The organism is Chryseobacterium polytrichastri, from assembly GCF_900142445.1.
Classification (GTDB): domain Bacteria; phylum Bacteroidota; class Bacteroidia; order Flavobacteriales; family Weeksellaceae; genus Chryseobacterium; species Chryseobacterium polytrichastri.
In genome coordinates this window covers 57,672-107,694 of the sequence record NZ_FRAV01000016.1, presented here as the reverse complement: position 1 = coordinate 107,694, position 50,023 = coordinate 57,672, and the positions used below count along the sequence as shown (strand labels likewise).

Here is a 50,023-nt window from a genome sequence, read left to right as displayed (position 1 = left end):
ATGTAGAATTTGGTTTTCTTCTTCAAATTTTACAATCTCAAAATATTCAATCAACAGTTCAGGTAAAAATAATTTAAGCAGTTCGGCATCATTTAACATTATACAAAAATATCATTTTTTATTTTCTCCCCAACTTTTGAGACTGATCCCTGATAAATCACTATTAGTGAAACAAGAGACATTGGATTACCAGTGATCAAAAGGAAAATGACCCCAGCCAGCACACCTATTGTTTACTAAAATTTTTTTTGGTATTTCGAACCTAAATTTACTAAAACAATAAAAATCCTAATTTGGATTATTCTGGAATCACAAACAAAAAAAAATGGCTCAATTTGGATTAAATTGGAGCCATTTGTGACCTCGACAGGATTCAAACCTGTAACCTTCTGAGCCGTAATCAGATGCGCTATTCAGTTGCGCCACGAGGCCGTTGTTACCTTGTTGTTTAAGGGTTTGCAAATATAGCACTTTTTTCTTTTCTTTGAAAGATGAAACAGAAAATTTTACTTTTATTTACAGTTATAGCGCTAATCTCCTGTAAAAGAGAACAAAAAATTTCATCTAATGAATGGACTTCTATCTCGAATCACCTTCAATACAAGGAAGCGAGTGAGACTTTAGACTTGAAATCCGGAAATTTTACCTATAATTTTAAGAAAAATCAGGTTCCGTTTAAGAAAATCATCTTATTGAACGCAAGTATGGCGGGATATATTTCTGAATTGGGAGCAGAAAATATGATCATCGGAGTTTCAAGTCCGGAATATATTTACTCAGAGAAAATTCAAAACTTGCTTAAAGAAGGAAAAATTCAGAATGTAGGAAGTGAACAGAAATATGATGTTGAGAAAATCATCTCATTAAAACCTGATGCTATTTTCACCAATCATATCGCAAGTTTTGACAATGCCTATCAACTATTAAAAAACAATGGAATTCAAGTAATCTTCTTAGATGAATACATGGAGCAGAAACCATTGGAAAAAACAGCATATATCAACCTTTTTGGAAAGCTTTTAGGGAAAGATAAAGAAGCGGAAGCAAAATATGGTGAAGTTGAGAAAAATTATAATGAATTAAAGGCGTTAGCATTAAAAGCTACATCAAAACCTGTAGTTCTAGCGAATGAAATGTATGGAGATGTTTGGTATCTTCCTGGAGGTAAAACTTCTGTGGCTAATTTTATTTCTGATGCCAATGCAGAGTATATTTTAAAGAACAATACAGATGAGAAAGCAGTAACCATGAGTTTTGAAGAAGTTTTTTCGAAATCAAAAGGGGTACAGTTTTGGGTAAACGCCGGAAATCATCTTTCTAAGAAAGAATTACTGAGCATCAATTCTTTTTACAGCAAGCTGGATGTTTTCAATAAAGGAAAGATTTATGGGATTATGGGAAGAGAAAAACAAAAAGCTAATGATTTCTTTGAAAGCGGAATTGTAAGATCTGATCTTATTCTTAAAGATTATATTAAAATTTTTCATCCCGAGCTTCTTCCGGATTATCAGCTCACTTATATGAAAGAATTGCAATAACTCAGAGTATTTGCTTATTTTTGTATTTCCTTTTTTTATAGCTATGTGGAAAAAAATCAAGCAGTTTATTTTTATTGTTCTTATACTCAACGTAGTATTTATCATTTGGGGTAGATTCTTCAATCCTCCTATTACAATTACGCAGATTGGTGGTCTATTTGAGTTTGGAAAGCTACACAGAGATTATATCTCGTATGATGAGATGGGGGATAATGTGAAGAGAGCAGTCATTGCGTCAGAGGATCAAAAGTTCTTTATGCATGACGGTTTCGACTATACTGCCATTGAAAAAGCGATGAAAAACAATGAAAAAGGAAAAAAAATAAGAGGAGGGAGTACAATTTCTCAGCAGACAGCAAAAAATATTTTCCTTTGGCAGGGAAGAAGTTGGTTGAGGAAAGGGATGGAAGCCGTTTATACTTTTATCATTGAGAAAGTCTGGAGTAAAGATATTATTCTTGAAAGATATCTTAATTCAATTGAAATGGGGCAAGGTGTTTTCGGGGTGGAAGCAGCTGCACAGTATTATTTTGGAAAGCCATCCAAAGATCTTTCGGCATCTGATGCTGCATGGATTGCTGCTGTTTTACCAAATCCCAAGAAATATGATCCTAAAAATCCTTCTCCTTATTTGAGAAAGAAGCACAATTGGATTATGAGACAAATGAGGAATGTAAGTTTGAAATAGTATCTTTGTACTAATGAAATTTTTCAATTCAAGTACAAATTTTGAATCTGTTCTTAAAAAGTATTTTTCTTTTAAGAATGAAACCCTCTCTTTAGAACCTTTTGCAGAGTTTTTAGAGAGTATAAAAAAAACAGACTTTACGGAGATTCTTAATTTCTTCAAAAGTAATCCGAATTACACTGAAAATTTTAAGTATTACATTCACCATATTTTTGAGGGAAGGCCATTTAATTTATCTTTAACGGAAGCTAACATTCTCTCTGAGAATGCCTTCTTTCCTGAGCTTAAGAAAAGAATTCTAAATAAGATATTACCTCCTGTAGAAAATGAAAAAACGGTTTGGTATCTGGTAGATAATGTAAGTTTAAGACCTAAAACAGATTTAAAATACCTTCACAATCTTCCTGAAAACGAAATCAATGAACTGATTAAAATTCTTGGGGTTGCAGATTTTATTACGAATGCAAAAGTGAAGAAGGAAATGATCTTTGCTATGAGCATTCTTTCTTGGCGTGCTACAGGAATGGCTATGGAAGTGGAAGTCGTAAGAATGGCTCCACAGTACAGAAATTTTGATAATCCCTTTCTGGCTTTGCAAAATGAATTGGAAGGTCTTGCGGAAGATTTGGAGAAAAATTCAGATCTTCAATTACACTCAAAGGACAGCAGATACAAGCAAATTAAAATTTATACTGAACAATGTTTAGAGTTTGTAACTATAGCTTTCAAAAACTCTTCTAAATATGGTATTTCAGGGAAGATCAATCAGTCTCTTCTGAAGATCCGTCAGCAAATGCAAAGGGTGTATGAAATTGTAAACCTGTTGGTGATTGATACAGAAGAAGATATCTTGGTTAAATCTAAACAGTTAATATTTAATGTATTAAGTTATAAATCTCATAAGAATAATATTTCGGAACTTATTAATGACAGTACGAGATTGATTTCACATCTTATTACCAATCATACTGCAGAAACAGGCGCACATTATATTACCTCTTCTAAGAAGGAGTATATGACGATGTTTTATAAAGCGAGTGGTGGAGGGATTATTGTAGGGGCACTTTGTGTCTTGAAAATGCTTTATGGATATATTCCGGGAAGTGATTTTTCACATGCATTTTTATATTCGATGAATTATGCAATGGGATTTGTCATGATTTATTTGATGGGCTTTACATTGGCAACAAAACAGCCGGCGATGACAGCGGCAACGATGACCAAAGTTCTTTCCGAAGAAGGTAATTCTAAAAGCGATAGAACTGAATTTGCACATCTTGTTTCGAAGTTGTTTCGAAGTCAGTTTATTGCATTTGTAGGAAACGTATTGTTGTCGTTCCCAATTGCATTGGCGATTATTTACGGATTAGATGTCTTTTTCTCGCAAAATCTAGCCGTTGACAGGTCCGATAAATTGCTGAAAGATTTAGATCCGTTTCAATCTAAAGCTATTTTACACGCAAGTATTGCTGGTTTTTATCTTTTTATTTCAGGGATTATTTCGGGGAATATCGGGAATAACTCCGTGTTTTTCCAAATACCGGAAAGGATTGCCAAAAATATTTCTATCAGAAGGTTTTTTGGAGCTAAGTTCGCTAAAAGGCTTTCTAAATATTATGCTAAAAATTGGCCCGGAATTGTTTCTAATTTCTGGTTTGGAGTATTCCTTGGAGCAACGGCGCCTGTGGGATTATTCTTCGGATTAGATTTAGATATTCGTCACATTACTTTTGCCGCTGGAAACTTTGCAATCGGACTTTACGGGAAAGATTTTTCTGTAGATTCTTATACTTTTTGGATATCCTTTATTACCGTTTTCCTGATCGGGTTTTTCAACTTTTTGGTAAGTTTCAGTCTATCCATGTTTTTAGCCTTTAGATCAAGAAAATTGAATTTTGGACAGGTAAGTGAAATCTATAAAGAAATATTCAGATATTTTTTCAAACATCCATTAAAGTTTTTCCTTCCCATAAGTTCAGGACTGGATAAAAGGGCAGATGATTTGATGAGTAATACAATGTCTACAAAATCTGAAGATCATTAAATTTTATAATAGCTATTTCATAAAAAATGCTGTAACATTTACAGCATTAGGTGGTTTTTATATTGTTTTATATACATTCACCAGGTTCGAATGGACAAAGGTTCATATTTGTAACCCAACTTGCGCATCCTGGTTTTTCACAGTAAGATAGACAACAGAATCTAACATTTTCTGCTGCACCTTGTACTTGTTTTAGATTTTCTCGACTAAGTTTTTTTAGTGAATTTTTCATAGTAAAGTGATTTATTTGGTTTGTGATCCAAATATAGACATTTAATCTTTACAGTTTTATAAAATCTGAAGATCATTAAATTTTTCTTCACCAAATTTATCCTGAAATTTTTTCAGATAAAAACTTCTGCGCATTTTAAAATCATTCTTCAGTAGAGGAGAGATGATTTTAATGATGATGCATTTATGTTCAATATTGACACTTTTGATTTCACTAAAAAGACTTTCATCAAGATATTCTTCAAGGAAATCTTTGATCTCAAAGGCAACAAGTTTGTCTTCAAAACCATGAATTCTTGCAAATGATTTTACTAATTCTGAGGACAGGTATTCCCGTTTTTTCTTCTTCATGACTAAATTTCAAAAATTATACTTTCCTCATTAATCTTTTTCACAACACTTTCCGTACGTTCTCTATGTGTATCTGTAATGAAAATCTGCCCGAAATTTTCCTGGTTCACTAACTCGATTAATTGAGAAACTCTGTGATCATCAAGCTTATCAAAAATGTCATCTAATAAAAGGATAGGAGTTTTTCCTGTCAGTTCTTTTATAAGACTCATTTGAGCCAATTTTAAAGCAATAAGAAAAGATTTTTGTTGACCTTGTGAACCAATCTTTTTAATCAAAATAGAATCCATATCAAAAAGGAGGTCGTCTTTGTGAATTCCCTTTGAAGTGTAGGTTAGCATTCTGTCTCTCTCAATGTTATTTTTTAATAGATCTCTGAAAACTTTGTCAGGTTGAGCGGAGTCGAAACCATCAAATAAATGAGATTCGTAGATCACGGAAACGGTTTCTTTCCCGCCAGAAATGATGTTGTAAAAATTCTGAACAATAGGATTAAGTTGTGATACAAATTCTTTCCTTTTTTCAAAAATTTTAGTTCCGGATCTGGTAATAGGATCATCATAAATATCGAGAGAATCTTTATCAAAAACTCTGTTTTTAGCGAAATATTTTAACAGTGCATTTCTCTGCTGAATTGTTTTTTGATATTGAATCAGATCAAAAAGATATTCAGAATTCGTCTGAGAAATCATGGAATCCAGAAATTTCCTTCTGCTTTCTCCGGAATCAGAGATCAAATTAGAATCATAAGGAGAGATCATTACACTGGGTAAATAACCAATATGATCGGCCATTCTATCATAGCTTTTATCATTTTTTTTAATGATTTTTTTTGATTCTTTAGGTTGAGATATTTTAATGATATCTTCGCTGTCATCGTTTTGAATTTCAGCATCTATGGTAAAGAAGTCTTCATCTCTTTTGATGTTATTAACGTCTGTATTTCCTAAAAAACTTTTCCCGACAGAAAGATAATGCAAGGCATCCAATATATTTGTTTTTCCCACACCATTATTTCCTACGAAGCAATTAATCTGGGGAGAAAATTCAAATTTCTTCTCAGAATGGTTCTTGAAATTATACAGGGAAAGTTTATTAATAATCATTCGTCAAAAATACTCCAATATTACTAGAAATAAAAAAGGAAGTACCGAACAAGTTTCAACGCCGAAAGAAAAATAAGCATCTTTTCTATTGTTTTCAGCGAAAAAAATAAAAAGATAGGTAACAATACTGGTCAGGAAAAAGGCAAATGAATATTTAAAGTCTAAATAAGAAATGGCTAAAATAGTACTCACAAATACCAATGAATAAGCAATATACTTGGTGTTCTGCACACCAATTAATATGGGGAATGTCTTCACGGTATCACTTTTCATATCCCGAATATCAAAAGGTAAAACCAAGGCAGTAATGAATAAGAAGCTTATTAGAAAAATAGGAATGTTAAATTCATATAAAGTTAGCCAACAATTAACAAGAGCCCAAACTAACCCGACATAAAATACTTTCAGTAAAGGGATTTTTCGGATGTATACTTCAAGAAAAAAACTATTGTAAAGAAGTCCTAAAACAACAATAATAAACCATTTTACCAACCGGATTTCATTATGATTATTGATGATAAGAAAAGCGCAGATAACGCCTGCGACAGCGTTTAGGACAAGGATTTTAAAGAAGTGTTTTGTGCGTTGGTATTTTGTATAAAGATAACCGCTGAAATAAGTAATGAATATCAGGAATACAGAAGGCAAACGGAACGTGTTTTGCTCTAGCATGAAGAATACTGCAAAAAGTGTTCCCATTAGGGAGACATAAAGTTGACTGTCTATAACAGTTTTTTTGAGTATTTTTAATGAATTCATTTATACAAAAATAACATATATGAAAAAATTAGCCAAGATTTTTGTGCTTTTACTTTTAATGCTGAGTCATTCAGTCATTTTCGGTCAGAAATATTATACAGACCAATGGAAAAAAATAGAAGAGAATAGCAAAAAAGGAGCTTACAAATCAAACCTTCCTGTTATTTTAGACATACAAAACCAAGCGATGAAAGAAAATAATACCCTTCAGCTTATCCGTTCCTTAAAAGCTGAATTCAGCATTGTTAATCAGACGAGAGATGATGAAAAAAATGATGCAGCCTCAAAATTTTTTGCTAAACTTCAGCATGCGGATTCAAATTTGAAAGGCGAAGGCAAATTGGTATATAAAGTTTTGCTCAATGGTTTTTTTATGGATTATTATAGTCAAAACTCTTGGAAGATCAATGCAATGACGAATATCAACTCACAAGATATTTCTCAGATTGAAACTTGGAGTAAGCTTGATTTTAAAAATTATATCACTAAAAACTTTCAGGAGCTGGATAAGGAGAAAGCAGAAATGAAAAAAGTTTCTTTATCAGGCTATAAAGAGGCTTTTTCCAATACAAAAGATATTGCTTATTTCCCTACTTTACTGGATTGGTATTCTTTGAGAAAAGTTAATTTCTTATCGGATAACGGACTTTTTACTAAAAATGAACTTACAGAAAATAGAAGACAGATCAATACTATTTTTGATGACTTGATTGCTCAAAATACAGGGAATCCTAAGTTGTATTTCATGCATCAGAAGTTATCAGAGAATTGTAATTACAATCAGTGTAAAGATAAACTGGAACAGCTTCAAAATCTTGTAAAATCTAATGTAGAAGGAGATTATAAGGTATTGGTAATGGAGGAAATCATGACAGAGCTTCATGATAAAAAGAAATCAAAGGAAGCGTTGGCAATTGCTACTCAGGCAAAAAGTCAATATCCCAAATCACCTTTCATTGAAAATATTAAAAACAAAGAGAATGAGATTATCAATCCTTCTTTAAACATTAAATATGAAAATCAGACTCAAGCAAATCTACCTGTTCACATTGCTGTAGAATATAAAAATGTTTCAGATTTTTCCATCAATATCTATGAAGTAAAAGGAGAATACACCTCATTGATGCAGTATGTGAGAAATTCTTATGGAGACTCATACAGTAAGATTAAAAAGACTTTGGTAAGGAAAGATGTTTTTCAATTGTCTGACCCTAAAGATTATCAGGTTCATAAGACTTCGTTGGAGATGAAGCCTTTGCCTTCCGGAGTTTACGTTGCAGAATATTCTGTTGCAGGTTCTAATGCAAAGGATAATGATTCAAGACAGGATTTTTACTTTTTAGTTTCGAATAACAGAATTATTTATCAAACTAAAACCGATAGAAATCAGCTTTCCAATGAACTAAAATTAGTGAACAGTGAAAACGGAAAACCTGTTATTAATGAAAATCTTACGTTTTATGAATTTGTCTCTAATAAAACATTAACAAAAGTTGATGGCAAAACAGATGAGAAGGGAGTATTTAAATTTCCACCCACTACAAATAAGGATTATTACAGAACATTCCTGATTCAACAGCCAAAATCTAATAGCGTCCAGATCATGCAAGTGTATGGAAATGATGGAAGTCCAGCAGAAGATAATCCGAATAAACAAACACGTACAAGAGCTCAGATTTTTACAGACAGAGCGATTTACCGACCTGGGCAAACCGTTTATTTTAAAGTAATTAATTCTAAAATTGATAAAGAAATTGAGTCGGTTTTTTCTGGCTTGAAGCAAAAAATAACGTTGCAGGATACAAATGGACAAGAAGTTACGTCTCAAAACTTCACAACGAATGAATTCGGGTCTTATCATGGAAGTTTCATTCTTCCAAAAGGAAAGCTAAATGGGGTCTTTTATTTAAGAACTGATAATGGAACCGAGGGCTATAAAAATATTCGTGTTGAAGAATACAAGAGACCGAAGTTTGAAGTTACCTTTGATCCTGTAAAGGAAGAATATAAATATGGACAAACCATAGAATTAAAAGGGAAGGCGATGATGTTTTCCGGTGTTGCATTAAGCAATACAACTGTAAATTATGAGATTAAAAAACATAACATCACATGGAGATATTTCGGTTGGTATCCGCAAGGTGATGATAACGAAAATTCAATTCTTGGAGAAGCGAAGACGAATGAAAAAGGAGAATTTGTGATTCGTTTAGATCTTAAAAAAGATGAAAAATTAGATGGTATTCAGATTGATAATTATGAAATTAATGCTTCTGTTACCGATATCAATGGGGAAACCCAGTCTGCCGATACACAGTTGAAAGTAGCTTCGGTTTCACATTATATTAAAGCAGATGAGATTAAAAATGTTTTTGCAGATGAAAATGTAAAACTGAAAGTAGAAACTAAAAATTATAACGAGCAGGATCTTAAGAAATCATATCAGGTTAAGTTATCAAAACTGGAAGTTCCTAATAGAATTTTCAGAGATAATTTCAAATCGGCAGTTCAGGATCTTCCAAAATATTCAAAAGAGGAATTCATTAATAAATTTCCACACGACCTGTTTGATAAAAACGATGAACTAAAAAACTGGAAAACTTCTTCTGTTATTCTGAATGGAACGAAGCGAAGTGAAGAGTCTCTTGATTTAGGAAAACTGGAAGCCGGAGATTATCAATTAGAATTATATAATATTGAAGGGAAAGACACGATAAAATCTTCTCAGAATTTTAGTGTTTGGGATAAGAATTCTTTAAAACCTACTCAAAAAACATTCTTAACCGTTTTAGAACCAAAGAATGAATTTTCAAGAGGAGAGAAGGCGAAGGTTTACGTTTATTCTGCGATTCCTGATGCTTTAGTAAATGTTTTTGTGCAGGACGGTCCAGGAAAAACAATTTCAGAAACTCAGAAATTCAAAAACGGAATTCTTGAATATAGTGTTGATATTCCAAAAGATAAAAATGTAGCAATGTTGAATATTCAGTTTCAGGTTGTGGCATTTAATGATGTTCAGACGCAATCTGTTAATTTAAAAATAAAAGATACAGAGCAGCCATTAAAGATTGAAACGGTGACTTTCAGAGATAAAATAGAACCTAATGCGAAAGAAAAATGGTCGGTGAAAGTGTTAGGAAATGATAAAGAAAAGATCAATGCTGAAGTGTTAGCAAATATGTATGATATGTCTCTGGATCAGTTTGCGGCAAATAGCTTCAATTGGGAGAAATTATATACTTCATATTCAATCGTAACTTCTTATGATATCAGACAATATTTAGAACAGAGAAATTATGAAAAAGGAGTTGGCTATTTAGATGGAGCTAATGTAGACGTACCGCAGTTTAATTGGTTTGATGGGGAGATCTATTATGATAAGAGGGTTTATGGTAGATTAAGAAATGTAGAAGGCGTGAAAAGTGCAGCTTATGCACCTGCACCATCAGTCGCAATGGCAGGGGCAAAAATGAAATCTAAGTCTAAAGAATTAAGTGAAGATAAAATAGAAGTAATTCAAAATGTGCTTCCAGAAGCTGTAAAAGCTCCTAAAGTTGAGACTCCTCCTCCCGGAGAAAATTTAGATAATGTGAAAGTCCGTCAAAATTTAAACGAAACAGCTTTCTTCTATCCCGATCTAAAAACCGATGCACAAGGAAATGTAAACTTTGAGTTCACTTCTCCGGAAGCATTAACAAAATGGAAGCTGATGTTCTTAGCTCACACAAAAGATGCAAGAGCGGCAACATTAGAAAAACAAGTGGTAACGCAGAAAGAATTTTCTGTAACTCCCAATTATCCAAGATTCTTAAGAGAAGGGGATGAATTGAATCTTCAATCAAAACTATCCAACTTAACGACCAAAAAGTTAAATGGTTCAGCAAACCTTCAAATATTAGATGCATTTACCAATGAAGATATTTCTTCAAAATTTGGATTAAATGCAAGCACTCAGAATTTTGATTTAAATGAAAATGGGAACTCAGCATTAACTTGGAAGGTAAAGGTTCCGAACAATGTTTCATCAATCATTTTAAAAGTGGTGGCAAAAGCGGGTACCTATTCTGATGGTGAACAAAAAGCGGTGGCTATTCTTCCAAACAGAATGTTGGTGACGGATGCAGTTCCTGTATTCGTAAAAGAGGGTGAAACGAAAACCTTTGTTTTGGATAACCTTAAAGATGCAAACTCAACAACAATTTCAAACGTTTCAAATACATTGGAATTGACGACGAATCCGATTTGGGAAATTATGTTTGCGCTTCCAAGTTTAAAAAATGATCAAAATAATTCCGCGGATGTGATCTTTAATAAATGGTTTGCAGATGTGTTGGCTTCAGAAATATTCAAGGCTAATCCGAAAATGAAAACGGTGTTTGAAGAATACCAAAGTAAAGGATTGTTAAATTCAAATCTTGAAAAAAATCAGGAGTTAAAGCAATTGTTATTGGAAGAAACGCCTTGGGTATTGGAAAGTAAAAATGAGGGAGAACAGATGCAGAAACTGGCATTACTGTTTGATGCGAATACAATGAAAAACTCGATCAATCAGGATTGGGATGATTTCAAAAAACTACAAAATCCGGATGGAGGTTTCTCTTGGTATCCTGGATATCCAAGTTCGTATGGAACATCTCTGTATATTCTTAAAAACTTAGGAAAGATTAATTTATGGTTGAAAGATAATGTGAAGGACTATCAAAATGCAGAGCAAAACGAATTGGTTGCTAAACTGGTTCAATATCTAGACAATGAGATTGATAAATATTCAGATGTGAAAAAAGAAAACGTTTGGAACAATTGGTCATTAGATTATCTTGATACCAGAAACTATTGGGAAAAACAATATCCTTTAAAAGGAAAAGGAGCCACATTGAAAACTTTAGTAAAACAGAAAGCAAAAACAGCGAAGATCACAGATTTCACTTTCTTCGGATTGCATCGTGCTGCTTTATTAATGAACGATTACGGACTGAAAGAGACTTCAGATAAATTAATGAACCACCTAAAAGAAACGTCTACTGATACAAAAACTCAGGGAGTATATTGGAAGCAGAATTTAAATGATTGGGGTTGGTTTGGTTCTAAAGTGGTAAATCAGGCAGGTGCGTTGGAAGCTTTCAATACATTGAAACCAAACGATCAGAAATTTATTGAAGACATGAAAATCTGGTTGATCACCCAAAAAGAAGTGAATTCTTGGGGAAGCTCAAGAGGCACATCAGAAGTCATTTTTACAATATTAAATTCAGGAAAATCATGGACGACTGCAGAAAGTGATAAAGCAACAATTGTTTGGGGTGGAAAAGAATTACAACCGCAAACTCAGGCAACAGGCTATGTGAAATCTACGGTAAAAACGGATGTTGTAAATAAAAACCTAGGAACGGTGACGGTAACCAAACCAGGGCCTGGAATTGTTCAGGGTGGATTATTCTGGCAGTATTATGAAGATTTAGATAAAATTAAATCATCAGAAAATTATATCTCGATTACCAAAGAGCTGTATAAAAAAGTAAAAACGGTAAACGGAGAAGAGTTACAGAAAATCTCACCGGAGACTCCTTTAAAAGTAGGAGATAAAGTAACGATAAGAATGATTCTGAATACAGACAGACCAATGGAATTTATTCATATCAAAGACATGCGTGCTGCAGGATTTGAGCCTGTAAATGTACTGTCAGGTTATCAATGGAAAAACAATTTGGGTTATTATCAATCTACCAAAGATGCTTCCACCAACTTCTATATTCAGTATATGCCGAAAGGGAAATTTGTATTTGAATATGATTATGTAGCGAATGCTTCGGGTAAATTCTCCAACGGAATCACAACGATGCAAAACTTTTATGCTCCTCAGATGAATGCACATATAAAAGGTTCAAACGTTCAGATTTCGGAATAATTTTTGGGTGTAATAGAATAAATAAACAAAAATGAGAAAAATGAAATATTTAAAAACGTTAATTACAGGATTAGTGCTTTTGGTAGGAGTAACTGCTTTTGCGCAAAAGAAAACGGAAAAATATGAAAAGCTTGATATAGGAATGTTCCCAAAAGCTAAAGAGGGCTATAAGCAAGTTTACATTCAGGTACCGACAGATAAAAATGAAGATGATTTAAAGGTTGAATTTTTTGTAGGGATCGAAGCAATGGTAGATTGTAATCGTCATTCTTTAGGAGGAAGTGTTAAGTCTAAAGATTTAGAAGGTTGGGGATATTCTTATTATGAAGTAGAGTATAGCGGGCAGATGATATCAACCAAGATGGGATGTGGTAATCAAAAAGCTACAAAGAAATTTGTTTCTTTTCAACCCGAGATAGCGAGATATAATAGCAAATTACCTATGATATTCTATGTTCCAAAAGATATGGAAGTGCGATATAGAATTTTGCGCCCAGATGGCAATATGAAGAAAGCCGTTCAGAAATAATATACATTTAATATTCATACTAAACTCCTCGCAATTTGTGGGGAGTTTTTAGTTTCAGAACACAACCCATTAAAAATCTGCTTAATCTGCAAAATCCGCGAGATCAATATAAATTGAGACCTATCAGATAAAAATCTAAAGCACAAAAAAAATATTATGCATGACAGATAAATATTCACCAAAAAATCAATACTAGTAAGGCTTTGGAATAGTTTTTGGCTATAAGCAAATAGAAAAAATATTAAAATAAAACGAAATGAAATTTTCAAAAACAGTAATGACAGGCTTGGTGATGTTGATAGGTGTAAATGCTTTTGCACAAAAGAAAGCTGACAAATTTGAAAAACTACAGATTGAAATGTTCCCCAAAGCAAAAGAGGGATATAAGCAAGTATACATTCAGCTTCCGATTGCTAAAAACGAAAACGATTTAAAAGTAGAGTTTTTTGTAGGAACAGAAAAAATGATGGATTGTAACAACCAGTTTTTAATGGGAAATGTAAAATCTCAAGACCTTCAGGGTTGGGGCTACAACTATTATGATGTAGAATCTAAAGGAGAAGTGGCAAGTACATTAATGGGGTGTCCGGATCAGAAAAAGACCAAAAAATTTGTCTACATTCAGCCTGAGATCGTAAGATACAACAGTAAATTACCGTTGGTATTTTATGTCCCGAAAGACTTGGAGGTTCACTACAGAATTTTACGTCCTGATGCTACGATGAAGAAAGCCGTTCAAAAATAGTCTTGAACAATTTACATATAAACTCCTCACATTTCCGTGGGGAGTTTTGTTTTATAAACCATAAAAAATCTGCGTCATCTCCAAAATCCGCGAGAGAAAAGCATTGGTTTCATTACCCATTACCCATTTTTAGAACCCATTTCCAGCGATCCACTTTATCACACTCAAACGCTCAATACTCAATACTCAATACTCAAACGCTCAAACACTCCAACCCTTCCACTTTTTTTTATTTTTAAGAGCTGTTTCCAGCTTTCCGCTATATCTTTTTTGTTACGACCTCCGCTTCGCTCCGGCCGCAACAAAAAAGGATGTCACTCCAATCTGGGCTAGGGCCTTCGTCATCATTACAAATTCTGTCGTTGTGATGAGCAAAGTGAAGAAGCAATAACAATAGTAAGCATCACATTTTTACCACAACGCCTCTCGTCTTAGAAGGATATAAATGGCTTAAATAAACCATTTATAAAACTGTCAAAAGAGATTACTTCACCTTCGGTTCGTAGTGACATTACCCACACAATTATAAAATTTTCAATTAAAACAAAAATTAAATTTCAGTTAAACGATTCTTCTAAAACTACTATGAATAAAGGATTTGTATTAAACGTAATTTAAACTTTTTTTAAACTCACTATTTAGTGAGTGTTTTAGGGGTGTATAAGACATTTTTGCATTATATTTGTTGTAAACATGAACCATGAAAAGCAATTTATTGATTTTTACGCTCGGTTTTTTTCTCCTTCCAACTGTTGGTTGGGCACAATCTGCGCCCGAGTTTAAAGAACTTTTAGACAGTGCGATGGTTCGGGATTCGGATCTTAAAATGCAGATTACTCAAAATAAACTGACCGATCTTGACGAGCATAAACTTAAAGATATCTTTCTTCCAACACTGGAAGTCAGCGGACAAGTTGGCTACATTAATGCTACAGCTCGCCTTACCTCTCCGGAAATTAATCTCGCTCCTTTTATTCGTATTCCGGAAGGAAGTTTTAATAATAATTTAAATATATCCGGTTTCTCAGGAATTGCAAAAACAGAGGCAAAAATGCTTTTGTATTCAGGAGGTAAAGTGAAATATTTAAAGAAGGCAATTGAAGAGAAAAAAATGTCTGAAGATATTTTATTAGAGAAAACCAAAGATGAAGTGGTGGCGACTATTTCCAAAGCATATGATCAGTTGGCATTAGTTCATCAGTCTAAAAGAGTGTTGGATGAAAGTAAAAAAAGATTGGATATCAATCGTAAAACAGCAGACAAAGCATTAGGATATGGACTGATTACTCCTTATGATCATAAGAAAATAGAACTGGCTCAGGCAACATTGGATGCTAAAGTAGTGGAATATGAAGGGAAGAAAGAATTGCTTCTTACTCAATTGTTCATCTTAACAGGAATTCAAAAAGAACGCCTGAGAATGATAGAACCTGTTCTTTCTCAGGTTGAGTTGCTAAACCCCGAAAACGGAATTGAAAAAAGAGCAGAAGTGCGTGCCTTAGAACATGGAATTGTTGCTGCAGATTATAAAATAAAAGCCGAAAGAACCTGGATGATTCCAAAGGTTCAGTTGATGGCTTCTGCTTATTATATCGGGTTGTATGGGAGCAGGATCAAAACTTCCGAAAATGTAATTCCTGCCGTTCCTGCAATTGGTTATGAAGGAGCGAAATTAGATTGGCGACCCACCAATATCAATATTCTTCCTTTGTTTACGGCAGGGGTTGGATTTAAATGGGAGATTTTCGATGGAAGAGAAGGGAAACACGCCGAAGAAACTGCCCGAATTGGGAAAGAAGTTCTCTTGAATAAAAAAGAAGATGCACTTAAAAAACTGACGTTGAATTTAGCCAACAATCAAACCAATTATGATATTGCAACTGCACAGATTGCTCTGAAAAGTAAGCAGAAAGAATTGGCAAAAAATGCATTGGTTCAGGCTGAAAAAGAATTCAGATACGGAATCAGCAAATCATCTCAACTCATAGAAGCTGAAAGTGATCTTGAAGCTGCTGAACTAGAATATCAAAATACGATCTTCAACCAGAGAAGAGCAGGAATAGAATTGATGAGGTCTACTCAGGAATTGGATATTACCAGACTTTATTAACCCCTTAATAGTAAAATGATGCAAAAAAATATATCTCTCTTATTTGTAATTCTGTTTTTATTGGGAAGCTGTGATACAAAAAAAGAAAACCTCAATGATTCTGAAGGCAAAACCAAAAAAGATGTGATCTCTTTTGTTCCGAAAGTAACTGGAAGAATTGTGAAAATATACGTTACTGAAGGTCAAACCGTAAAGAAAGGGGATACCTTGGCTTTACTGGATATTCCTGAAGTTTCTGCTAAAATTGCTCAGGCTCAAGGTGCTGTAAGTGCGGCAACAGCTCAGGAGCAAATGGCTAAAAATGGAGCTACGGCAGACCAGATGAAACAACTACAGGCTAAATATAAAGGGTTAAAAGAGCAATATGATTTTGCCCAGAAATCTTTTAAAAGAGCTTCCAATATGTATCGTGACAGTTTAATGTCTCCACAGGCTTATGATGAGGTATATGCTAAAATGCAGGGCGCAAAAGCACAATATGATGCTGTAGTTGCGGAATTGGATGATGTAAAAAGAGGAACCCGTTTCGAAAAAGTAGAAATGGCCGCCGGACAGGCTTCACAGGCAAAAGGGGCTTTGCAGGAAGCTAATGTTGCTTATTCTGAAAGATACATCATTGCTACCAACGATATGGAAATTGAAACGATTAGTTTGAATGCAGGAGAATTGGCAACGGCTGGTTTTGCATTATTCAACGGGTATATTCCTGAAAGTACGTATTTCAGATTTACCGTTCCCGAAAGTAAAATTGCAAAATATAAAAAAGGGCAGGCTGTGAATATGCAGGTTGTTTACAATAAAGAAAATGTAGAAGGAACCATTATTTACATCAAGCAGCTGACAAGATATGCAGATATTACAACGGCTTACCCCGATTATCAATTGCAGGACGCGATCTACGAAATAAAAGTGAAGCCAAAGGATATGAATAAAGCTAAAAATATTCTGGTGAATGCTAATGTTATCCTGAAATAATTATGAAAGAATTTTTCCGACTTTTAAAACGAGAATTCAAGCTGTTTATCGGCAATTCGACATTAAGAACCGTTTTCTTTCTGGCGCCGGTTTTCTATGCCACATTATTGGGTTTCGTATACAAAAGCGGAAAAGTTGAAAATACACCTGTATTGGTGATTGATAGAGATAATACGCCATTATCAAACCAACTAACAGAAATGCTGGAAGACAATAAAAGCATTAAAGTCATCCGATATTTACAGGAGCCGTTCAGTATTAAAGATGAAGTCATCAAATATGAAGCTGCTGCAGTAGTCATCATTCCCTCAAAATTTGAAGGCAATATGCTGCAGAAAAAATATCCTGAAGTCAATATTTACATTAACACAGGAAACGTTTTAACGGCCAATTTTGCGACCAAAGGACTTCAGTTGACCATTGGGACATTCTCAGCAGGAGTTGCCATGAAAGCTCTTCAAAAAGCGGGAATGCCTGCTTCAAAAGCAGCAACGCAATACGAACCTTTTAAAGCTAATTATATTACTCTTTTCAATACCACCAGTAATTATTTGATCTTCATGTGGCCGGCCATGTTGGCGGTGGTTTTACAGCAGGTTATTTTATTGGCAATGGCGGTAAGTTTTGCAGCTGAATTTCAGGGTGGATCTTTCGTTAAAGAATACTTTAAAATGAGAAAATGGGCGTTCCCAACGATGTTGATTAAAGTACTTCCGATCTGGGTGTTTTCAATTCTTATTGTCGGTATTTATTATTTCATGCACATGATTTTCAGGGTCCCGATGCCGGAAGGAATATTCAATTTTATAATGCTGACCGCTGTTTTTGTAGGTTCAGCTTCATTTTTAGGAGTTTTGATCAGTATTTTAATTCCTGATGCGTTGAAAGCAACTCAAATCCTTATGGTTATTGCATCTCCGGCGTTTATCATAAGTGGATTTACATGGCCATTGAGCGCGATGCCTACTTTTGTTCAGTTCCTTGCGAATATTATTCCTTTAACCCCTTTTTTACAGGCTTTTAAAATTTTACTCATTCAAAAAGGCTCTGTGGAGCTTACTTATCCTTATTTAAACCATCTATTGGTTCTTCTGATTGTCTATGCTATTTTAGGCTGGATTGCCCTTAAAATTAAATTATGGTTAACATTCAGATATGTAAAACCGGAAGTAGAAAATAAAGAGGGTTTTGCTGAAGATTTTGAGCAATAATTTATTGTAGAGAAAACTTAAATTTTATCGATTTAATATTCATTATCAATTGTTTATGGTGGATGTTGCTTTGGCTGTTATTTCTTATTGAACAGTTGCTTGATTCCTTTTTTCAAATGCATGTAAAATGAGAAAAAAAACTGATATATTTGTTTTTTAACAATTAGAGAAAGATGGAAAACGTATTTGACGTAAAAGATGCTCAAAATTACATTGATAGAATAAATAAGTTGATTGAGGATACTCATGGTTTGTGGGGTAAGATGACGGTAGATCAAATGTTGGCACACTGTTGTATCACATACGAAATGGTGTATGAACCTGAAAAGCACAAGAAACCGGGATCAATTGCGAAATTTATTTTAAAAAGATTTGTAAAGCCTAAAGTGGTTGGTGACAAGGCATATCCAAGAGATTCGCCTACCTCTCCACAGTTTTTGGTAACAGGAAGAAAGAACTTTGATGAAGAAAAGAAAAGACTAATTGGCTTTATTCAAAAAACACAGCAATTAGGATCTTCAGCTTTTGATGGAAAAGAATCTTTCTCTTTCGGAAAATTAAATTCTGACGAATGGAATAATATGTTTGCTAAACATTTGAACCACCATTTGTCGCAATTCGGAGTTTAATCGTATGAAGAAATATTTGCTGTTTTTATTATTTGCTTCTACAATTATTTTCGGACAGGCTAAAGAATTTCCTTTAAAAAATGAAGATTTTAGTCAGATTGTTTTAAATAAACAAATATATTTTGAGGGGGAAATATCAAAAGATAGCCCTTTTAAATTAAAGTTTGAAAATATTGTTAAAAATCCATATAAACCTAATATGTATTTTGTTTCCGGACTCACTGAAGTAGAAGGTAATCAGGCAAAGTTTTTAGGGGAAATTATTTTCACTGAAAAATATGATGTAAGGGATAGCCCTGACAAGATGCTAGTTTTTGGAGATTTTAATTTGATTGAAAATAAATCAGGAGAGCATTCTGGTATATTTAAAGGTAAATTTAGAATGCAGATCAATAAAGATTTAAAACCATTAAATGAAAATTTTTCAACAATCACTTTTAAAGGAAAATGGAAAAATTACATTGGAAATTTAGATTTTGACGTTTGGTGGGCAAACTATACTCCTACAAATATTTCTAAAATAATATTTAAATAAAACTCAAATACACACATGAAAAAACTTTTATTACTCCTCATTCTGGTTTCCAATTTTGCATTGGCACAAATGCCCAATATTTCAAACGTTTGGTTGAATAATAGCAAACCTTATACAGGAACTATTGGTGATAAGAAGCAGGAAATTAAACTGAAGATCAATACTTCAGAACAGAACAATAAAAATGATCAGGAATATTTTGTTTCGGGATATTCTCTGGTAGATAAAACCTATGCAAAGCTTGAAGGAAGCCTAAAGATTACCAAATACAAAGACGGTAAGAAAAAAAGTACCATGTATGGTGAATATGAGTTTGCTGAAGAAAACAAAGGGAAACATTCCGGAGTTTTCAAAGGTAAATTTGTGTATACTTTCAAATGGAATAAAACAACTGAAAAGATCGAAGCTCAAGACATTGAGTTCGTTGGCGATTGGAAAAGCTATGACGGAACATTAGATTTTAAGACCCGTTTACAAAATCACTAAAAGATGTTTAAAAGGATTTTAGCCGTTGTTGGAGGGCTTTTCTTTGGCGTTATCACCATTACCATTGTTGAAAAACTAGGGAGTTATTTATTTCCCCGACCTGTAGGAATAAAAGATAATGACATGGAAGCTTTGAAGCACTATGTAGAAACAGCACCTTTGATGGCGCTGCTTTTTGTGATTCTGGGATATGCTTTGGGAGCTTTTGTTGCCGGATTTTTCTCTACAAAAATTGCTGATGATGGTAAGAAAACCTACGCTATTATTTGTGGAATTATTTTTCTACTTCAAGGTATTTATATGATGTATATTCTCCCGACTCCCATTTGGTTTTGGATTCTTGGAATTGCTGTTTGGGGATTTGTTTTGGCAGGATACAAATTAGCTTTAAATAAAAAACAATAAAATCTACATATGAAATTAGGTGCATTTTCAATAAGTTTAAGTGTAAAAGATCTTCAGAAGTCTAAAGATTTTTATGAAAAACTAGGCTTCAGCGTTATGGCAGGAGCTATTGAACAGAATTATCTTATCATGAAAAATGACGGCCATTTAATTGGCTTGTTTCAGGCGATGTTTGATGGTAATATGCTTACTTTTAATCCGGGTTGGGATCAGAATGCCCAGAACCTGGAATCTTTTGATGATGTTCGTGAAATTCAAAAACATTTAAAAGAGAATGGAGTTCAGCTGGAGAAAGAAGCGGAAGAAACAACTTCCGGTCCTGAACATATTTTCCTTAAAGATCCCGATGGAAATATGATTTTAATAGACCAACACAGATAAACATAAACAACAAATGATATGAAAATTTTAAAAGGAATTGCAATAGTCATGGCTTCAATCCTGATTTTTTGGCTGATCATAGCAGCCTTTATTTCTGGTGATTGTAATTACGAAAAATCAATTTCTATTAATGCTCCCGTTGAAAAAGTATGGCAGAATACCAATACTTTGAGAGGAATGGATGAATGGAGCCCTTGGAATGATTTGGATCCCGGAATGAAAAAAGATTGGATAGGCATCACAGGACAAGCTGGTGAAAAAGTATGTTGGGAAAGTAAAGAAGCAGGAAGTGGATGTCAGGAAGTAATAAAAATAGATGCTGCAAAGAAAAGGATAGATACGGATATTAAATTCTTAACGCCTTACGAAAGTGAAGCTCATGCGTATGTAACTGTTGTTCCGGAAGGAAATGGAAGCAAGGCAACTTGGGGATTTACTTCAAAAATTCCGTATCCTTTTACCGTGATGAAAATGTTTATGAAAATGGAAGATGCAATAGGGAAGGATTATCAGAAAGGACTTTTAAAATTAAAAGAAATATCTGAAAAACCATAGGTTTTAGCTTAAATCAAAATAAAATATTTAAACACGAATAACACAAATTCTTTTCACAAATGACACTAATTTTATTTGTGAATATTAGTGCTTAAAATATTAGTGCTATTCGTGTTTAAAAAAAAACTAAACTATAATTTAAAAAAAAGCACACGGTATGGCATCAGTAAACGTTTATTTAACATTTAACGGAAATTGTAAAGAAGCATTTGATTTCTACAAGTCGGTTTTCGGAGGAGAATATCCTTACATCGGAACTTTCGGAGAAATGCCTCCAATGGAAGGCAAAGAAACTTCTGAGGAAGATAAAAACAAGATCATGCACGTTTCTCTTCCTATTTCTAAAGAAACTATTTTAATGGGAAGCGATACAGGCGGCGAGTGGGCTTCTCACTACAAAGCAGGAAACAACTTCTCAATTTCTATCAATGCAGATTCAAAAGAAGAAGCAGAGAAATTATTCAACGGGCTTTCTGTTGGTGGTCAAGTAACTATGCCATTGGCGGATACTTTCTGGGGAGCTTATTTCGGAATGTTTACCGATAAGTTTGAGATCAACTGGATGGTAAATTATGATGATCCTGCAAAAATGCAACAACATCCATAATATTCATATTTTGTATATGAAGCATAGGTAAAATTAACCGGCAGATTGTTCTGTCGGTTTTTATTTTATAATACATGTGCATTCCAAAAAATTCTAAATTTGGATTTAGGCATTAGATGACAGGATTTAGGGCTTAGGTTTTTAGGATTAAAGTTGTTTAATGCTTTAAATCTTTGCTGAGTGAAACGCCTTTGCGAACTTAAAATTATTCTCAATACTAATAAAAAAACTTTGCGAACTTTGCGTTAAAATAAAAAACAAAAAAATAAAAATTTGAAATTCACAATCGAAGAAATCAAAGCAGAACACCAAAAAGTAAAAAACGGAGCTGATTTTCCAAAATACATTCAGGCTATTAAAAACAGAGGAGTTTCTCATTATACCGTTTACGTTTCGGATGGTAATACAGAATATTTTGACCAAGAAAATCAATCAGATACTACCGGAAGCAAATATGATACTTTAACTATTTCTAAAAATATAAACCTTGAAAATTTTAAATTAAGATTAAAACTTCACCAACAAGGAGGAACAGATTATTTAACTTTCTGTAAAGACTGCGCAGAAAACGGAGTCGAATGCTGGAAAATTGATCTCAACACAATGACCTGTACTTATTTTGATAAAGCTGAAAATAATATTCTTGTTGAACAGATTCCATCTGTATAGTTTTGTTTAATTTTTAAACTAAAAATATAAATTTTCATAAAATATTTTTTTTGCTTATTATTGATAATTGAAATGACTTTTTAAAAAATGATAGATTTTAATAATAAAGTTTTTTCTTAAAGTAAATGTAAAAGAATAAGATTATGAAGATTTTAAAGTCAATGGCATTAGTCATTTTCTCATTAACAGCAACATTCTCCTTTGCACAGAAAAATGATTTAGGAGCTTGGTACATGTATTTTGGAAACAATAAAATTAGTGAAAAATTAAACTTTCATAATGAGATCCAGTATCGTAATTTTGATGGGATTGGAGATTTAGAACAGCTTTTAATTCGTACCGGAATTGGGTATGATTTAACTGAAAATAATAACAATGTCTTGTTGGGATATGGTTTTATTTTGAGTCAACCTTATGTAAATGGAGAAAAAAAGGAAAACATAGAACACCGAATTTTCCAACAGTATATCACAAAACAGAAGTTCGGAAGATTTTATCTTCAACACCGTTACCGTTTGGAAGAACGCTTTCTGGCAGATGATTTTAGAATGAGATTCCGTTATATGTTAGGATTAAATATTCCGATTAATAATAAAGAAATGCTGCCAAAAACTTTTTATGGTTCAGTATATAATGAGATTTTCCTAAATTTAAACAGTCCGACTTTCGATAGAAATAGAGTATATGGAGCGTTAGGATATGTTATCAATAAAAATATGAGAATTGAAGCAGGCTATATGAATCAGATTCAGGAAAACAAAAATCGCGGACAAATTCAAATTGGTTTTTATAACAATATTCCATTTAACAAAAATTAATAACCAAAACATAAACACATATGCATTCAGGGAAAAAATTTGGAGCAGTTGAATTTATAATCTGGACAAGGAGAAGTATATACTGTTTAGCCATTTTAGCAGCAATTCCGACAGTTTTATATTTTTTCGGATGGAAATTTCTGTATGTACCGTGGCAACCGATCGCAATTATGGGAACTGCGGTTGCTTTTATTGTTGGTTTTAAAAATAATGCGAGTTACAGCCGACTTTGGGAAGCCAGACAGATTTATGGTGCGATCATCAACGACAGCCGAAGTTTTGGATATATTTTAAGAGATTCTCTTTCAGGGAAAGATCCGAAAAAAGTGAAAGAAATGTTTCTGCGTCATTACGCATGGCTCACTGCGCTTCGTTTTCAGCTTCGTGAATCGAGAGCTTGGGAAAATATGAGTACCGCACAATTTGACGAGTATTCAAAAAAATATGACATTCCTGAAAGACTTTCTAACTTGGATGATGAGTTGAAAAGATATCTTTCAGAATCAGAACTTCAATATATTTTAAGCAAAAAAAACAGAGCGACGCAATTGATGGCAAGTCAGAGTAAAGAGTTGTCGGAAATTTATGCAAAAGGAGAAATTAATGATTTTCAATGGGTGCAAATCAATCAGCAATTAGTGAAATTTACAGATAATCAAGGAAAAGCAGAGAGAATTAAGAACTTTCCTTATCCAAGAAATTTTTCTTCGATTACGACCTATTTGTTGTTGTTATTCATCGTTTTTGTGCCTTTCGGGTTACTAAAAGAATTTGATAAACTGGGCGACGGAACTATGGTTGAAGGCTTTACGGTTTGGTTTAATATTCCGTTTTCACTGTTGGTAACCTGGTGTTTTCATACATTGGATAGTGTAGGAGAGGCTTCTGTCAACCCTTTTGAAGGAAGCCCGAACGATGTCCCAATCACGCAGATCAGCCGCACGATTGAGATTGATATGAGAGATATGCTGGATGAATCTGATCTTCCGCCGGCAATAACTCCAAAGAATAATATTGTACTTTAAAAATTAAAAGTTAATCGTAAAGTAGATTAGCATCATCTTTTTCATTCCGGATGAATCTAACCATCCTTTTTTCAAATTTAAAAATCAACGAGAATGAAAAAAGAAAAAATAACAATAAAAAACACACATAAATAAATGATTCACACCTATGTTATCATATCAATCGCAGTATTATTATCTGTGATGATATTGGTTATGATCGGACAGAAATTAAGAGTGGCTTATCCCATTTTCTTAGTGATTGCAGGCTTGTTGATAAGCCTTATTCCAGGAATGCCGCATATTGAAATAGAACCGGATTTGGTTTTCCTGATCTTTCTGCCTCCGATTTTATTTGAAGCCGCATGGTTTACCTCATGGCAGGATTTTCATAAATGGAGAAAGCAGATTTTTTCTATGGCTTTTGGATTGGTTTTTCTTACCTCGATCGTGGTTGCTTATCTTTCTTCATCAATAATTCCTGGACTAACTGTGGCTATGGGATTCTTATTAGGAGGAGTGAATTCTCCACCTGATGCTGTAGCAGCAACTTCTGTTTTAAAGCACATGAAAATTCCTAAAAAGATCACAAGTATCTTGGAAGGAGAAAGTTTGATTAATGATGCATCGAGTTTAATTGTATTTAAATTTGCCTTAGCAGCAGTAATTTCCGGGCAATTTATCTTCAAAGATGCGGTGCAGGATTTCTTTACCATGGCGATTGGAGGAATTGCGGTGGGAGTAGGAGTGGGCTTCCTTTTTGGAGCTTTACTAAAACGTATTCCTTCCAATTCTAATATTGATACGGTGATCACCTTAATTGTTCCTTACATCATGTATGTTGGGGCAGAACATTTCCATTTTTCAGGAGTATTGGCGGTGGTAACAGGAGGTTTGTTGATGTCTTATAATTCACATTGCTATTTAAGTCATACTTCAAGAATTCAGTCTGGAAACGTATGGAGCGTGCTGATTTTCCTGATGAACACCATTATTTTCATTCTTATCGGACTTGAATTACCCGTTGTGGTGGCAGCAATGAAAGATTATACTATTTCAGAAGGTATTTTTTACAGCGTTGTGATTGGTGGAGCAATTGTTTTAACAAGAATTATTTACAGTTATGCCTTAATGTATTTTCCAAGAATTTGTTCAAAAGAGCTGAGGTTAAAAGTCCCAAAGCCCGATTGGAAGGAGCCTTTCATCATTAGTTTTGCAGCAATGCGTGGCGTGGTTTCCTTGGCAGCGGCACTTTCAATCCCTGCATTTTTGCCAAATGGAGATGCATTTCCGCATCGAAATATCATTTTGTTCGTAACTTTCGTTATTATATTAATTACGTTAGTCGGACAAGGGTTGTTATTGTCACCCATTTTAAAATTATTAAAAATAAGCGATGCCGGAAGTGAGCTGCCTGAAGAAAAACAGGAAGTTATTTTAATGAAAAAATTAAAAGAAACGGCTTTGCATAAATTAGATAATGATTTTTCAGAATTGGCAGAAACAAACAGCCTGGTACGTCATCAAAAACATAAACTGGAAAATGAAATGATGATGATGACCGATAAAGCCAATTGTATGGCTTCTACAGGAGATTATGTGACGGCGATGAATGAAAATAAAGATGTTTTAAGACAGATTATTCAGGCGCAGAGAAATGAGCTTCACCGTATGAAACGTGAAAAAATATTTGATGATCATGTGATGAGAACCATCGAAATGCAATTGGATTTTGATGAAGCAAAGATCACAGGATTTGCCCATTAAATGAAAAATTTAAATACAATGGATATACCCATCACCGTTCAGTTTAAAATCAATGCTCCTATTGAAAAAGTATGGAAAGCATTAACGAATAAAGACGAAATGAAAAACTGGTATTTTGATATACCGGATTTTGAATTGGAAGTTGGAAAACAGTTTAATTTCTACGAGCCCGGAGATGAGAAAAAATACCACCATCAAGGCGAAATATTAGAAATTATTTCTCGTCAGAAATTAAAACATTCTTGGTCTTATCCTGAATTTTCAAATGAGAAAACTACTGTAAATTGGGAAATTCAACCTGCTGATGGGGAAACAATTGTTACCTTAATTCATGAAAATATAGATAACTTTAAAGAATTTGGTGAGAATTTTTCAAGAGAAAGTTTTACAGAAGGCTGGAACGGAATTATCGGACAGAGTTTAAGACAATATTTGGAGAAATAGGTTTCAGGGATATATAATTTGGCGAGCCCATTAGTAAAGCGGAATAAAATTTGCTATTTTTGGGGAAATATTTAAAAATTCAATGAAAAAAAATATAATTGCGGGTTTTGCAGCGATTTTGTTATTGGCATCTTGTGGTAATAATGACAAAAAAATTCTTGACTCTTTAAATGATTATAACAATTCTATGGAAAGCAAAGGGTATCATTTTGGTGATAAACTAGAGCTTCCTAAAGATGTTGCAGAAAATGCAGAAAGTGTTAGTATCAGCTTCGGAGATAAAGAAACTTCAAACTTGACGATAGATCCTAAATTTTTTACGTTAGGAGATAATGCAGTAACCTTTAATATCAAAACAAAAGGCGGTGAAACGCTAAATCAGGATGCAACAATCAATGTTTTTGCTAAAAGTCCTGAGAAAAAAATAGCATATCAAATCGTAGCAGAATATCCTCATGATCCTAAAAACTTTGTACAGGGTTTTCAGGTAGAAGGAAATACAATTTATGAAAGTGACGGGCAAAATGGTTCTTCACAGATTTTAAAATATACATTGGGAACTACAACGCCTCTTGCGTCTACAAAACAGGCTCCGGAAGATTTTTCTGAAGGAAGTACGATTGTGGGTGATAAAGTATATCAACTGACTTGGCAGAGTAAAAAAGGCTACATTTATGATAAAAGTTCTTTGAAGTTATTATCCAGTTTTGCGTATCCAAATGTATTAGGAGAAGGTTGGGGATTAACGTATGACGGGACAAATCTTATTGCCTCAGACGGAAGTAAATTGTTATATTTTCTAGACCCTAAAGATCCTACAAAATTGGTGAAATACATTGCTGTTGCAGGAAGCTCTCAAGCGTATGATCAACTGAATGAACTGGAATACCACAACGGATTTATTTACGCTAACATTTGGCAAAAACCAATTATTTTAAAGATTAATCCTGCCAACGGAGAAGTAGTGGGAACATTTGATTTTTCAGATATTGCAAAACAAAACACGAAAGGAAGTGATGATGTATTAAACGGAATTGCTTTTAAAGGTGAAAATATGTTGGTGACAGGGAAGAACTGGCCTAAAATTTATGAAGTTGCTATAAAGTAATGGCTACAAAATAAAATAAGATCTTGAAACAGATTATTAGAAACGGACTTTAGTCCGTTTTTTTATGTAATATTAATTAAATTGACTTTAGCCAAAATCTAGATTAAAGGAATTAATTTGCTATTTTTGGAACATATTTAAAGCATCAGTGAAAAAAAATATAATAATAGGTTTTGCCGCGGTTTTGTTATTGATTTCTTGTAATAAAGACAAGGAAATATTGGGGAGTTTAAGTGATTATAGCAACTCAATAGAAGCTAAAGGGTATCATTTTGGTGATAAACTGGAGCTTCCAAAAGATGTTACCGAGAATGCGGAAAGTATTAGCATCAGCTTCGGAGATAAAGAAACATCTAACCTGACAATTGATCCCAAATTTTTTGCATTCGGAGATAATGAGGTTACTTTTAACATTAAAACAAAAAGTGGAAAAACATTGAATCAGGATGCTACCATTAATGTTTTTACAAAAACTCCTGAGCAAAATATATCTTATGAGATCGTAAAAGAATATCCTCATGATCCTAATAACTTTGTTGAAGGATTTCTTATTGAAGGCAATACCATTTATGAAAGTGATGGGTTGGCTAATGCTTCTCAGTTGATAAAATACACATTGGGAACTACAACTCCCATTATTACAGAAAAACAGCCTGCCGATATCTTTTCAGAAGGCTGCGCTATCGTTGGGGATAAAATTTATCAGTTGACGTATCAGAATAAAATAGGCTTTGTGTACGATAAAAATACGTTAAAGAAAATATCGGAGTTTCCTTTGCCTGGTGAATTTGCAGAAGGTTGGGGACTCACGTATGACGGGAAAAACCTTATTGCTGATGATGGCTCAAATAACCTGTATTTTTTAGATGTTAAAGATCCTTCCAAAGTAGTGAAAACCGTTCCTGTTGGTGGCTATAAAGATATTTATAATCAGATCAATGAACTTGAATATCATAATGGATTTGTGTACGCCAATGTTTGGCATAAACCGATTGTCTTAAAAATAAATCCTGTAACCGGTGAAACGGTCGGGAAATTTGACTTTACAAAAATCACTGCAGAGAACTCACAAAATGATAGCGAACGTGTTTTAAACGGGATTGCTTTTAAAGGTGATCATATGCTGATAACAGGTAAGAAATGGTCTAAAATTTATGAAGTTGCGATTAAATAAGGAACAATCTCAATTTGAATACAATAAAGTATGTAAATTGGTAGTGTCCATAAAATCTTATCTTAGAAAAAAGAACTTTTGAAATTATTAAACTTATTATTAATCCTTTTTTTCTGTTCCTTATCTGCACAGAAATCTATTCCCTTTGATACCTTGAAGTTGAAGGAAGCGAAAGATATGCTTGCCGATGATTATGGGAATCTGTACATCTACAAAAACAAAGACTTCAGCTTTACAAAATATGATTCTTTAGGAAAACAGCTTGGAAAAATGATGTTTACGGTTCCGTTTAAAGTTCAGAGTGTTCAGAACCCGTTGAGTATTGCTTTTTTCTCTGAAAATGCTCAGGAAATGAAATTTGTAGATCAAAACCTTAATGACATTCAAAAGGTAGATTTTAAACAGAAATTTGGATTTATCAGAATGGCATATGCCGAAGATCTTCAGCAATTATGGTTGTTGGACGATAGCATGAAACGCCTGATTCAATATAATTTCAGAAACGAGACAACCATTAATTCTTATCCTTTTGATGCGAGTTTTGATGATTTGATGGATTTGCTAGTTTTTGAGAATAAGGTGTATATTTTAACACGAAAAAATATCAGAGTCTATTCTTTAAAATTCGAAAAAATATTTGAAGCTCCCATTGAAAATGGAAAACGTTTCAGACGTGAGAATGAATTTATTTTGGTAATTACCAATAATTCGATTCTAAAATATGTTCCGGAAAAAGGGATGGTGAAAATTTTTGAAGATCCCGATGCACAAATTGTGGATAAAAATACCCTTTCTTATTTTGAAATAAAAGCCAACAACCTTTATCTTTACAACCTAGAAAAAAGTAAAGAAACTAAACTACAGACAGAACCTGAACAGAAGCAAAAAACTACAGAAAAACCTGTAGATATTATTGAAGAAAAATCTAAAGAAGGGTCTTCCGAGCAACCAGCGGGAGAGAATTTGCAGAAACTCATCAATGAAATTTCTGAGGTTCAGAAGTTTGGAATTTAGTAAAGCAATTAATAAGTAAAAACATTAAGGGAAAATATGCACATTGCAGTTACAGGAAATATTGGCGCTGGAAAAACTACATTAACAACGTTACTTTCAAAGCATTATGGATGGGATGCACAATTTGAAGATGTAGATCATAATCCTTATCTGGAGGATTTTTACGCTGATATGAGCAAATGGAGTTTTGCGTTACAGATCTATTTTTTAGGAAGTAGATTCCGTCAGGTAAAAGAAATCAGAGAGAGTGGGAAAAATATTATTCAGGATCGTACGATCTATGAAGATGCACATATTTTCGCAGAAAACTTGAATGATATGAATCTTCTTTCAGACAGGGATTTTAATAATTATATTTCTGTTTTCAATTTGATGAAAGCTTTCGTTTCTGCACCAGATATATTGATTTACTTAAAATCTGATGTTCCGAATTTGGTGAAGAAAATCTACAAAAGAGGAAGAGAATATGAAGCATCAATAAGTATTGAATACCTTTCCAAACTGAATCAGAAATATGAAAAATGGATTTCTAATTACACAGAAGGAAAGCTTCTAATTATTGATGTTGATAATTTAGATTTTGTTGAAAAACCTGAAGATTTCGGATTTATCTTAGAAAAGATAGAGGCAGAGCTTCATGGGTTGTTTTAACATTAATTTATCAATAATTAAGATTCATGTAACTTGATTTGTTACTACATTTGATAGACTCAAGTTTAATTTTTAAATACATCAAAAATGTTAGTTAAAGTTTTACATAATGGAAGTTGTTCAAAATCAAATGCCGTTTTAGAGTATTTGGACGAGAATGGAGTGCCGTTTGAGATCATCAATATAACAGAAGATCCACTAAGCATTTTAGAAATTAGAACGGTTTTGAAAAAGCTTAATCAAATTGTTTTTCATATCATCCGTAAGACTGAAAAGTTATATATGGATAATTTTGCCAATAAGAATTTTTCTGAAGATGAATGGATCAAAATTTTATCTGAAAATCCATCGTTGATACAAAGACCAATTTTGATAAAAGGTTCTGTTGCGATGTTGGGAAGACCGATTGATAATGTGAAGTTCTTTATTGAAAAGTAATAGTGAAATACCATCAAAACATAAAAGAAAAAGTCAGCTTTACGCTGACTTTTTTTATTTTTAAAGAAGAATAACTCCTTCTATTTTTGCGACTTCTTTATAAATTTTAACCACCTGATGTGCATCTAAAACAAATGCATTGATATTGCAGGCGGTATATTTTCCATTTTTACTTTCGCGGTTTCCTAATGTAAATTTTATGCCGTCAAAAACTCTGTAAATGTCAGTAAGTTTTGCCTGATCAGTTGGGACTATGAATTTGAATAAATAATCTTCCGGAAAATCATGATGATCTTCCAGTTTTTCCCTTAAAGAATTATAAAACTCTTCGGGGTTTGCGTGTTGATTCCCTTGTAATATATCCATCTGCAAATTTTAAATTTTATATATAAATATAGCGAAATTTTTTCTATTTTCCAAGAGGTCCTAAAAGGGCCTTAGAGTTCTGATGCTCGTAATCTTCAATGATATTAAAGATTCCATTGACCATCTGTTCGGAAGCTAACTGACTTAAACCTCCTGAATTTACAGTCGTGGTATTTCCTCCCAATAGACTTCCCAATAAATTACTTCCTGATAAAGCAGTATTAATTGTTTTAACAATACCATACTGGTTCAACTGTTCTTCAACTTTAGGCATGATAGCAGTAACGAGCTGTTGTTGCGTTTTTTCTTTCAGAATCTGAGTAGCGGTAGTCCCCTTAATAATTCTGTTGACATCCTGAGCATTCAGGCTATGTACTGCATTTTCTAAAATAGGTCTTGAGATATTTACAGTGTAAGAAGCTGCCTGTGCAATATAATCTCTTTCTTTTGCAACCAGTGAGGGAGCTATTTTTTCTAAAGTAGAATTAATATCTCTCAGCTCTTTTGGTAAAGCTTTATCAACCATATTGTTTTGCAGGAAAGCATCTTTGTTACCATAAATTCCCATCCCTTTGTTGATTCCATTTAATAAAAGCTTTTTAATAACGGATAATCCAAGATCTGTGGTTGCTAGCGTAGTGCAAGACTGCATGGTGGTGTTGATGATTGCACCGGTTCCAATGAGTAAAGCCGCAGCAATAATATATTTTTTCATTGATTTTTTATTAATCGTTTTAATTCTCAAATTCTGAGCCAAATTTAATGAGTATTATCTGTTTAACAAAATATTAAATTTATTAGAGTTATTTGGGGAAATTTTAACCAAAAATCAAAAAAAATCAATTGAAAAATTAATTAATATTTAGTTAATATATTATGACGAAAATATTAAAATGTGAATAAATTCAATATTAAATGCAATGTAATAGTATCATTTTTAAATTTTTAAGATAGTTTAACATAATTGGATATTTTTTATAATTTTGGCTAATGTCTTTTTTTGAGATTTTGAAACTGATTTCAAAGAAGATAAATGAAAAGGCTGATTACCTTTTTAAAGAAATTTGATTGTACAAATAAAGTGAAACTATATGAAACAAAGTGATTTAAAGTATCCATGTCTCATTGCTGTCCTGTACTTCGGTATGAACGTCAATGCGCAGACTACCCCTAAAAAAGATTCTGCCACTAAGGAGCAGAAGATTGAGGAGGTTGTAATGATTGGATATGGATCTCAGAAGAAGGAGAATATTACGGGGAGTATTGGTCTGGTAACAGCAAAAGATCTTGCTGATAAGCCAAATGCGAATCCTTTAAGTTCTATTCAGGGAAAATTATCCGGAGTACAGATTTTAAATTCCGGAGCCCCAGGAGGTTCACCAAGAGTTGATATTAGAGGTGTTGGTTCTTTAACCGGTAAAACTGTATTTATCGTTGACGGAATGATTACCGATGATATTTCATTTTTAAGTCCTCAGGATATTGAATCTATGAGTGTCTTGAAAGATCCATCGAGTTTAGCTATTTTTGGAGCAAGAGCTTCAAATGGTGCTGTAATTATTAAGACAAAAGCAGGAAGAGGTAAGAAACCCGTTTTTAATTTCAATTCATATTTAGGAATTAAAACGGTAACCAATATTCCAAAAATGGTTAATGCTGATCAGTATATAGAACTATACAATGAGAAATTAATTAATGATAAGGTAGATAAACCAGTATTTCTAAATAGATCTGCTTACCCTGCAGATACAGATTGGTTCAAGGAGATCTTAAGAACAAGTATCATTAATTCTAATGATTTTTCAGCATCAGGAAATATAGGTAAACTTAACTATTACGGAAGTGTTGGTTATTTACAGGATGAAGGAAATTTAGCTGCAGGACAGGGTATTAATTCTGGTAGTGGTTTTAACAGATTTAGTTCTAGGATTAATCTTACATATAAAGTTACTGACCATATTACGATTGGAAATAATTTCACGTTTTCAAAAATGCGTACTGACCAGGCATTAAATCCTTTGTTAGATGCTTACTCATCACCTCCGGTTTATGGTCCAATAGACCCAAGTACAGGAGGGTATCAATATTTTACCTTAGCTAAGATTCCAAATTCAAGAGCAAAATTAGATTTATACAGATCTCAAATAAGAGAAGAAAGGTTGTTAAATAATATCTGGGGGGAATATAAATTTCTTAAAGATTTTACTTTGAGAGTTAGTTATTCTACAGATAATATTAATTCTAATAAATATGAATATACACCAACGTTTGGTTATGTTCCTACTGCTGATCAAAAGGCAAATAAATTAATAACAAGAGATTCTAGAACAAGAAATTATATTTGGGATAATACATTAAGTTGGAAAAAAGTTTTTGGGAATCATAATCTTGAAGTATTAGCAGGTTACTCGAGAACAAGAAACTCTTATTCTCAAGCCTATGCAGAAGCTTTAAACGTTAATTATAACGGAAATAACTCTTCTTTGAATATAGCGAATGGAACTGATATTTTTATGACAAGTTTTGAGGAAGGAGATCGTAATGTTATTCCTTATCAGGACAGAATAGAATCCTTTTTTGGAAGAGTTAATTATGATTATGCAGGGAAGTACTTATTAAATGCATCTGTTCGTAGAGATGGAACTTCTAAGTATTCTGCAAATGACAGATACCGTACATTTCCGGCTGTAAGCGCGGGATGGGTGATATCGAAAGAAAGCTTTATGAGTGAGCAGAATGTCTTTAATCTATTAAAACTGAGAGCAAGTTGGGGTAAATTAGGAAATCCTGATGTAACGAGAGCATATACTCTTAATACAACAAAATTCCCTGATGGAGCATACTTTGGAAATAATGGAGTACCAGCACAAACCATTGATAAAATTATAGATCCTAATATTGGTTGGGAAACGACAACGGGTAGAGATCTAGGATTGGAAATGGGGTTATTTAATAATAAACTGAAAATTGATGCTACTTATTTTGATAAAGACACAAAAGATGTAGTATATGGTATTGTTCAGGGAACCGTTTCTGGTGCAGGTAACTGGAATAATTATATTACTAATGCTTATTCTTTTAACAACAGAGGTTTTGAGCTTGCAATAAATTATGATACTAAAATAAATGAACATATCAAACTAGGAGTTTATGGTAACCTTACTACGCTGAAGAATAAAATTACTTCGGTTTTTAACGGATCTTATTTAGAAACAGGAGCAAGCTTATATGGTAACTCTATCATTAGATTGCAGGAAGGTCAGGCTGTTGGTTCTTATTATGGATATCAAGTAGAAGGTGTATTCCAGAATGCAGCAGAAGTAGCAGCAGCGGCATCACAAAATGGAGCAACGCCTGGAGGCTTTAAATTTGCAGATATTGACGGAAACGGAGTAATTGATGCTAGAGACAAAACTTTCTTAGGAAGTCCTATTCCAAAAGGAACTTATGGATTTGGGGTTAATTTGAACGTTTATGATTTTGATTTTGCGATTGATTTCCAAGGTGTTTTTGGAAACAAAATATATAATTTCAACAGAGAGCAACGTTACGGAAACGAAAGTTGGGATCTAGATTTCTATAATAACAGATGGCATGGTGCAGGAACATCTAATGATTATCCAATGGCAACCAATGACCAATCTATTATTTTACCAAATAGTTTTTATGTAGAAGACGGAAGTTATATCAGAATTAGAAATATTCAGGTTGGATATAACTTGCCTAAAGCATTTACTAATTCTATGTCTATTACTAAATTAAGATTGTATGTAAGTGCTCAAAACCCTTGGACTAGCTTTAAATATAATGGCTTTTCTCCGGAAATTTTGAATTCAGACAGAGTGCAAATGGGTATTGATAATAATATTTATCCTATTTCAGCAATCTATACTATTGGTATGAACCTAACATTTTAATAAGAAAGAATTATGAAAAAGATATTTTTATCAATCGCATTATTTTCAGCTTTAGTAAGTTGTAAAGATGAGTATTTAGATATAAAACAGGAAGGACAAACTGAAGCTTCATCATTCTTTAAGACGCAGGATGATGCTTTGCAGGCAACAAGTGCTATTTATACTTTTCTTAGAAGTTGGGAGAATTCGGCTTTTCCTTATCAGTTTGTTTTCGGGGTACCGGCAGATGATGTTATAAAAGGTTCAAATCCGGGAGATTCATCTTTTATTAATGTATATGATAATTTTACGTATACAGTAAGTGATGCAGGAGTAAGAGGATATTGGATTGGGCAGTGGCAAGCAGTAAACAGAACGAATCAGGTAATAACAAATGTTCCTGGGATCGAAATGGATACTACCCTTAAAACAAGATTGGTTGCAGAAGCTAAAATGTTAAGAGCTTATTTTTACTTTAATTTAGTAAGAATTTATGGTGGTGTACCAATTTATGATAAAGTAGAGGCTGTTTATGAGAAGCCTAGAAATTCAGTTGATGAGGTTTACGATTTTATCATTTCAGATCTTAAGGCGGCAATAGATGTTCTTCCTCAGACTTATCCTTCTTCAGAATTAGGAAGAGTAACAAAAGGAGCAGCATTAGGATTGCTATCTAAAGTATATCTTTATAAAAAAGACTGGCAGAAAGCGTATGATACATCTAACCAGGTAATGGCTATGGGGTATGATTTGGATCCGGATTTTAATCATTTATTCAGACCTGCAGGGGAGTTTGGAAAAGAGTCTGTTTTTGAAGTAAACTGCGATTGTCAACCACCATACAAAGGAAGTCAATATGCCGAAGTTCAAGGCGTTAGAGATCAGTTTGGATGGGGCTTTTTCACGCCTTCTAATGCTCTTGAAAATGCATTTGAAGTAGGTGATATTAGAAAAGAACTTACCATCCTTAGAAATGGAGAAACTACACCGGAAGGAGACCTAATTGCGATGGGAGATCCATTATCAGTTACCACATACAACCAAAAAGTATATGTTCCTAAAGCTTTGAACAATAGTGCTTGTGGGTACGGATCTATTCAGAATATAAGAATATTAAGATTTGCAGAAATACTTTTAATCAATGCTGAAGCAGCAAATGAACTAGGAAATACATCTACTGCAATTACTAACCTTAATAGAGTAAGAACAAGAGCGAGCTTAGCTGGTACTACTGCATCAAATCAAACTACTTTAAGAAATGCAATTTGGCATGAAAGAAGAGTAGAATTAGCTTTAGAAGGCGACAGATTTGTTGATTTAGTAAGAACAGGTCAGGCAGCTACGGTTTTAGCTCCTTACGGATTTAAAGCAGGGAAAAACGAAGTATTCCCGATACCTTTAGATGCAATGGATCAGAGCCATGGTGCTTTTACTCAAAACGCTGGTTATTAAAATTAATCACATACTTAGAGGAGAATGAAAATTCTCCTCTTCTTTTAGTATTCTGTTTAAAAAAATGATATAATGAAAAGGATAATACTATCAATTGCAGCAACATCATTACTTTTAGTTTCCTGCAAAAACTCTCAAATTGCATCACAGGGAGCTGCTCAAAAATCAGTGGTAAAGAGTAATATCACAGACGAGCAATTAATGGATCAAGTCCAGAAAGATGCTTTGAAATATTTTTGGGAGTATGCAGAACCCAATTCTATGTTGGGAAGAGAGCGCTATCACGAAGACAATATCTATCCGGATAATGATAAACATGTAATAACTACAGGTGGATCAGGATTTGGACTAGCAACAATTTTGGTCGGAGTAGAAAGAGGCTTTGTTCCAAGGAAAGAAGCGGTGAAACGATTGACTACCATGATGGATTTCCTTGCAAAAGCAGACCGTCATAAAGGCGCCTGGTCGCATTGGATCAATGGAGAAACAGGAAAAACAGTTCCGTTTGGGAAGAAAGATAATGGCGGAGATTTAGTAGAAACAGCGTTTTTAACTTCAGGAATTTTAATGGTTCGTGAATATTTCAAAAACGGGAACGCAGAAGAAAAAGCTTTAGCTCAAAAATGTGACGAACTTTGGAAAGGAATCCAATGGAATTGGTACACCAAAGGAGGCGAAAAAGTATTATATTGGCATTGGTCACCCGAATATCAATGGGAAATGAACTTTCCGTTAGAAGGCTATAATGAATGCTTAATTACCTACATTTTAGCGGCTTCATCACCTACGTATGCTATCGATGCAGAAACGTACGACAAAGGATGGACGAGAAACGGAACCTATCTTTCAGACAAAGAAAAATACGGACTTCCAATGTATGTAAAGCACAATGGAGCGGAAGAATATGGCGGACCTTTATTTTGGACGCAATATTCATACATCGGATTAGATCCAACCAATTTATCAGATAAGTTAATTAAAAATTACTTTGATTTAAATAAAAATCAAGTACTTATCGACTATAAATACTGCGTTGAAAACCCAAAACAATGGAAAGGTTACGGACCAAATTATTGGGGATTAACAGCAGGATATTCAAGAAATAAAGACGGAAGTGTTGGTTATGACGCTCACTTTCCTCAAAACGATCACGGGGTAATTACTCCCACAGCGGCATTGAGTAGTTTTCCGTATTCTCCAAAAGAATCAATGGACTTTTTGAGATTTATCTATACTCAAAAGCCAGAATTTATCGGTTCTGCGGGCCCTTACGATGCTACATCAATCAATTATAACAATTGGACAACACCAAGATATTTAGCGATCGATCAAGGAACAATTGCTCCAATGATTGAAAACTACAGAACAGGATTTTTATGGAAATTATTCATGAATGCTCCTGAAATCCAACAAGGATTGAAGAAATTAAGCTTCAAATCTGAAAAATATAATATTAAATAATAATTTTTAGAAGCTATTTCCCGCTTTCCGCACTCGCTATTTTTGTGATTTCGGCGGCGGCAAAGCCGCCGCCGAAATCACAAAAATGAGCTCAAACAAATGCTTCAATCGGGGCTAGTTAATAAACAAATCCTTGTCAAGATTTTAAACCTTGACAAGGATAACAACAAAAATAAGGATAACAAAAGGATCACATCAATAGGAACGGGTTTTAACCCGTTTGACAAAATATAAAAATCAAACGGCTTTAGCCAAAACCTAATATTTAATATGAAAATTAAACTAAACCATTTACCACTTTTATTGCTCCCATTTTCATTGAGCCTAAATGCTCAGGAAATAAAAGGAGAATTAAATAAAGAAATCAAAAGGCAGGAAAAGATTTCCTACATTTTAGATTACCCTCAAAAAGTAAAAGGAAATGTTCCTTTGATTGTATTTCTTCACGGTTCAGGAGAGCGAGGAACTAATTTGGAGATTGTAAAAGCACACAGCCCGTTCACGTATAAAAACATGATCAAGGAGCCTGTCGTAATTTTAGCGCCTCAATGCCCGGAGAATATGTGGTGGGATACGGTTACAGTGTATAATTTAATTAAAGAAATTCAGAGAAAATATAAGATTGATGCTTCCAGAATTTACCTTACCGGACTATCAATGGGGGGTTGGGGAACATTGAAATTAGCAATGGAACACCCTGAAATGTTTGCTGCTGTAGTTTCGGTTTGTGCTCCTACAGATCAGGTAATGACGGCAAATATCGATCAATACAAAGATTTAAACATGAAAATTTTTCATGGCGGAATGGATGATGTTGTTTTACCCGAAAATGCATTTAATTTTTACCAAAAACTTCATCCTGTAAATCCATCTGCAGAATTGACGATTTTCCCGAATGACAACCATAATTCCTGGGATTCGACTTACTCAAATCCTGCATTATATGAATGGATGTTATCAAAGAAAAAAGAGAAATAATTATTCAAATTTAATAATATTAATAAATTTTAAAAGTTGCTATCAATTGCTGAGTGAAACGCCCTTGCGAACAAAAATATCCGCAACAATTGTGAAAAAACTTAGCGAACCTTGTGCTTAAAATAAAATTATTATTAAAAAGTAAAGAATAAAACCTTTAGTGAGTGAAACGTCCTTGCGCCTTAAAAACATAAAGTTTATCAAAAAACTTTGCGCCTTTGCGTTTGACCAACCAAAAAATAAAAAAAATAGAACTATAATTTATAACGAAGATAGATTTATGAAATCGAAGATTCACGAATACAATAAAAAAATGAAGAAGTAATGAGTAAAAAGTTAATTGTAATTGCAACATTAGCCTTGGCACCGATATTTTCGGCGCAGGAAATGGTAAACAAGCCTGTTCAGTCTTATCAGACGGCTCAATATCAGGCAAAGAAAAAAGCTTTTGTAGATAATCTTTTGTCTAAAATGACTTTAGATGAAAAGATAGGACAGCTGAATTTACCAAGTTCAGGTGACTTTACTACAGGATTGGCCCAGAGTTCTGATATTGGAAAAAAAGTGGAACAAGGTTTAGTGGGTGGACTATTCAATATAAAAGGAGCTGATAAAATTAAAGCAGTTCAAAAAGTGGCAGTAGAAAAAAGCCGTTTGAAAATTCCTTTGATTTTCGGAATGGATGTTATTCACGGTTACGAAACAACTTTCCCAATTCCATTAGGTTTAGCGGCTTCTTGGGATATGAATTTGGTTCAGCAATCAGCAAAAGTGGCTGCAAAAGAAGCTTCTGCAGATGGAATCAACTGGACGTTCTCTCCAATGGTTGACATTTCTCGTGAGCCAAGATGGGGTAGAGTATCTGAAGGTTCAGGTGAAGATCCTTATTTAGGAAGTGAGATCGCTAAAAATATGGTATATGGTTACCAAGGAAAAGATTTGGCAAACGGAACCAATATTTTAGCTTGTGTTAAACACTTTGCATTGTATGGAGCAGGTGAATCTGGTAGAGATTATAATACGGTTGATATGAGCCACGTAAGAATGTTCAACGAATATTTCCCACCTTACAAAGCGGCTGTTGATGCTGGTGTAGCTTCTGTAATGGCTTCTTTCAATGAAGTTGACGGAGTTCCTGCAACAGGAAGCAGATGGTTACAAACAGAAGTATTGAGAAACCAATGGAACTTTAAAGGTTTCGTGGTAACAGATTATACAGGAATCAATGAAATGGTTGACCATGGAATGGGAGATCTTCAACAGGTTTCTGCATTGGCTTTAAAAGCTGGAGTTGATATGGATATGGTAGGTGAAGGATTTTTAACTACCCTTAAAAAATCTTTAGCGGAAGGAAAAGTTACGCAGGCTGAAATTGATTTAGCAGCAAAAAGAGTACTTGAATCAAAATATGATTTAGGTTTGTTTGATAATCCTTACAAGCACGGTGATGCAAAATTAGCAGCGAAAGAAGTTTTCAGCATGGAAAACAGAAATATTGCTAGAAGCGCCGCAGCTCAGTCAATGGTTTTGATGAAAAATGACAACCAGGTTCTTCCTTTGAAAAAATCAGGAACGGTTGCTGTGATCGGACCATTGGTAAACAATTCATTAAACATGGCCGGAACTTGGAGCGTTGCTGCAAAGCATGACAAGGCGGTTAATTTAATGCAAGGTCTTCAGGCTAACTTTGGAAAAGATGTGAAGTTTATTTCTGCAAAAGGAGCAAATATCGATTATGATGCTAAATTAGAAGATATCTACGCGGCACACGGTAAGAAAACGGATAGAGATAACCGTCCGAAAGAAGTGTTATTAAAAGAAGCAGTAGATGCAGCCAATAAAGCTGATGTTATTGTTTTAGCAATCGGAGAATCTGCTGAAATGAGTGGAGAATCTTCTTCAAGAACTGAAATTACCATTCCTCAGTCTCAAGTAGACTTGTTAAATGAACTAAAGAAAACAGGAAAACCAATCGCAGTAGTGCTTTTCACAGGTCGTCCTTTAGCTTTAACAAATATTAAAGATACACCGGATGCTATTCTTAATGTTTGGTTTGCAGGTTCAGAAGCTGGAAATGCTATTTCTGACGTTCTTTTTGGGAAAGTAAATCCTTCAGGAAAATTACCAATGACGTTCCCAAGAAGTTTAGGACAGGTTCCAATTTATTATAATGCTAAAAATACAGGTCGTCCATTAAGTCAGGAATTAACTGATAAGTGTGAATACCAAAGATTCCGTTCAAACTATATGGACGAGTGTAATACACCGTTATATCCATTTGGTTACGGATTGAGTTATACAAAATTCAATTATTCTGATGTAACGGTTTCTAATGCCAATCCAAATGGAAACCAAACTATTCAGGCTTCGGTTACGGTAACAAATGCTGGAAACTATGACGGAGCTGAGGTGGTTCAGTTATACATCAGAGATATGGTTGGAAGCATCACAAGACCTGTGAAAGAGTTGAAAGGTTTCCAAAAAGTAATGTTGAAAAAAGGAGAGTCTAAGAAAATCACTTTCGATATCACTCCTGAAACCTTGAAATTTTATAACGGAGATTTAAAATTCGATTGGGAAGCTGGAGAATTCGACATCATGATCGGAACCAATTCTGAGGATGTTAAACATTCAAAAATCAATTGGACGAAATAATATTCATAAGCCACTCATTTTGAGTGGCTTTTTTTATATCTTAGACTTAATGTATTTCTTATCCCTACATTGGCATGATTTTTACCAAATTGAAATTATTGAAAATATAAAAATGAAAAAAACAATTTTACTCAGCGTAATGTTTCTTGGTTCTTTAGTTTTTGCACAAAAAGCAGATTCACACACAAAAATAGGAGGAGGTAAAGATGCTCATGGGTGTTTGGTTTCTGCAGGGCAAACCTATTCTCAAATTCAGAAAAAATGTTTACAGTCGTTTGCTCAAAAAGTAAAATTAGTAGAGCAAAATCCTACGGAAAGTTACACTAAACAAACCGGAGTTATATTCAGTAAGGATATGAAAAAAGCGGAAATATTTCTTCCGGATGGTAAAGAAAATAGCATGATTCTTTCTAAAAGCGGTAAGGAATCTGTTTGGAAAAAAGGTGAATATGCGCTTTCGCCAGAGGGAAAAGGATATGAACTTAAAAAGAACAATGTAGTTATTTATAAATAATGAGTGTTGCTCATTAAATTTAATAATCAATAATCATACATGAAAAGGACAATATTATTTAATACATTATTTTTAGGTTCATTAGTATTAGCACAAAAAACGGATTCTAAGATACCTGGAAGTGATAAAGATGTTCACGGATGTGTTGCTTCTGCAGGGTATATCTATTCTCAAGTCAACAAAGACTGTATCAGACCATTTGAAGAAAAGATAGAATTGGAGGGAAAGGATCCAGAGTATACTTCTATTCAAAGAACAGCTATTATTTTCAGTAAGGATATGAAAAAAGCAGAGATTTTTATTCCGAACGGTAAAGAAAGTAGTATGGTCCTTACTAAAAAAGGGAAAGAGTATGCTTGGAAAAATGGTGATTACACTCTTGTTCCTGTTAAAAAAAGATATGAAATCAGAAAAAAGAATGTCGTTATTTTTAAATAACGAGTACAGTTCATAAAATTTAATACATTTTAAATATCAAAAATAAACTCATGAAAAAAACAATTTTATTCAGCGCGATGTTCCTTGGTTCTTTAGTTTTTGCTCAGAAAGCTCCTATTGTTGGAGGAGATAAAGATGCTCACGGATGCAAAGGTTCCGCAGGTTACACGTATTCACAGATTAAAAATGATTGTGTCAGAACATTTGAACAAAAAATTAAATTGACAGAAGTGAAACCAAAAGGAAGTTCCACATCAATGGCTGCTGTGATTTTCAGTAAAGACATGAAAAAGGCAGAAGTTTTTCTTGCTGATCAAAATTCAGGGAGTTTAATTTTGACAAGACTCGGAAAAGGAAAAGCTTGGAAAAATGGAGACTATGTTTTAGTTCCTTTTAAAAAGAATGGATATCAACTTAAAAAGAATAACGTTGTTGTTTATCAATAGTAAAATATAAAATAGGAAGTCAATTTGACTTCCTATTTTTTTAACCTAAAATTTAAATATAAAACTATCCTGCAACAACAGCTTCCTCCGCATAAACAACACCTTCGTAACAAGCGTTGTAGATTGCTTTTAATTCTTCTAATGAAGGAACTCTTGGGTTAAATCCTGTACAAGGATCTACCAATGCGTTGTTGGCGATATAATCTAGATTTTTGTCCCAATCTTCTCTTGAAATTCCAAATTCTTTGATTGCTGATTGATTGTTAATTTCAGAACGTAGCGTTTCAATAGCCTGTGCTAATTCTTCAGTGGTTTCTTTACCGATTACTTTTGCCAAATCAGGATAGCGTTCGGTTGCCTGAGCATTAAAACGAATCACATTCGGTAAGAAAATCGCGTTCGAAGCTCCGTGAGGAATTCCGTACAATGCACCTACTTGGTGAGATAAAGAGTGAACAATTCCTAACCAAGCATTGTTAAATGCTAAACCTCCCATGAAAGAAGCGTCATGCATATTCTGACGAGCTTGGATGTTGTTTGGGTTTTCTACGACTTCTTTTAAATTATCAAAAACCAATTCCAATCCTCCTTTAGAAAGAGCATCAGCGATATTATTTTCGATATTTGAAACATAGGCTTCCACGCAGTGTGTTAAAACATCAAGACCTGTATTAGCGGTAACATGAGCCGGCATTGAAGCACAGATTTCACCGTCAATAATCGCAATGTCCGGCGTTAGTTCGTAAGATACAATTGGATATTTTACGCCTTTTTCACGGTCTGTAATTACGGCCAAACCTGTAGTTTCAGTTCCTGTTCCGCTAGTGGAAGGAATGGCAATGAATTTAGCTTTATTTCTTAAAACAGGCACTGTGAAAGGCTTGATCATCGCTTCGAAATCCGCATCAGGATATTCATAAAACACCCACATGATTTTTGCTGCATCAATTGCAGAACAACCTCCTAAACCGATGATCCAGTCTGGTTGAAAATTTTGAATCATTTCAGCACCTTTCATGCAAGTTGCAGATGAAGGATCTTCTTCCACACCTTCGAAAATTTGGGTTTCGATTCCTGCTTCTGTAAGATAAGCAATCGCTTTATCCAACGTTCCGCTTTTTCTCATCGAGCTTCCACCCGTTACAATTACAGCTTTTTTACCTTTGATATTTTTTAATTCGTCAAGACTTCCCGCACCGTGGAAAACTTCTCCTGCTATAAATAATTTGCTCATTTTTATTCTTTAATTATAATGATGCAAAATTAAAGAGGGCAGAAGCAATGATGTTATACACATAAGACTATCCGATATACATTTGCGCCAACTCTTGTTGAAGTTCTGTAGGAGTTTCCTTCAATTTGGCCTTAACAAATTTATTAAGTGCTGATGGAGAATTAAAGCCCAGATCAAAAGCAATTTCTTTATGGCTGAGGTCTGAAAAGAGAAGCTGACGTTTGATTTCTATAAGAATTCGATTGTGAATCGCCTGAATGGCTGTTTCGCCACAATGTTTTTTCGTGATTGAGTTCAGTTTTTTAGGCGTAATGGCTAATTCTTCTGCATAATATTGAACGGTACGCTGCTCTTTATAATGCTGATTGAGTAATTTTTTGAAGCGAACATAAACAGGTTTGTCAGCAGTTTCTTTATGCAAAATAGGATGAAGTCCGTGAATGGATTCTATCAATGCCAATAAGAAAATTTTAATATGAAATCTCGCCTGTTCCTTTTTAATAAGACTCGGTTTTTGGTAAATTCCTTTGATGATTTCAATGGCATGTAAACTTTGTTCAAAATCTTCGGGAGAAAGAATTGTGCAGTTCAATTGGGTAGAAAGATTGACATTATACGTACTCAATTCATTCTTTAAAATATCGGAACAAAACAGTATTTCTTCAAACAGGATGATTTTTCCTTTCAAATCATCACTTGATTCTATAATAAAATGAAACTGCTCAGGAAATACCACAGAAATTTTTCCGGCTTTCAGAGAATGTATTTTATCTTCAATCTGAATATGTAAACTTCCTTTCTCAATAACAACAATAAAAAAATGATCTTTTTTATGAGGTTTTAAATAGTCTTTCAGGTTTTCTGTAGTTAAATCAAAAGCCCGAAAAGACAGGTTTTTATCTTCTTCTTTCTGAATGTTTTTTTTGATTTCCAGTTTCCTCATGCCTCCTGTAATTTATTGTTTTAAAAAAGGCAAATGTAGAATAAAACATGCTGTATTCCCAATGTTTTGATCACCGGAAAGCTTGAATTTCTTGAATTAGAAGCTTAATCGCGCTATCCACTCATACTCCTCACGCCAACCCATGCCAACGCTCAAAGCCTTTCACTCTCCAGCTCCGTGTTGCGGGGTAACCGTTACTATCACGGCTAGGGCATTTGTCATACTTTTCAACAATCATCATCACTATAAAGTTTGTCATCCTGGAAGAATATCAACAGTGAAATTCAAAAAAAAGATAGAGGTTCTTCACTTCATCGCGTTCCATTCAGAATGGCAGATTCATAAAATATTCCGTGATAAAAGAATAAAACGATTTATTTGCAATCCTCATTTTCACTAAACCTAACAGGTTTCAAAAACCTGTTAGGTTTGTCTTAACTCCACAAAAAACGAATTGCTTATCAACAATTCGAAACGTCTGATTTTTAACTTAAAAAATTTAACCTAAAAAAATTATAAATCAACATAGAACATCATAGCTAGGCAATTTTCCGACAATATAAAAAGCGTTCATTGAGCGGAGCGAAGTTAGCCTGTACTGAGCTTGTCGAAGTAAAGTAATCTCAATAAAAAATATTCTTGGTCAATCCTAGAAGAATCTCAACGGCTGAAATGATATTGGACTACTTAAAAACAGCAAGCCATTCAAAAGAACGGCTTGCTGTTTTATATAACTTTCATCAACTAGGAGATGAAATATTATTTGATTCCCAATTTTGCTTTTACTGCAGCCGTAATATCATCACTGGGATTATAGTATCCAATACTGTTGTTACCCTGAGATTTTGAGGTGTCAAAAACATAAACGAGACCTTTTTCTTTGGCAACCGCAGCAATAGCATCGGCTACCTTCTTCTGAATAGGAGCAAATAGCTCATTTTGTTTATCAGAAACATCTTTGCTAGACTTTGTTCTCAATGCTTCAATTTTACCTCCAAGATCCTTCAATTCAGTTTCTGTATTTCCTAATTCTTTTGTTAGCTTATCTTTGTTGGCGGCAGTTAGTGTTTTCTGCTTATCCTGAGCTGTTTTCAATTTGGCTTGAAATTCATTGACCATTTTGTCGATTTCAGCTTGCTTTGTTTTACCAAAATTTTCAGCAGCGGTAGCAGCTGTTTTTACTTCAGAATAGTTAGTAAAAATAGCATCAGAATTTACATGACCTAATTTTTGCTGTGCATGAAGTAGATTAGTGATTAATAATAATCCGGCTGAAAATGCAATAATTAATTTTCTCATTTGTTTTTATGAATTTTTTTCAAATTTATAATATAATATTACATATTGCCAAAAATACAAAGGTTAAAGTATTGTAAATGTGTTTGTTATTTGTTAAATTAGTGTTTGGTGTTTAAATTTTAAACCATTTAATTAAATATGCATGAAAATATTTTCATGAAATAAAAGGCTGGTATCAATTTTCATCTCTCAACGAAAATCCGTATTTTTGTGCATCTAAAAGTAAAAGAAGAATGAATTCCTACAAAAATCCATTGGAAGAGCGATACTCCAGTGAAGAAATGTTATTTAATTTCTCACATAATAACAAATTCCGTACTTGGAGACAGCTTTGGATCGCTCTTGCAGAGATCGAAAAAGACCTTGGTCTTGAAATTTCTGACGAGCAGATTGCTGAGTTGAAAGCCAATGCTGAAAATATCGATTATGATAAAGCAGCAGAGTATGAGAAAAAATTCCGTCATGATGTTATGGCTCACGTTCACGCGTATGGTGATGTGGCACCTTCAGCAAAAGGAATTATACATTTAGGAGCTACTTCGGCTTTTGTAGGAGATAATACAGACTTAATTCAAATCCGTGACGGATTATTAATTTTAAAGAAAAAATTAGTAAACGTAATGAAAAACCTTGCGGATTTTTCTATTCAATATAAAGATCTTCCAACGTTAGGATTCACGCATTTTCAACCGGCTCAGTTAACGACTGTTGGAAAAAGAGCAACCCTTTGGTTACAAAGTTTGGTTCTTGATATCGAAGAACTTGATTTCTTCTTAGAAACTCTACGTTTCAGAGGAGTTAAAGGAACTACAGGAACGGCTGCAAGTTTCTTAGAGCTTTTCAATGGAGATTACTCTAAAGTGAAGCACTTAGATAAAGAACTTTCAAAAAGATTCGGTTTCGATAAAGTATTTGGTGTTTCTGGTCAGACGTATGACAGAAAGATTGATGCAAAAGTTGTGGCGTTATTAGGAAATATCGCTCAGTCTGCTCACAAATTCTCAAACGATTTACGTTTACTTCAAAATCTTAAAGAAGTTGAAGAGCCATTCGAGAAAAACCAAATCGGTTCATCGGCAATGGCTTACAAACGTAACCCAATGAGAAGTGAAAGAATTGGAGCGTTGGCAAAATATGTAATGTCTCTAACAACAAGTTCTGCAATGGTAGCTTCAACACAATGGTTTGAAAGAACATTGGATGATTCTGCTAACAAGAGATTAACAATTCCTCAGGCATTTTTAGCTGTTGACGCTATTCTATTGATTTGGAATAACATCATGAACGGAATTGTTGTGTATCCAAACAGAATCAACAAACATATTGAAGAAGAGCTTCCTTTCATGGCGACAGAATACATCATTATGGAAGAAGTGAAAGCTGGTGGTGACCGTCAGGAAATTCACGAAGTGATCAGAGTTCACTCAATGGAAGCTTCTAAAAAGGTAAAAGAAGAAGGTAAAGAAAATGATCTGATTGAAAGAATCTTAAATGATGATTCATTAAAATTAGATAAAACGAAATTAAAAGAAGTGTTAGATCCTAAAAACTTTATCGGTTTTGCTCCGATTCAGACGGAAGAATTCATCAACAATGAAGTTCAACCTATTCTGGATGCAAACAAAGACCTGATTGGGTTGGAGGCTGATCTTAAAGTATAAATCAATATGCAGTCTTTTTGGCTGCATTTTTTACTTTGTCAAAGTTTAAAATTTTTGTCAAAGTTTTGTGGAAATTGAATTTTTTATGACATTTTTATCTATCTGTAGTTTATCCTGAGCTTGTTGAAGGATTCTTGTTTAAGTCGAACTGCAAAGATTTGTCAATAAAATAAATTTAATTAAAAGTTAAAAATAAATCTAATAAATATCTGGCATCTAATGTCTAATAACAAAAGAATTTTCGTAGAAAAAAAAGGAGTTTTCGATGTGGAAAGTCCGAAAAACTTTGATGAAGTAAAAGCGGTTGTTCCGTCAATCAAAAATGTAAAAGTGTACAATGTGTACGATATCTTTAATTTGAATGACGGTGAATTCGAAAAGGTTGTTAACAGCACTTTCGTAGATCCTGTTACGGATATTTTGCATGAAGAAAACCCTGCGAAGGGAATCTATTTTGCAATGGAATTTTTGCCTGGTCAATATGATCAGCGTGCAGATTCTGCTCAGCAGTGTATCGCTTTACTAACAGAAAATGAAAAATCTAAAGTAAGAAGCGGAAAGCTAATTGAATTTGAAGGGGTTTCTGATGCTGACATAGTAAAGATAAAAGACCTTTTAATTAATAAAGTAGAATCTCAGGAAAAAGATTTAGCAGTATTAAATATTCCTGCAGATGAAATTCCATCAAAGGTTTTAATTCACGAAGGTTTCATCAATTTTGATGATGCTCAATTAGAAGATTTTTACAATAATCATGGTTTTGCATTAGGCTTAGATGATTTAAAATTCATTCAGGAGTATTTTAAAACTGAAGAGAGAAATCCTACGGAAACTGAACTGAAAGTTTTAGATACGTATTGGAGTGACCACTGTCGTCACACGACTTTTGAAACAGAATTGTCAAATATTGAATTTGAAGGACAATTTAAACATACATTGGAAACTATTTTCAATGATTATATTGAAAAAAGAAAATTCCTAGGAAGAGAATTGAAGCCTATTTCTTTGATGGATTTGGCAACAGTTTGCGGAAGGTATTTCCATAAAACAGGAAACTTAGAAAACCTTGTTGTTTCTGACGAGATCAACGCTTGTACAATACAAATTGAGGCGGAATACGACGGTAAAAAAGAACCTTGGTATTTATTATTCAAAAACGAAACACACAATCACCCAACAGAAATTGAACCTTTTGGAGGAGCTTCAACATGTTTAGGAGGCGCAATCAGAGATCCATTGTCTGGAAGATCTTTTGTATTCCAAGCGATGAGATTAACGGGTGCTGCTGATGTTTTAGAAGCAGTTGGCCAAACATTGCCAGGAAAGTTACCTCAAAAAACAATCACAAAACAGGCGGCGAACGGATATTCTTCTTATGGTAACCAAATCGGTTTGGCGACTACAATGGTTTCTGAAATCTATGACGAGGGCTACAAAGCAAAAAGAATGGAAGTTGGTTTTGTTACCGGAGCCGTTCCTGTAGACTGGGTAAGACGTGAGAAACCTGAGGTTGGTGATTCTATTATCATTTTTGGTGGTGCAACAGGTCGTGATGGTGTTGGTGGAGCAAGTGGAAGTTCGAAAGAACAAGATGAAACTTCTATCCACACCATGAGTTCAGAAGTTCAGAAAGGAAATGCTGTTGAAGAACGTAAAATTCAGAGATTATTCAGAAATCCAGAAGTAACGAGATTGATTAAAAAATCAAATGACTTCGGAGCCGGAGGTGTTTCTGTAGCCATTGGTGAAATTGCAGATTCTCTGGATATTAATTTAGATGTTTTACCTTTAAAATATGAAGGA

The 50,023-nt window shown here is 33.9% G+C and carries 45 protein-coding genes and 1 tRNA gene (1 of these 46 running past the window's edge); 36 read left to right on the top strand and 10 right to left on the bottom strand.

Features of this window, described 5'->3' with window-relative positions; all coding sequences use genetic code 11:
• Nucleotides 1-358: 358 nt before the first annotated feature.
• Nucleotides 359-432, bottom strand: a tRNA-Arg gene (locus BUB80_RS11630).
• Nucleotides 433-491: 59 nt separating this feature from the next.
• On the opposite strand from BUB80_RS11630, the gene BUB80_RS11625 reads away from it, so the two are divergent.
• Genes BUB80_RS11625 through BUB80_RS11615 form a run of 3 tightly spaced genes read left to right on the top strand, consistent with a single transcriptional unit; the run spans nt 492 to nt 4,270 of the window.
• Nucleotides 492-1,538 (top strand): ABC transporter substrate-binding protein, encoded by a 1,047-nt coding sequence (locus tag BUB80_RS11625; RefSeq protein ID WP_073293087.1) that lies wholly within the window; start codon nt 492-494, stop codon nt 1,536-1,538.
• Nucleotides 1,539-1,581: 43 nt separating this feature from the next.
• Nucleotides 1,582-2,226: a monofunctional biosynthetic peptidoglycan transglycosylase gene (gene mtgA, locus BUB80_RS11620; protein WP_073293086.1), complete on the top strand. Its 645-nt coding sequence runs from the start codon at nt 1,582-1,584 to the stop codon at nt 2,224-2,226.
• Nucleotides 2,227-2,239: 13 nt separating this feature from the next.
• Nucleotides 2,240-4,270, top strand: a complete 2,031-nt coding sequence (locus tag BUB80_RS11615) for a recombinase (protein ID WP_073293085.1) — start codon at nt 2,240-2,242, stop codon at nt 4,268-4,270.
• A 67-nt stretch (nt 4,271-4,337) separates the two neighbouring features.
• Here BUB80_RS11615 and BUB80_RS24125 read toward each other — a convergent pair whose 3' ends face one another.
• From BUB80_RS24125 to BUB80_RS11600, 4 genes are read right to left on the bottom strand one after another with little or no spacing between them, the layout of a single operon-like run.
• A complete protein-coding gene (locus BUB80_RS24125) occupies nt 4,338-4,502 on the bottom strand; it encodes a bacteriocin-like protein (RefSeq protein ID WP_449384804.1) in 165 nt (54 codons plus the stop codon).
• A 56-nt stretch (nt 4,503-4,558) separates the two neighbouring features.
• Nucleotides 4,559-4,852 (bottom strand): hypothetical protein, encoded by a 294-nt coding sequence (locus tag BUB80_RS11610; protein ID WP_073293084.1) that lies wholly within the window; start codon nt 4,850-4,852, stop codon nt 4,559-4,561.
• A gap of 2 nt (nt 4,853-4,854) precedes the next feature.
• Nucleotides 4,855-5,958: a DNA replication/repair protein RecF gene (gene recF / locus BUB80_RS11605; protein ID WP_073293083.1), complete on the bottom strand. Its 1,104-nt coding sequence runs from the start codon at nt 5,956-5,958 to the stop codon at nt 4,855-4,857.
• Between the two features lie 3 nt (nt 5,959-5,961).
• Nucleotides 5,962-6,717 carry a UbiA prenyltransferase family protein gene (locus tag BUB80_RS11600; protein ID WP_073293082.1) on the bottom strand — a complete coding sequence of 252 codons (756 nt, stop codon included), beginning with the start codon at nt 6,715-6,717 and terminating at the stop codon, nt 5,962-5,964.
• 19 nt (nt 6,718-6,736) lie between these two features.
• Here BUB80_RS11600 and BUB80_RS11595 point away from each other — a divergent pair, with 19 nt between their 5' ends.
• From BUB80_RS11595 to BUB80_RS11485, 23 genes are all read left to right on the top strand, one after another.
• Nucleotides 6,737-12,622 carry an alpha-2-macroglobulin family protein gene (locus BUB80_RS11595; protein ID WP_073293081.1) on the top strand — a complete coding sequence of 1,962 codons (5,886 nt, stop codon included), beginning with the start codon at nt 6,737-6,739 and terminating at the stop codon, nt 12,620-12,622.
• A 31-nt stretch (nt 12,623-12,653) separates the two neighbouring features.
• Entirely contained in the window at nt 12,654-13,151 is a 498-nt protein-coding gene (gene eco / locus BUB80_RS11590; protein WP_228433785.1) for a serine protease inhibitor ecotin, read from the top strand.
• A 256-nt stretch (nt 13,152-13,407) separates the two neighbouring features.
• A complete protein-coding gene (eco, locus tag BUB80_RS11585; protein ID WP_083547146.1) occupies nt 13,408-13,896 on the top strand; it encodes a serine protease inhibitor ecotin in 489 nt (162 codons plus the stop codon).
• A gap of 700 nt (nt 13,897-14,596) precedes the next feature.
• A complete protein-coding gene (locus BUB80_RS11580; protein ID WP_073293080.1) occupies nt 14,597-16,006 on the top strand; it encodes a TolC family protein in 1,410 nt (469 codons plus the stop codon).
• 18 nt (nt 16,007-16,024) lie between these two features.
• On the top strand, nt 16,025-16,981 hold the full coding sequence (locus tag BUB80_RS11575; RefSeq protein WP_073293079.1) for an HlyD family secretion protein: 957 nt from the start codon (nt 16,025-16,027) through the stop codon (nt 16,979-16,981).
• A gap of 2 nt (nt 16,982-16,983) precedes the next feature.
• A complete protein-coding gene (locus BUB80_RS11570; RefSeq protein ID WP_073293078.1) occupies nt 16,984-18,192 on the top strand; it encodes an ABC transporter permease in 1,209 nt (402 codons plus the stop codon).
• A gap of 173 nt (nt 18,193-18,365) precedes the next feature.
• Nucleotides 18,366-18,821, top strand: a complete 456-nt coding sequence (locus tag BUB80_RS11565; protein WP_054509663.1) for a DUF1569 domain-containing protein — start codon at nt 18,366-18,368, stop codon at nt 18,819-18,821.
• Nucleotides 18,822-18,825: 4 nt separating this feature from the next.
• A complete protein-coding gene (locus tag BUB80_RS11560) occupies nt 18,826-19,356 on the top strand; it encodes a hypothetical protein (RefSeq protein WP_073293077.1) in 531 nt (176 codons plus the stop codon).
• A 15-nt stretch (nt 19,357-19,371) separates the two neighbouring features.
• Nucleotides 19,372-19,842: a hypothetical protein gene (locus BUB80_RS11555; protein WP_073293076.1), complete on the top strand. Its 471-nt coding sequence runs from the start codon at nt 19,372-19,374 to the stop codon at nt 19,840-19,842.
• A gap of 3 nt (nt 19,843-19,845) precedes the next feature.
• A complete protein-coding gene (locus BUB80_RS11550; RefSeq protein ID WP_073293075.1) occupies nt 19,846-20,247 on the top strand; it encodes a hypothetical protein in 402 nt (133 codons plus the stop codon).
• 9 nt (nt 20,248-20,256) lie between these two features.
• Nucleotides 20,257-20,628 carry a VOC family protein gene (locus BUB80_RS11545; protein WP_054509659.1) on the top strand — a complete coding sequence of 124 codons (372 nt, stop codon included), beginning with the start codon at nt 20,257-20,259 and terminating at the stop codon, nt 20,626-20,628.
• Nucleotides 20,629-20,646: 18 nt separating this feature from the next.
• A complete protein-coding gene (locus BUB80_RS11540) occupies nt 20,647-21,183 on the top strand; it encodes an SRPBCC family protein (RefSeq protein ID WP_073293074.1) in 537 nt (178 codons plus the stop codon).
• A gap of 157 nt (nt 21,184-21,340) precedes the next feature.
• A complete protein-coding gene (locus tag BUB80_RS11535; RefSeq protein ID WP_073293073.1) occupies nt 21,341-21,790 on the top strand; it encodes a VOC family protein in 450 nt (149 codons plus the stop codon).
• A 273-nt stretch (nt 21,791-22,063) separates the two neighbouring features.
• Nucleotides 22,064-22,459 carry a DUF1398 domain-containing protein gene (locus tag BUB80_RS11530; RefSeq protein WP_073293072.1) on the top strand — a complete coding sequence of 132 codons (396 nt, stop codon included), beginning with the start codon at nt 22,064-22,066 and terminating at the stop codon, nt 22,457-22,459.
• 143 nt (nt 22,460-22,602) lie between these two features.
• The gene (locus BUB80_RS11525) at nt 22,603-23,277 is read left to right on the top strand and encodes a DUF2490 domain-containing protein (protein WP_083547145.1); all 675 of its coding nucleotides are present in this window, start codon (nt 22,603-22,605) and stop codon (nt 23,275-23,277) included.
• Nucleotides 23,278-23,297: 20 nt separating this feature from the next.
• Nucleotides 23,298-24,302: a bestrophin family protein gene (locus tag BUB80_RS11520; protein ID WP_073293071.1), complete on the top strand. Its 1,005-nt coding sequence runs from the start codon at nt 23,298-23,300 to the stop codon at nt 24,300-24,302.
• 135 nt (nt 24,303-24,437) lie between these two features.
• Nucleotides 24,438-26,048 (top strand): Na+/H+ antiporter, encoded by a 1,611-nt coding sequence (locus tag BUB80_RS11515; RefSeq protein ID WP_073293070.1) that lies wholly within the window; start codon nt 24,438-24,440, stop codon nt 26,046-26,048.
• Between the two features lie 18 nt (nt 26,049-26,066).
• A complete protein-coding gene (locus BUB80_RS11510) occupies nt 26,067-26,492 on the top strand; it encodes an SRPBCC family protein (RefSeq protein ID WP_073293095.1) in 426 nt (141 codons plus the stop codon).
• An 82-nt stretch (nt 26,493-26,574) separates the two neighbouring features.
• The gene (locus tag BUB80_RS11505; RefSeq protein WP_073293069.1) at nt 26,575-27,600 is read left to right on the top strand and encodes a glutaminyl-peptide cyclotransferase; all 1,026 of its coding nucleotides are present in this window, start codon (nt 26,575-26,577) and stop codon (nt 27,598-27,600) included.
• A gap of 148 nt (nt 27,601-27,748) precedes the next feature.
• Nucleotides 27,749-28,774, top strand: a complete 1,026-nt coding sequence (locus BUB80_RS11500; protein WP_073293068.1) for a glutaminyl-peptide cyclotransferase — start codon at nt 27,749-27,751, stop codon at nt 28,772-28,774.
• Nucleotides 28,775-28,852: 78 nt separating this feature from the next.
• The gene (locus BUB80_RS11495; RefSeq protein ID WP_073293067.1) at nt 28,853-29,788 is read left to right on the top strand and encodes a hypothetical protein; all 936 of its coding nucleotides are present in this window, start codon (nt 28,853-28,855) and stop codon (nt 29,786-29,788) included.
• Between the two features lie 36 nt (nt 29,789-29,824).
• A complete protein-coding gene (locus BUB80_RS11490; protein WP_073293066.1) occupies nt 29,825-30,439 on the top strand; it encodes a deoxynucleoside kinase in 615 nt (204 codons plus the stop codon).
• 87 nt (nt 30,440-30,526) lie between these two features.
• Entirely contained in the window at nt 30,527-30,877 is a 351-nt protein-coding gene (locus tag BUB80_RS11485; protein ID WP_073293065.1) for an ArsC/Spx/MgsR family protein, read from the top strand.
• Between the two features lie 60 nt (nt 30,878-30,937).
• Here BUB80_RS11485 and BUB80_RS11480 read toward each other — a convergent pair whose 3' ends face one another.
• Both BUB80_RS11480 and BUB80_RS11475 read right to left on the bottom strand, forming a co-directional pair.
• Complete coding sequence (locus BUB80_RS11480; RefSeq protein ID WP_073293064.1) at nt 30,938-31,243, bottom strand: DUF493 family protein; 306 nt, start codon at nt 31,241-31,243, stop codon at nt 30,938-30,940.
• Between the two features lie 43 nt (nt 31,244-31,286).
• The gene (locus BUB80_RS11475; RefSeq protein ID WP_073293094.1) at nt 31,287-31,958 is read right to left on the bottom strand and encodes a DUF4197 family protein; all 672 of its coding nucleotides are present in this window, start codon (nt 31,956-31,958) and stop codon (nt 31,287-31,289) included.
• Between the two features lie 376 nt (nt 31,959-32,334).
• On the opposite strand from BUB80_RS11475, the gene BUB80_RS11470 reads away from it, so the two are divergent.
• From BUB80_RS11470 to BUB80_RS11435, 8 genes are all read left to right on the top strand, one after another.
• Nucleotides 32,335-35,160 (top strand): SusC/RagA family TonB-linked outer membrane protein, encoded by a 2,826-nt coding sequence (locus tag BUB80_RS11470; protein WP_073293063.1) that lies wholly within the window; start codon nt 32,335-32,337, stop codon nt 35,158-35,160.
• Nucleotides 35,161-35,172: 12 nt separating this feature from the next.
• Nucleotides 35,173-36,591, top strand: a complete 1,419-nt coding sequence (locus BUB80_RS11465; RefSeq protein WP_073293062.1) for a RagB/SusD family nutrient uptake outer membrane protein — start codon at nt 35,173-35,175, stop codon at nt 36,589-36,591.
• Between the two features lie 72 nt (nt 36,592-36,663).
• The gene (locus BUB80_RS11460) at nt 36,664-38,052 is read left to right on the top strand and encodes a glucoamylase family protein (RefSeq protein WP_073293061.1); all 1,389 of its coding nucleotides are present in this window, start codon (nt 36,664-36,666) and stop codon (nt 38,050-38,052) included.
• Between the two features lie 270 nt (nt 38,053-38,322).
• Nucleotides 38,323-39,030, top strand: a complete 708-nt coding sequence (locus tag BUB80_RS11455; RefSeq protein WP_073293060.1) for a carboxylesterase family protein — start codon at nt 38,323-38,325, stop codon at nt 39,028-39,030.
• Nucleotides 39,031-39,354: 324 nt separating this feature from the next.
• A complete protein-coding gene (bglX, locus tag BUB80_RS11450; RefSeq protein ID WP_073293059.1) occupies nt 39,355-41,685 on the top strand; it encodes a beta-glucosidase BglX in 2,331 nt (776 codons plus the stop codon).
• Between the two features lie 112 nt (nt 41,686-41,797).
• The gene (locus BUB80_RS11445) at nt 41,798-42,199 is read left to right on the top strand and encodes a hypothetical protein (RefSeq protein WP_073293093.1); all 402 of its coding nucleotides are present in this window, start codon (nt 41,798-41,800) and stop codon (nt 42,197-42,199) included.
• A 39-nt stretch (nt 42,200-42,238) separates the two neighbouring features.
• The gene (locus BUB80_RS11440) at nt 42,239-42,637 is read left to right on the top strand and encodes a hypothetical protein (RefSeq protein ID WP_073293058.1); all 399 of its coding nucleotides are present in this window, start codon (nt 42,239-42,241) and stop codon (nt 42,635-42,637) included.
• A 50-nt stretch (nt 42,638-42,687) separates the two neighbouring features.
• A complete protein-coding gene (locus tag BUB80_RS11435; RefSeq protein ID WP_073293057.1) occupies nt 42,688-43,083 on the top strand; it encodes a hypothetical protein in 396 nt (131 codons plus the stop codon).
• 64 nt (nt 43,084-43,147) lie between these two features.
• Here the strand turns inward: BUB80_RS11435 and BUB80_RS11430 are convergent, their stop codons facing one another.
• The 3 genes from BUB80_RS11430 to BUB80_RS11420 form a co-directional block, all read right to left on the bottom strand.
• Nucleotides 43,148-44,317: an iron-containing alcohol dehydrogenase gene (locus tag BUB80_RS11430; RefSeq protein ID WP_073293056.1), complete on the bottom strand. Its 1,170-nt coding sequence runs from the start codon at nt 44,315-44,317 to the stop codon at nt 43,148-43,150.
• 67 nt (nt 44,318-44,384) lie between these two features.
• On the bottom strand, nt 44,385-45,260 hold the full coding sequence (locus BUB80_RS11425) for an AraC family transcriptional regulator (RefSeq protein ID WP_073293055.1): 876 nt from the start codon (nt 45,258-45,260) through the stop codon (nt 44,385-44,387).
• A gap of 759 nt (nt 45,261-46,019) precedes the next feature.
• On the bottom strand, nt 46,020-46,559 hold the full coding sequence (locus tag BUB80_RS11420; RefSeq protein ID WP_073293054.1) for an OmpH/Skp family outer membrane protein: 540 nt from the start codon (nt 46,557-46,559) through the stop codon (nt 46,020-46,022).
• Between the two features lie 233 nt (nt 46,560-46,792).
• Here BUB80_RS11420 and purB point away from each other — a divergent pair, with 233 nt between their 5' ends.
• Nucleotides 46,793-48,220 (top strand): adenylosuccinate lyase, encoded by a 1,428-nt coding sequence (gene purB / locus BUB80_RS11415; RefSeq protein ID WP_066757272.1) that lies wholly within the window; start codon nt 46,793-46,795, stop codon nt 48,218-48,220.
• A gap of 219 nt (nt 48,221-48,439) precedes the next feature.
• A protein-coding gene (locus BUB80_RS11410) for a phosphoribosylformylglycinamidine synthase (RefSeq protein WP_073293053.1) crosses the window boundary here: on the top strand, nt 48,440-50,023 show its beginning. It continues 2,112 nt past the right edge of the window; 1,584 of the gene's 3,696 nt are visible here — the first part of the coding sequence; its start codon is at nt 48,440-48,442; its stop codon lies beyond the right edge, outside the window.

Bases quoted from the DNA above. Each gene is read 5' to 3' on its own strand.
- BUB80_RS11540 (WP_073293074.1), top strand. From the start codon at position 20,647: ATGAAAATTTTAAAAGGAATTGCAATAGTCATGGCTTCAATCCTGATT.
- eco (WP_083547146.1), top strand. From the start codon at position 13,408: ATGAAATTTTCAAAAACAGTAATGACAGGCTTGGTGATGTTGATAGGT.
- BUB80_RS11435 (WP_073293057.1), top strand. From the start codon at position 42,688: ATGAAAAAAACAATTTTATTCAGCGCGATGTTCCTTGGTTCTTTAGTT.
- BUB80_RS11420 (WP_073293054.1), bottom strand. From the start codon at position 46,559: ATGAGAAAATTAATTATTGCATTTTCAGCCGGATTATTATTAATCACT.
- BUB80_RS11430 (WP_073293056.1), bottom strand. From the start codon at position 44,317: ATGAGCAAATTATTTATAGCAGGAGAAGTTTTCCACGGTGCGGGAAGT.
- BUB80_RS11535 (WP_073293073.1), top strand. From the start codon at position 21,341: ATGGCATCAGTAAACGTTTATTTAACATTTAACGGAAATTGTAAAGAA.
- BUB80_RS11470 (WP_073293063.1), top strand. From the start codon at position 32,335: ATGAAACAAAGTGATTTAAAGTATCCATGTCTCATTGCTGTCCTGTAC.
- BUB80_RS11505 (WP_073293069.1), top strand. From the start codon at position 26,575: ATGAAAAAAAATATAATTGCGGGTTTTGCAGCGATTTTGTTATTGGCA.
- eco (WP_228433785.1), top strand. From the start codon at position 12,654: ATGAGAAAAATGAAATATTTAAAAACGTTAATTACAGGATTAGTGCTT.
- BUB80_RS11595 (WP_073293081.1), top strand. From the start codon at position 6,737: ATGAAAAAATTAGCCAAGATTTTTGTGCTTTTACTTTTAATGCTGAGT.
- BUB80_RS11555 (WP_073293076.1), top strand. From the start codon at position 19,372: ATGAAAAAACTTTTATTACTCCTCATTCTGGTTTCCAATTTTGCATTG.
- BUB80_RS11475 (WP_073293094.1), bottom strand. From the start codon at position 31,958: ATGAAAAAATATATTATTGCTGCGGCTTTACTCATTGGAACCGGTGCA.
- BUB80_RS11465 (WP_073293062.1), top strand. From the start codon at position 35,173: ATGAAAAAGATATTTTTATCAATCGCATTATTTTCAGCTTTAGTAAGT.
- BUB80_RS11565 (WP_054509663.1), top strand. From the start codon at position 18,366: ATGGAAAACGTATTTGACGTAAAAGATGCTCAAAATTACATTGATAGA.
- BUB80_RS11570 (WP_073293078.1), top strand. From the start codon at position 16,984: ATGAAAGAATTTTTCCGACTTTTAAAACGAGAATTCAAGCTGTTTATC.
- BUB80_RS11580 (WP_073293080.1), top strand. From the start codon at position 14,597: ATGAAAAGCAATTTATTGATTTTTACGCTCGGTTTTTTTCTCCTTCCA.
- BUB80_RS11485 (WP_073293065.1), top strand. From the start codon at position 30,527: ATGTTAGTTAAAGTTTTACATAATGGAAGTTGTTCAAAATCAAATGCC.
- BUB80_RS11490 (WP_073293066.1), top strand. From the start codon at position 29,825: ATGCACATTGCAGTTACAGGAAATATTGGCGCTGGAAAAACTACATTA.
- BUB80_RS11510 (WP_073293095.1), top strand. From the start codon at position 26,067: ATGGATATACCCATCACCGTTCAGTTTAAAATCAATGCTCCTATTGAA.
- BUB80_RS11625 (WP_073293087.1), top strand. From the start codon at position 492: ATGAAACAGAAAATTTTACTTTTATTTACAGTTATAGCGCTAATCTCC.
- BUB80_RS11455 (WP_073293060.1), top strand. From the start codon at position 38,323: ATGAAAATTAAACTAAACCATTTACCACTTTTATTGCTCCCATTTTCA.
- BUB80_RS11610 (WP_073293084.1), bottom strand. From the start codon at position 4,852: ATGAAGAAGAAAAAACGGGAATACCTGTCCTCAGAATTAGTAAAATCA.
- recF (WP_073293083.1), bottom strand. From the start codon at position 5,958: ATGATTATTAATAAACTTTCCCTGTATAATTTCAAGAACCATTCTGAG.
- BUB80_RS11445 (WP_073293093.1), top strand. From the start codon at position 41,798: ATGAAAAAAACAATTTTACTCAGCGTAATGTTTCTTGGTTCTTTAGTT.
- BUB80_RS11600 (WP_073293082.1), bottom strand. From the start codon at position 6,717: ATGAATTCATTAAAAATACTCAAAAAAACTGTTATAGACAGTCAACTT.
- BUB80_RS11480 (WP_073293064.1), bottom strand. From the start codon at position 31,243: ATGGATATATTACAAGGGAATCAACACGCAAACCCCGAAGAGTTTTAT.
- BUB80_RS11615 (WP_073293085.1), top strand. From the start codon at position 2,240: ATGAAATTTTTCAATTCAAGTACAAATTTTGAATCTGTTCTTAAAAAG.
- BUB80_RS11575 (WP_073293079.1), top strand. From the start codon at position 16,025: ATGCAAAAAAATATATCTCTCTTATTTGTAATTCTGTTTTTATTGGGA.
- BUB80_RS11520 (WP_073293071.1), top strand. From the start codon at position 23,298: ATGCATTCAGGGAAAAAATTTGGAGCAGTTGAATTTATAATCTGGACA.
- purB (WP_066757272.1), top strand. From the start codon at position 46,793: ATGAATTCCTACAAAAATCCATTGGAAGAGCGATACTCCAGTGAAGAA.
- bglX (WP_073293059.1), top strand. From the start codon at position 39,355: ATGAGTAAAAAGTTAATTGTAATTGCAACATTAGCCTTGGCACCGATA.
- BUB80_RS11525 (WP_083547145.1), top strand. From the start codon at position 22,603: ATGAAGATTTTAAAGTCAATGGCATTAGTCATTTTCTCATTAACAGCA.
- BUB80_RS11550 (WP_073293075.1), top strand. From the start codon at position 19,846: ATGTTTAAAAGGATTTTAGCCGTTGTTGGAGGGCTTTTCTTTGGCGTT.
- BUB80_RS11460 (WP_073293061.1), top strand. From the start codon at position 36,664: ATGAAAAGGATAATACTATCAATTGCAGCAACATCATTACTTTTAGTT.
- BUB80_RS11425 (WP_073293055.1), bottom strand. From the start codon at position 45,260: ATGAGGAAACTGGAAATCAAAAAAAACATTCAGAAAGAAGAAGATAAA.
- BUB80_RS11560 (WP_073293077.1), top strand. From the start codon at position 18,826: ATGAAGAAATATTTGCTGTTTTTATTATTTGCTTCTACAATTATTTTC.
- mtgA (WP_073293086.1), top strand. From the start codon at position 1,582: ATGTGGAAAAAAATCAAGCAGTTTATTTTTATTGTTCTTATACTCAAC.
- BUB80_RS11440 (WP_073293058.1), top strand. From the start codon at position 42,239: ATGAAAAGGACAATATTATTTAATACATTATTTTTAGGTTCATTAGTA.
- BUB80_RS11515 (WP_073293070.1), top strand. From the start codon at position 24,438: ATGATTCACACCTATGTTATCATATCAATCGCAGTATTATTATCTGTG.
- BUB80_RS11545 (WP_054509659.1), top strand. From the start codon at position 20,257: ATGAAATTAGGTGCATTTTCAATAAGTTTAAGTGTAAAAGATCTTCAG.
- BUB80_RS24125 (WP_449384804.1), bottom strand. From the start codon at position 4,502: ATGAAAAATTCACTAAAAAAACTTAGTCGAGAAAATCTAAAACAAGTA.